Origin of the sequence: Pseudofrankia saprophytica, from assembly GCF_000235425.2 — a bacterium.
Lineage (GTDB): Bacteria > Actinomycetota > Actinomycetes > Frankiales > Frankiaceae > Pseudofrankia > Pseudofrankia saprophytica.
In genome coordinates, this window is record NZ_KI912266.1 from 6,221,372 (window position 1) to 6,279,042 (window position 57,671).

General features: G+C 73.2%; 44 protein-coding genes (2 of these 44 running past the window's edge). 26 read left to right on the forward strand and 18 right to left on the reverse strand.

All coding sequences use genetic code 11. The annotated features are described in order from the left end of the window. The 3 genes in view from FRCN3DRAFT_RS0226375 to FRCN3DRAFT_RS46385 are tightly spaced (each overlapping or abutting the next) and all read left to right on the forward strand, a layout consistent with a single transcriptional unit that may run on beyond the window. Positions 1-2,212 carry the 3' portion of a DUF2309 domain-containing protein gene (locus FRCN3DRAFT_RS0226375; RefSeq protein WP_007509492.1) on the forward strand. 1,199 nt of this gene lie to the left of the window's left edge, so the window shows 2,212 of its 3,411 coding nt (coding positions 1,200-3,411); its start codon lies beyond the left edge, outside the window; it ends in the stop codon at positions 2,210-2,212. Beyond that, positions 2,209-3,780: a proton-conducting transporter transmembrane domain-containing protein gene (locus FRCN3DRAFT_RS46380; RefSeq protein ID WP_007509490.1), complete on the forward strand. Its 1,572-nt coding sequence runs from the start codon at positions 2,209-2,211 to the stop codon at positions 3,778-3,780. The genes FRCN3DRAFT_RS0226375 and FRCN3DRAFT_RS46380 overlap by 4 nt, the downstream gene beginning before the upstream one ends. Beyond that, a complete protein-coding gene (locus FRCN3DRAFT_RS46385) occupies positions 3,780-5,171 on the forward strand; it encodes a proton-conducting transporter transmembrane domain-containing protein (protein ID WP_007509489.1) in 1,392 nt (463 codons plus the stop codon). The genes FRCN3DRAFT_RS46380 and FRCN3DRAFT_RS46385 overlap by 1 nt, the downstream gene beginning before the upstream one ends. Before the next feature lie 161 nt (positions 5,172-5,332). Here FRCN3DRAFT_RS46385 and FRCN3DRAFT_RS0226390 read toward each other — a convergent pair whose 3' ends face one another. The 3 genes from FRCN3DRAFT_RS0226390 to FRCN3DRAFT_RS0226400 are packed head-to-tail and all read right to left on the reverse strand — an operon-like array spanning position 5,333 to position 8,544. Beyond that, entirely contained in the window at positions 5,333-6,076 is a 744-nt protein-coding gene (locus tag FRCN3DRAFT_RS0226390) for a TetR/AcrR family transcriptional regulator (protein ID WP_007509487.1), read from the reverse strand. After that, complete coding sequence (locus FRCN3DRAFT_RS0226395; RefSeq protein ID WP_007509486.1) at positions 6,073-7,503, reverse strand: MFS transporter; 1,431 nt, start codon at positions 7,501-7,503, stop codon at positions 6,073-6,075. The genes FRCN3DRAFT_RS0226390 and FRCN3DRAFT_RS0226395 overlap by 4 nt, the downstream gene beginning before the upstream one ends. Before the next feature lie 33 nt (positions 7,504-7,536). Further along, complete coding sequence (locus FRCN3DRAFT_RS0226400) at positions 7,537-8,544, reverse strand: alpha/beta fold hydrolase (RefSeq protein ID WP_198536041.1); 1,008 nt, start codon at positions 8,542-8,544, stop codon at positions 7,537-7,539. Positions 8,545-8,761: 217 nt separating this feature from the next. On the opposite strand from FRCN3DRAFT_RS0226400, the gene FRCN3DRAFT_RS0226405 reads away from it, so the two are divergent. Further along, entirely contained in the window at positions 8,762-9,625 is an 864-nt protein-coding gene (locus FRCN3DRAFT_RS0226405) for an LLM class F420-dependent oxidoreductase (RefSeq protein ID WP_007509482.1), read from the forward strand. A 117-nt stretch (positions 9,626-9,742) separates the two neighbouring features. Next, the gene (locus tag FRCN3DRAFT_RS0226410) at positions 9,743-10,225 is read left to right on the forward strand and encodes a hypothetical protein (RefSeq protein ID WP_007509481.1); all 483 of its coding nucleotides are present in this window, start codon (positions 9,743-9,745) and stop codon (positions 10,223-10,225) included. Between the two features lie 12 nt (positions 10,226-10,237). On the opposite strand, the gene FRCN3DRAFT_RS0226415 is transcribed toward FRCN3DRAFT_RS0226410, so the two are convergent. From FRCN3DRAFT_RS0226415 to FRCN3DRAFT_RS0226425, 3 genes are all read right to left on the reverse strand, one after another. Beyond that, positions 10,238-11,419 carry a bifunctional RNase H/acid phosphatase gene (locus tag FRCN3DRAFT_RS0226415; protein WP_232794152.1) on the reverse strand — a complete coding sequence of 394 codons (1,182 nt, stop codon included), beginning with the start codon at positions 11,417-11,419 and terminating at the stop codon, positions 10,238-10,240. Further along, entirely contained in the window at positions 11,419-12,162 is a 744-nt protein-coding gene (locus FRCN3DRAFT_RS0226420) for a zinc ribbon domain-containing protein (RefSeq protein WP_007509477.1), read from the reverse strand. Before FRCN3DRAFT_RS0226420 ends, FRCN3DRAFT_RS0226415 begins: the two co-directional genes overlap by 1 nt. A gap of 74 nt (positions 12,163-12,236) precedes the next feature. Next, positions 12,237-13,151, reverse strand: coding sequence for a Nif3-like dinuclear metal center hexameric protein (locus FRCN3DRAFT_RS0226425; RefSeq protein WP_007509475.1), 915 nt, complete (start codon positions 13,149-13,151; stop codon positions 12,237-12,239). A 189-nt stretch (positions 13,152-13,340) separates the two neighbouring features. Between FRCN3DRAFT_RS0226425 and FRCN3DRAFT_RS46390 the strand changes: the two genes are divergently transcribed. Continuing rightward, entirely contained in the window at positions 13,341-13,595 is a 255-nt protein-coding gene (locus tag FRCN3DRAFT_RS46390; RefSeq protein ID WP_007509474.1) for a hypothetical protein, read from the forward strand. A 202-nt stretch (positions 13,596-13,797) separates the two neighbouring features. After that, the gene (locus FRCN3DRAFT_RS46395) at positions 13,798-16,023 is read left to right on the forward strand and encodes a hypothetical protein (protein ID WP_007509472.1); all 2,226 of its coding nucleotides are present in this window, start codon (positions 13,798-13,800) and stop codon (positions 16,021-16,023) included. Here the strand turns inward: FRCN3DRAFT_RS46395 and FRCN3DRAFT_RS0226440 are convergent. After that, positions 16,020-17,849, reverse strand: coding sequence for a deaminase (locus FRCN3DRAFT_RS0226440; RefSeq protein ID WP_007509470.1), 1,830 nt, complete (start codon positions 17,847-17,849; stop codon positions 16,020-16,022). The genes FRCN3DRAFT_RS46395 and FRCN3DRAFT_RS0226440 overlap by 4 nt on opposite strands. A gap of 286 nt (positions 17,850-18,135) precedes the next feature. On the opposite strand from FRCN3DRAFT_RS0226440, the gene FRCN3DRAFT_RS0226445 reads away from it, so the two are divergent. Both FRCN3DRAFT_RS0226445 and FRCN3DRAFT_RS0226450 read left to right on the forward strand, forming a co-directional pair. Next, entirely contained in the window at positions 18,136-18,492 is a 357-nt protein-coding gene (locus FRCN3DRAFT_RS0226445) for a hypothetical protein (protein ID WP_007509468.1), read from the forward strand. 200 nt (positions 18,493-18,692) lie between these two features. Next, positions 18,693-19,418: an LON peptidase substrate-binding domain-containing protein gene (locus tag FRCN3DRAFT_RS0226450; RefSeq protein ID WP_007509466.1), complete on the forward strand. Its 726-nt coding sequence runs from the start codon at positions 18,693-18,695 to the stop codon at positions 19,416-19,418. A 28-nt stretch (positions 19,419-19,446) separates the two neighbouring features. Here FRCN3DRAFT_RS0226450 and FRCN3DRAFT_RS0226455 read toward each other — a convergent pair whose 3' ends face one another. Next, positions 19,447-20,115, reverse strand: coding sequence for a TetR/AcrR family transcriptional regulator (locus FRCN3DRAFT_RS0226455; protein ID WP_035925236.1), 669 nt, complete (start codon positions 20,113-20,115; stop codon positions 19,447-19,449). A gap of 252 nt (positions 20,116-20,367) precedes the next feature. On the opposite strand from FRCN3DRAFT_RS0226455, the gene FRCN3DRAFT_RS0226460 reads away from it, so the two are divergent. Next, positions 20,368-21,633 carry an aromatic ring-hydroxylating oxygenase subunit alpha gene (locus FRCN3DRAFT_RS0226460; RefSeq protein WP_007509462.1) on the forward strand — a complete coding sequence of 422 codons (1,266 nt, stop codon included), beginning with the start codon at positions 20,368-20,370 and terminating at the stop codon, positions 21,631-21,633. A gap of 164 nt (positions 21,634-21,797) precedes the next feature. Here the strand turns inward: FRCN3DRAFT_RS0226460 and FRCN3DRAFT_RS0226465 are convergent, their stop codons facing one another. Then, positions 21,798-22,988: a cytochrome P450 gene (locus FRCN3DRAFT_RS0226465; RefSeq protein WP_007509460.1), complete on the reverse strand. Its 1,191-nt coding sequence runs from the start codon at positions 22,986-22,988 to the stop codon at positions 21,798-21,800. Positions 22,989-23,087: 99 nt separating this feature from the next. Between FRCN3DRAFT_RS0226465 and FRCN3DRAFT_RS0226470 the strand changes: the two genes are divergently transcribed. Then, positions 23,088-23,924, forward strand: a complete 837-nt coding sequence (locus tag FRCN3DRAFT_RS0226470) for a TetR/AcrR family transcriptional regulator (RefSeq protein ID WP_035925239.1) — start codon at positions 23,088-23,090, stop codon at positions 23,922-23,924. 46 nt (positions 23,925-23,970) lie between these two features. On the opposite strand, the gene FRCN3DRAFT_RS0226475 is transcribed toward FRCN3DRAFT_RS0226470, so the two are convergent. Then, positions 23,971-25,434 carry a class I adenylate-forming enzyme family protein gene (locus FRCN3DRAFT_RS0226475; RefSeq protein ID WP_007509456.1) on the reverse strand — a complete coding sequence of 488 codons (1,464 nt, stop codon included), beginning with the start codon at positions 25,432-25,434 and terminating at the stop codon, positions 23,971-23,973. 288 nt (positions 25,435-25,722) lie between these two features. Here FRCN3DRAFT_RS0226475 and FRCN3DRAFT_RS0226480 point away from each other — a divergent pair, with 288 nt between their 5' ends. The 8 genes from FRCN3DRAFT_RS0226480 (at position 25,723) to FRCN3DRAFT_RS46405 (ending at position 35,250) form a co-directional block, all read left to right on the forward strand. After that, on the forward strand, positions 25,723-25,911 hold the full coding sequence (locus tag FRCN3DRAFT_RS0226480; protein ID WP_007509454.1) for a ferredoxin: 189 nt from the start codon (positions 25,723-25,725) through the stop codon (positions 25,909-25,911). Between the two features lie 70 nt (positions 25,912-25,981). Next, complete coding sequence (locus FRCN3DRAFT_RS0226485) at positions 25,982-26,731, forward strand: enoyl-CoA hydratase-related protein (protein WP_007509453.1); 750 nt, start codon at positions 25,982-25,984, stop codon at positions 26,729-26,731. A 146-nt stretch (positions 26,732-26,877) separates the two neighbouring features. Beyond that, positions 26,878-27,567 carry a TetR/AcrR family transcriptional regulator gene (locus FRCN3DRAFT_RS49855; RefSeq protein WP_007509450.1) on the forward strand — a complete coding sequence of 230 codons (690 nt, stop codon included), beginning with the start codon at positions 26,878-26,880 and terminating at the stop codon, positions 27,565-27,567. 102 nt (positions 27,568-27,669) lie between these two features. Beyond that, positions 27,670-28,002 carry a DUF6343 family protein gene (locus FRCN3DRAFT_RS0226495; RefSeq protein ID WP_131803375.1) on the forward strand — a complete coding sequence of 111 codons (333 nt, stop codon included), beginning with the start codon at positions 27,670-27,672 and terminating at the stop codon, positions 28,000-28,002. Between the two features lie 223 nt (positions 28,003-28,225). Then, complete coding sequence (locus FRCN3DRAFT_RS0226500; protein ID WP_007509447.1) at positions 28,226-30,106, forward strand: cholesterol oxidase substrate-binding domain-containing protein; 1,881 nt, start codon at positions 28,226-28,228, stop codon at positions 30,104-30,106. Between the two features lie 144 nt (positions 30,107-30,250). Continuing rightward, positions 30,251-31,510, forward strand: a complete 1,260-nt coding sequence (locus FRCN3DRAFT_RS0226505; protein ID WP_007509444.1) for a DUF445 domain-containing protein — start codon at positions 30,251-30,253, stop codon at positions 31,508-31,510. Positions 31,511-31,669: 159 nt separating this feature from the next. Next, positions 31,670-33,073 (forward strand): glycosyltransferase family 87 protein, encoded by a 1,404-nt coding sequence (locus tag FRCN3DRAFT_RS0226510; RefSeq protein WP_232794153.1) that lies wholly within the window; start codon positions 31,670-31,672, stop codon positions 33,071-33,073. 515 nt (positions 33,074-33,588) lie between these two features. Further along, positions 33,589-35,250, forward strand: coding sequence for a DEAD/DEAH box helicase (locus FRCN3DRAFT_RS46405; RefSeq protein ID WP_007509441.1), 1,662 nt, complete (start codon positions 33,589-33,591; stop codon positions 35,248-35,250). 120 nt (positions 35,251-35,370) lie between these two features. Here FRCN3DRAFT_RS46405 and FRCN3DRAFT_RS54340 read toward each other — a convergent pair whose 3' ends face one another. From FRCN3DRAFT_RS54340 to FRCN3DRAFT_RS46410, 3 genes are all read right to left on the reverse strand, one after another. Further along, positions 35,371-35,607 carry a hypothetical protein gene (locus tag FRCN3DRAFT_RS54340; protein ID WP_131803376.1) on the reverse strand — a complete coding sequence of 79 codons (237 nt, stop codon included), beginning with the start codon at positions 35,605-35,607 and terminating at the stop codon, positions 35,371-35,373. Positions 35,608-35,778: 171 nt separating this feature from the next. After that, positions 35,779-39,300, reverse strand: a complete 3,522-nt coding sequence (dnaE, locus tag FRCN3DRAFT_RS0226520) for a DNA polymerase III subunit alpha (protein WP_007509439.1) — start codon at positions 39,298-39,300, stop codon at positions 35,779-35,781. 547 nt (positions 39,301-39,847) lie between these two features. After that, a complete protein-coding gene (locus FRCN3DRAFT_RS46410) occupies positions 39,848-40,879 on the reverse strand; it encodes an alpha/beta fold hydrolase (protein ID WP_007509437.1) in 1,032 nt (343 codons plus the stop codon). Between the two features lie 214 nt (positions 40,880-41,093). Between FRCN3DRAFT_RS46410 and FRCN3DRAFT_RS55380 the strand changes: the two genes are divergently transcribed. From FRCN3DRAFT_RS55380 to ypfJ, 3 genes are all read left to right on the forward strand, one after another. Beyond that, positions 41,094-41,267 (forward strand): hypothetical protein, encoded by a 174-nt coding sequence (locus FRCN3DRAFT_RS55380; protein WP_007509436.1) that lies wholly within the window; start codon positions 41,094-41,096, stop codon positions 41,265-41,267. A gap of 313 nt (positions 41,268-41,580) precedes the next feature. Further along, positions 41,581-41,796, forward strand: coding sequence for a hypothetical protein (locus tag FRCN3DRAFT_RS0226540; protein ID WP_232794154.1), 216 nt, complete (start codon positions 41,581-41,583; stop codon positions 41,794-41,796). Positions 41,797-42,111: 315 nt separating this feature from the next. After that, the gene (ypfJ, locus tag FRCN3DRAFT_RS0226545) at positions 42,112-43,044 is read left to right on the forward strand and encodes a KPN_02809 family neutral zinc metallopeptidase (RefSeq protein ID WP_269799836.1); all 933 of its coding nucleotides are present in this window, start codon (positions 42,112-42,114) and stop codon (positions 43,042-43,044) included. Between the two features lie 119 nt (positions 43,045-43,163). Here the strand turns inward: ypfJ and FRCN3DRAFT_RS0226550 are convergent, their stop codons facing one another. Further along, on the reverse strand, positions 43,164-43,784 hold the full coding sequence (locus FRCN3DRAFT_RS0226550) for a cysteine hydrolase family protein (RefSeq protein ID WP_007509430.1): 621 nt from the start codon (positions 43,782-43,784) through the stop codon (positions 43,164-43,166). 176 nt (positions 43,785-43,960) lie between these two features. Between FRCN3DRAFT_RS0226550 and FRCN3DRAFT_RS46415 the strand changes: the two genes are divergently transcribed. The 4 genes from FRCN3DRAFT_RS46415 (at position 43,961) to FRCN3DRAFT_RS0226570 (ending at position 52,234) form a co-directional block, all read left to right on the forward strand. Then, a complete protein-coding gene (locus tag FRCN3DRAFT_RS46415; protein ID WP_007509428.1) occupies positions 43,961-44,956 on the forward strand; it encodes a helix-turn-helix domain-containing protein in 996 nt (331 codons plus the stop codon). A gap of 249 nt (positions 44,957-45,205) precedes the next feature. Continuing rightward, positions 45,206-47,215, forward strand: coding sequence for an ATP-dependent zinc metalloprotease FtsH (ftsH, locus tag FRCN3DRAFT_RS0226560; protein ID WP_007509426.1), 2,010 nt, complete (start codon positions 45,206-45,208; stop codon positions 47,213-47,215). Positions 47,216-47,475: 260 nt separating this feature from the next. Beyond that, positions 47,476-49,437: a RecQ family ATP-dependent DNA helicase gene (locus tag FRCN3DRAFT_RS0226565; protein WP_007509425.1), complete on the forward strand. Its 1,962-nt coding sequence runs from the start codon at positions 47,476-47,478 to the stop codon at positions 49,435-49,437. A gap of 238 nt (positions 49,438-49,675) precedes the next feature. Continuing rightward, positions 49,676-52,234, forward strand: coding sequence for a WD40 repeat domain-containing serine/threonine protein kinase (locus FRCN3DRAFT_RS0226570; RefSeq protein ID WP_007509423.1), 2,559 nt, complete (start codon positions 49,676-49,678; stop codon positions 52,232-52,234). Positions 52,235-52,320: 86 nt separating this feature from the next. Here the strand turns inward: FRCN3DRAFT_RS0226570 and FRCN3DRAFT_RS0226575 are convergent, their stop codons facing one another. From FRCN3DRAFT_RS0226575 to FRCN3DRAFT_RS56535, 4 genes are all read right to left on the reverse strand, one after another. Beyond that, positions 52,321-53,256, reverse strand: a complete 936-nt coding sequence (locus FRCN3DRAFT_RS0226575; protein ID WP_007509421.1) for a pectate lyase — start codon at positions 53,254-53,256, stop codon at positions 52,321-52,323. 311 nt (positions 53,257-53,567) lie between these two features. Beyond that, positions 53,568-55,127 (reverse strand): aldehyde dehydrogenase family protein, encoded by a 1,560-nt coding sequence (locus FRCN3DRAFT_RS0226580; protein WP_007509419.1) that lies wholly within the window; start codon positions 55,125-55,127, stop codon positions 53,568-53,570. A 2-nt stretch (positions 55,128-55,129) separates the two neighbouring features. Continuing rightward, on the reverse strand, positions 55,130-56,695 hold the full coding sequence (gene lat / locus FRCN3DRAFT_RS0226585; protein WP_007509417.1) for an L-lysine 6-transaminase: 1,566 nt from the start codon (positions 56,693-56,695) through the stop codon (positions 55,130-55,132). A 241-nt stretch (positions 56,696-56,936) separates the two neighbouring features. Beyond that, positions 56,937-57,671, reverse strand: partial view of a serine/threonine-protein kinase gene (locus tag FRCN3DRAFT_RS56535; protein WP_232794155.1) — the 3' end only. Its footprint extends 1,029 nt past the window's final position; 735 of the gene's 1,764 nt are visible here — the last part of the coding sequence; the start codon falls outside the window, past its right edge; its stop codon occupies positions 56,937-56,939.

Sequence of the window (57,671 nt, forward strand, 5' to 3'; positions counted from 1 at the left end):
GGCGACGATCCGGGCGAACCTGCTGTCGCTGCGCGGCTGGGCGGGCATGGTGCGCCAGTTCGAGATTCGGCCCGACCGGGTTCCGGTGCAGCCGTCCCCCGCACGGCTCGTCGACTTCCTCGCCGTGCAACTCCTGCTCAAGGTGTTCGCCACCCGGTACGTGCTGACCGAACGCGTCGGCCCCGGGGCGGAGCCGGCCGATCTCGGCCCCCTCGGCCCGGTCCCATCGTCCGCGTCGCTCGACTCGCCCGCACCGTCAGACCACGCCATCGACACGGCGTTGGTGTACGAGGCGTTCGTGCTGGCCCAGCTGGTGGACGTCGATCTCGGTCTGCTCACCGAGGACCGGTGGGCCAGCGCCTGGCTGCGGGCGGTCGCTGATTTCGACGAGCGGCGCCGACGCTGGCTCCTGCACCAGGCATATGAACGCCGGTACCGGATGATCGTCCTGGATGCGCTGTGCGCGCACGGCCGGAATTCCGCTCCGGCCACCGATCCTGAAGCCCCGCCCACGGACTTCCACGCGGTCTTCTGTATGGACGAGCGGGAGGAATCACTGCGTCGGCATCTCGAGGAGCACTGCCCGGCGGTGCGCACCTACGGTGCCGCCGGATTCTTCGGCGTGACCATGGCCTACCAGGGCCTGGACGACGTCCGGCCGCGTGCGCTGTGCCCAGTCACGACGACCCCTCGACATCTCGTCGTGGAGCGGGCCGTCGACGAGACCGAGCACGCGGCCTACCGCCTTGCCATGCGCCGCTATGGACACGTCGGCCACGCCATGTCGACGGCCCGCGGAACCCTCGGCCGCGGTGCGGCCCTGACCGCGGTCGCCGGCCTGGCATCGGCCGTGCCGCTCGTCGGCCGGTGCCTGTTTCCACGGACGGCCGAACACTGGGCACGTCACGTCCACCACCGGGTGGCGCCGCGACCGCGCACCAGACTCGTCCTCGAATGCCCGGACGACATCGAGCATCTCGAGGACGACCCGACCTCGGCGACGATGCCCGCGACACCGGGCACGGCATCCGGTGCGCTGGTGCCCGGGGTCGGGTCGGCGCCGCTGCGGTTGGGTTACACGGTCGCGGAGATGACCGACATCGTCGACGCGATGCTGACCAACATCGGCCTGACCGGCACCGCCACGACAACCGTCACAGCGGAGCAGCTCGTTCTGATCGTCGGTCACGGATCGTCCAGCCTGAACAATCCGCACGAAGCGGCCCACGACTGCGGTGCCACCGGTGGCGGCCAGGGTGGACCGAACGCCCGGGTGTTCGCCGCGATGGCGAACCACCCCCGAGTTCGCGACAGTCTCGCCGAGCGGGGCATCCGCCTGGATCCGAGCATCTGGTTCATCGGCGCCTACCACAACACGTGCGACGAGTCGATCGACTACCTCGACACCGATCTCGTGCCAGGCCGGTTCCGCCCCGCGCTGGACCGGGTCCAGGCGGCCATGGACGCGGCCCGCCGGTTGGACGCGCAGGAACGGTGCCGGCGATTCGAGTCCGCGCCCATCGACCTCGACGCCGAACAGGCGTTGGCCCATGTCCAGGAGCACGCCCGGGACATCGGCCAGCCACGGCCGGAGTACGGGCACGCCACGAACGCCGTCTGTGTGATCGGACGGCGATCCCGCACCCGCGGGTTGTATCTGGACCGCCGCGCCTTCCTCGTCTCCTACGATCCGAGGACGGACCCGGACGGCGAGGTGCTCACCCGGTTGCTGCTGTCGGCCGGCCCGGTCGGCGCGGGGATCAACCTGGAGTACTACTTCAGTTTCGTCGATCCGGTGGGTTACGGCAGCGGCACGAAGCTGCCGCACAACATCACCGCGCTGGTCGGCGTCATGGACGGGCATGCCTCCGACCTACGCACCGGGTTGCCCTGGCAGATGGTCGAGATCCACGAGCCGATGCGCCTGCTGGTGATCGCCGAGGCCGAGCCAGAACTCCTCTCCCGCCTGCTGCGCGACAATCCGGGACTCGATCGGCTCGCCTCGGGAGGGTGGATTCAGCTCGCCGCCTGGGATCCGCGGGGACCCGACATCCATCTGTATGTCGACGGCACGTTCCGCCGGCACCACCCGGACGATCTCACGTTGCCGGTGGTGACCCGTTCGGCGGAGTTCTACGCCGGCCGTCGTGAACATCTCGGATGCGCCGCGGTTCTCGGCACACCGCCGGTCAACCCCCGCCCCGCGGGATGAGGCACGCCCTCACGACCAACCTGTCCGGGGGCGCGCATGGCGGGGTGATGACCGCGTTGCTGTTGGCCGCGGTCGTGCTGCCGGCCGCCGGGGTCGCCGTACAGGCCGTCGCCCTGTGGTTTGGTCACCGCCGGTCGGAACGGGCCGCGGTGACGGTCGTGGCCATCGTGTTCGGTGCCGTCGTCCTCGCGACGGCCGCTCTCGGTGTCGATCTCCTGCTGACCGGGCGCGACCTGATCGACGTTCAGGTCGGAACCTGGTTCGCCGCTCCCGGCCATGCCTGGCGCTGGCACCTGGTGGCCGATCGGCTGTCCGTCCCGTTTGCGCTGTCCGCGGCGACGCTGATCGGGCTGATCGGCGCGTTGTCGAGCCGGTACCTGCACCGGGAGCCCGGGTTCTTCCGCTTCTACCTGCTGCTCACGCTGTTCGGCACCGGCGTCGAACTGGTCGTGCTCGCCGGCAGTCTGGCCGTCGTGTTCGTCGGCTGGGAGCTGGTCGGGATGTCCTCAGCCCTGCTGATCGCCTTCTTCCACGAACGGCGTGGACCGGTGCGGCACGGGCTGCGCGCGTTCCTGACCTACCGGGCCTGCGACGTCGGGCTGCTGGCCGGGACCGCGCTGCTGGCCGGCACGGCCGGATCGGTGGACCTGGCCAGCCCGCCCGCGCCGGCGACCGGCTGGCCGGGCCAGGCCGGCTGGACGGACTGGGCGCAGGTCCCCGTGCCGGCCTCCGCGGTAAGCGCGACGATCGTGGCGCTGCTCCTGGTGCTGGCCGTGGTCGGCAAGTCGGCACTGGTGCCGGCGAGTGGCTGGCTGCCTCGGGCGATGGAGGGCCCCACCCCGTCCAGCGCGATCTTCTACGGCGCGATCTCGGTGCACCTCGGACCGTACCTGCTGCTACGCACCCACGCCCTGCTCGACGGCGCGCCCGCGGCCCGGGTGGTCGTCGTCCTGCTCGGTCTCGCGACGGCCCTGCACGCCACCGTGGTCGGCCGCGTGCAGTCAGACATCAAAAGCGCCCTGGCCTACGCCTCCATGACGCAGGTCGGGCTGATCGTCGCCGAGATCGGTCTGGGCCTGTACCTGCTGGCCATCCCGCACATCCTGGGACATGCGGCGGTGCGCAGCGCGCAGATCCTGCGCTCACCGAGCCTGCTGCACGACCGGCACCATCTCGAACAGGCGATGGGGCGGACGCTGCCGCACGCCGGCCGGCATCTCGAACGGCTCGTCCCGGCCCGCTGGCAGCCACGGCTGTACCGGTACGCGCTCGAACGCGGCTATCTGGACGTCTGGCTGCGCCGCCTGTGCGCCCCGATCGCGCGGCTGCTGCGGGCCGTCGACGAGGGCCAGCGGCGCGCGGCCGACCGAATCGGCGGTGCGCGCGGTGGCACGACCCCCGGCGTGGCCACCCTCAGCCTGACCCTCGGCAACCGCACCATCACCGTCCCTGGTGCAACGGCGGCGCGTGGCACGGCGGCCGGCGGCCCGGTCAGCAGGAGTGCGCCGGTCCGCGAAGGGGCCGGCCGGGATGCGCCAGCGGACGGCGTCGCTCCCAGGGGGCAATGATGACGGTGTCGCTCGGCCCGCTGCTGGCCGCCGTCCTGCTCCTGCTCGGCGCGGGCGATCTGGCCCACCGACGCCTCGACGCCCGGCGGGCACGGGCGGCGGCGACAGGCTGGGCAGGCACCGCGCTCGCGGCGATCGTCATCTGCGTCCCGCTGGCCGGACTCGTCGACGACGCGCTCGCCGGCGTCGGCTGGGGCACGTTGACCACCCTGACGACGGGATGGGCCCGTTGGACACCGGTGGCCACGGGGCTGGCCGGCCTGGTCGCGGTCGCGCTGGCGCCGGTACGCACGCACACCCCGCGCACGTTCATCCACGTCCTGATGGTGCTCGCCACCGGGCTGGCGGCCACCGCGACCGGCGAACCGGCCGTGATCGTGGCATTGTGGGCGCTGGCGTCCGCCGCGATGTGGCGTGACCTGCGCCATCGCCTCGGTTCGCGAGGACCGGCCCGGCTGTTCGCCCTGCACCAGGCGTTCGGTGTCACGCTGGCCGCCCTCGGCGTGACCGTCCTGGCCATCGGCGACGGGTCGGGACGGGCGGGCACGATCGGCACCGCGGCGATCATCGCCGCCGCCACGGCCCGACTGGGCCTGCTGCCACTGCACCTGTGGGTCTCCGGGCTGGTGGAATCAGCGCCGATGGGTCTGGTCGTCGTGTTCCTCACGGGTCCGACCGCGCCGATGCTGCTCCTCGCCGACAGCATGCCGGCGACCGGGACCGGACTCCTCGTGATCGCAGCGGTGTCCGCCCTGCTCAGCGCCCTGCTCGGGCTCGTCCAGCCCGACGCCCGGCGCGGGCTGAGCGCCGTCACGGTCAGCGTGTCCGGAATCGTCGCGTGCGGCATCGCGAATGCGTCACCGACGACCGTGGCCGGGGCGGTACTGGCCTGGCAGGCCTACGCCATTGGGATGGCCGGCGCCCTGATGGTGCTGTCGGCCACCGAGGCACGCCGGGGGCCCATCACCCTCACCGGAGCCGGTGGCAGTTTCGCCCGCACCCCGAAACTCGCCGTCGCCTTCCTGCTACTCGGGCTCGCCGTCGTCGGATTCCCGGCCACCCTGGGATTCGTCGGCGAGGACCTCCTGATCGAAGGAACCCGGGAATCGTCCTCGCTGCTGATGGTGGCGCTCGCCGTCGCGACAGCGGCCAACGGGGCGACGGTCGTACGCTGGTTCTTCACCGGATTCACCGGACGACGCGATCACATCGGCGAGCCCGACCTCACCACACGCGAACAGTGGGCGGTCACCGCCGCCCTCGCGGTCCTCCTGATCGGCGGCCTTACGCCGGGTGGACTGGTACCGGACGGGCCGAACCCGGCCTTTGGGCTGAGATCAGCCGGCAGCTCGGCCCACACGGACACGGCCACCGGTGGACACGCCCCGTAGACAGCCGGCACGTTCCATGCCACCGGCCCCGACGACCTACCGCCCGCCGCCACCGGCCCGAAGGACTGGAGCCGATCGCCTGCGGAACCGCGGGAAGTGTCACCCTCGAACCTGTGCGGGCGTGTCCGGCGCGCGTGCAGGCTGACGGGACGGGATGACCGTCAGCGGCGGCCGAGGACCGTGTCGAGCAGGGCCTGGGCGTACCCGCCGAGCTCCTCGGGATCGGCGGCGGCCAGCGCGGGCAGCGTGCCGGCGGTCCGCGCGACGCCGATCCCGAGCAGAACGACGGTGGCGAGCTCGGCGCGCAGCTCGCTGCCGGGGCCGCCCGGCGGCTCGGCGGCGGCACGCAGCAGGGGGAGCACCCGCTCCCGCACCCGCTGGGCGGTCGCGGCCCTGGCCGCGTCGTCCAGGTCGCAGCGGAACACGTTCTGGCCCGCCGTGGTCGCCGGACCCCCCGCCCACCGCTCCACCATCCGGGCGAGCAGCCCGGCCAGCTCGTCGGCCGCCCGCCGGCGGGCCTCGGCGTCGTCCTCGTTGTCGTTCTCGTCGACGACCGGGTCGGCGGCGGCGACCGGGTCGGCGGCGAGGACCGGGTCGGCGGCGAGGACGGCGCGGTAGAGGCCGTCCTTTCCGCCGTAGTAGCGCGCGACCAGCGCCGCGTCGAGGCCGGCCCGCTCGGCGACGGCCCGCAGCGAGGTGCCGGCGTAGCCGCGCTCGGCGAACAGCTCCGCGGCGGCGGCGAGCAGCCGCTCCCGGCTTCGCCGGGCATCCCGCCGCCGGATCGTCCCCGTCGCCGCGGCCTCGCCACCGCCCCTGGCCGCCCGCTCGGCGCGGTCCACGTGCTCCGCGCGGTCCATGCGGTCCGCCCGGTCCGAGTGGCCCACGACGGGGCCGCCGGGAGTCACGGGGCCGTCCCCGCCCCGCCCCCGGCGGCGAGCACCGGAGCAACCCCGCTGCGCTGCAGACCGCCGGCGCGCAGCACCAGCCCGAGCAGGGCGCCGAGCAGGCTGACCAGGCCGAGCATGAGGAACGCCGCCGTGTAGCCCGCGTCGCGGGGCAGCAGGGCACCGGCCGGCGTGAAGCCGGCCAGCAACGAGGCGGCCAGCGCGCTGCCCATCGAGCCTCCCACCACCCGCATGGCCTGGTTGACGCTGGTGGCGCTGCCGGTCTCGGCCAGCGGCACGTGCGTGATGATAAGCGTCGGCATGGCGGCGAAGGCGGTACCGATGCCGACGCCGAGCAGGCCCGTGGCGACCGCGACCTCGGCGAGGTGCCCACGCCAGCCGGCCAACCCCAGGCTCGCGGCCGCGACCACCAGGCCGCCGAGCACCAGCACGGCGGCAGTGCCGAAGCGGCGTTCGACGACCCGCGCCGCCCTGGTCGCGATCAGCGTCCCCACCGACACCGGCATGATCATCAGGCCGGCCAGCAGGACCCCACCGCCGAAGCCGTACCCGGCGGACAGCGGCGTCTCGACCAGCCGGATCACCAGCGACACCGCGCCGAACATCCCGAAGCCCATGAACACGGCGGCGCCGTTGCTGACCATCACCGGCAGTGGGCGCAGGTAACGCAGGTCGACGAGCGGCGCGCGGCTGGTCCGCTCGACGGCCAGCCAGCCAGCCGCGAGCACCACCCCGCCGGCGAACAGGCCCAGCACCGGCGCCGACCCCCAGCCCCAGCGCGGTGCCTGGCTGAACCCCAGCAGCACCGCGCCGAGCGCCAGCCCGATCAGTGCCGCGCCGGGGACGTCGAACGGCCGGGGCCGCTCGTCGCCCGGCGCGGACAGCCGGGTGGCGGCGCCGGCGCGCGGCACCGCGACGGCGATCAGGGTGATCGCGGCGGCGGTCAGCAGGGCGGCGAACCAGAACGCGTAGCGGTAGTCGACCCGGTCGGCGATCGCCCCCGTGAGCGGGTAGCCCAGGCCCGTGCCGCTGGCGACGCTCACCGACAGCACGGCGACCACCCGCACGCCGCTCGCCTTCGGCAGGAATTCGCGCGCCGTCGCGAACGTCAGCGGCATGAGGCCCAGGCCGAATCCCATCAGCGCCCGGCCGACGACCAGCTGCGGGAAGTTCCACGCCGTCGCCGCGACGACCGCCCCGGCGAGCACCGAGCCGAGGCCGCCCATCAGGACGCCCTTGCGGCGCGGCCCGTCACCGAGCCGGCCGAGCGTCGGGCCCGCGACCGCGCCGACGAGCAGGGTGACGGTGAGGATCCACTGCGCGGCGACGAACGAGACGTGGTGCTCGTGCACGATCAGCGGGATGAGCGGTGTGCCCAGCGTCCCGATCAGCGAGACGACCAGGCCGGTGTAGACCAGCGTCCCCACCAGGAGCCGCGGTCGGGCAGCCGCCACGGCCGGTCAGCGCTGCGGCAGCGCGGGCAGGCGGTCGAGGAAGGCGCCGAGGCGGCCGGCGAAGACGTCGTTGTCGTCGCCCGCGACCATGTGGCCGGCGCCGGTGACGTCGACGTACTCGGCGTGCGGGATGAGCGTGAGCAGCTCGGCGACGCCCTCCTCGCTGACGATGTCCGACTGCTTGCCGCGCACCAGCAGGACCGGGACCCGGATCGAGCGGGCCGCGTCGCGCAGCCGGTCGCTCTGGATCGCCCGCTCCGCCTCGGCGAGGAAGTCCTGCGAGGTCGCCTCGGCGCCCCCAGCGGCGCTCGAAGCGCCAGAAGCGCCCGAGTCGCCGGGGTCGCCCGCGTCGAGGACGTCGTGGCCGAGCTCGCGGCGAGCCTCCTCACGGATCTTCATGAAGGCCGGGTCCCAGTGCCAGTGCCAGCGGCCGTCACGCAGCCGCAGGTTCTTCTTCAGGCCCTCCTGGCTCGGCGGCCGCTTGCGGTTCGGGTTGTACGCGGCGATCGCCTCGGCGGCCTCCTCCAGGCTCGCGAACCCGTTCGGCGCCGACGTCATGAACTCGAAGATGTGCTTGATGCCCGCCGGCTCGATGCGCGGGGTGATGTCGACGAGGACCAGCGCCCGGCCGAGCTCCGGGTCGCGCGCCTGCGCGACCAGCGCGGTGATCCCGCCCATCGAAGCGCCGACCAGCACCGGCGGCTCGCCGAGCTGGCGGACGATCTCACCGAGGTCGTCGGCCATGGCGACGTGGCTGTAGTCCTGCGCCGGGTCCCAGTCGCTGTCGCCGTGGCCGCGGGCGTCCAGCGCGATGGCGGTCCAGCCGAGCTCGGCCATCCGCTCGCCGGTGCGCCGCCACGAGTGCCGGGTCTGCCCGCCGCCGTGCAGCAGCAGCACGACCCCGCGGCTGGTGCCCGCCGGCGGCTCCCACCGGTCCCCCGCGAGCCGCAGCCCGGCCACGCCGAAGGTGCACGTGTTCGCCGAAGGCCGCCTTCCTTGCTCCTGGACGCTCACAGCCACCCCTTTTTCGCCCCCGCGCCGCCGCGGGGCGCGTCATGCCCCGGGCGGGCGGCAGTGCCGCCCGACATCTCAGCAAACCACGTCATCCCTCGGTGACATCCGCCGATGTCACCCGGGGACGACGTGTGGGCAGGCTCACGGCCCGCTCTATACGGTCAACGCGACCGGTCGGGTATCTCGCCCTGACCACACCCGAGGAGGCGCGGCCACGATGGATCTTGGTGGAGTCGGCATCTGGAATGCCCAGCTGCGCTACGGCGCCCCCGGCCCGGCCGCCGAGGCCGCGGCCGAGCTCGACGAGCTCGGCTACCGGGCGATCTGGATCCCGGACACCGGCGGGCCGGTGTTCGACGCGCTGGAGAACCTGCTCGCGGCGACGCACCGCACCACCATCGCCACCGGGATCCTCAATCTCTGGATGCACGAACCCGCCGACGTCGCCGCCTCGCGGGCGGCGCTCACCGACAAGTTCGGCGGCCGGCTGCTGCTCGGGATCGGAGTGAGCCACGCGCCGCTCATCGACCAGATCAAGGAGCCCGGCCGCTACCGGGCGCCACTGCGGGCGATGACGAGCTTCCTCGACGGCCTCGACGCCGCCACGCCGCCGGTGCCGGTGGCCGACCGGGTGCTCGCCGCCCTCGGCCCGAAGATGCTCGAGCTCGCCCGCACCCGGGCCGGCGGCGCGCACCCATACCTGGTCAGCCCGGAGCACACCGCGATCGCGCGCGAGGCGCTGGGGACCGGGCCGCTGCTGGCGCCGGAGCAGACCGTCGTCCTGACCGACGACCGGGTCGTCGGCCTGGGGATCGCCCGCCAGTTCCTGGCCGGCTACCTGCAGCTTCCGAACTACGCGAACAACCTGCGCAGGCTCGGGTTCACCAACGAAGACCTGTTCTCCATCACCGACCGCCTCGTGGACGCCACGGTCGTCATCGGGGACGAAGCCGCCATCGCGCGGCGGGTGGCGGAGCACCGCGCCGCCGGCGCCGACCACGTCTGCGTCCAGGTCCTCACCGCCGACAGCTCCCTCCCCCGCGAGGAATGGCGCCGGCTGGCGCCCGCCCTGCTCAGCTGACCAACCCGCCGGCGGGTGCCGTCGCCCTCGAACCGGTTCGGTCACCGGCTGTCCGGGATTGGCCAGTTCCGGGACGAGGGGGCGGCGCGCTACCGTTGCGGCGGGAGGTGGCCTCTGGTGACCGGGCAGACCACTGAGGGTGCACGGGACCGGCCCAGTTGGGACGTGCCGGTGGAGCTGCTGGTCGTCCTCGGCCCGGGCATCGACGGCCCCGCCGCCCCCGCGCCGCCCCGGCGCTCGACGCCGGGCACCGCGACCCCACCGCCGCCCACCCGGCCGCTGACGGCGCTCGAGGCGCTGCGCCAGCTCGTGCCGGTGACGCTGGACTACCCACCGCGGCTGGCGCTGGTCCCGCTGCCGCCCCGGGCCGCCGGCCGGATCGCCGAGCAGCCCTACATCGTCGGCGTCTACACGGAGGCCCCGCCGCCGGCAGTCCTGGCGACGCTGCGCCCGGCCGAACGGCTCTTCGTCGACGCGTGGCTGCTGCGCGTCGAGGATCGCGTCTACCGTCGCAAGCGCCATCGCCACGGCGAGGGTCTCCCCTGGGACGCCCCCGGCCACGAGCCCCCCGACGCACCGGGCTCGGCCGTCCCAGCGTAGCGGGGAGACCCCTTACTCTCCGGCCAGGGACCCGTCGGCGAGGTGGCTGACGTCGTTGAAGGCGTGCAGGACGGCGGGGCCGTCGGCATACCAGGCGATCGTCGTCAGCGACGCCAGGTCCAGGTGCAGCCGGTAGAAGACGGCGGGCCCGGCGGCGAGTGCCAGCGACGCGGCCGACTTGATCGGCCCCATGTGGGTGACGACGAGCAGCCGCCCGCCGGGGAAGGCGGCGCGATGCGCCGCGAGCGCGGCGTCGACGCGCTCGATCGTGGCCGCGAGGCTCTCTCCGCCGGGCGGCGGCACGGCCGGGTCCGCGAGCCAGGCGGACAGCTCGTCGGGGTGACGCTCGCGGGCCTCGGCGAAGGTCAGTCCCTCCCAAATACCGAAGTCCGTCTCCCGCAGCTGTTCGTCGACGACGAACGCGACCTCGTCGCGCCCCGGCGCGGGGACGAGCCCGCCGTGGGCCGCCTCCGCCGTCTGGCGGGCGCGCTTGAGCGGCGAGCAGATCACCGCGTCGAACGCCTCGCCGCGCAGCCGCGCGGCCGCGGCGGCGGCCTGGGCGTGACCGACGTCGGTCAGCGCCGCGTCGACCGTCCCGCCGAAACGCTTCTCGATCGACACCGGGGTCTGCCCGTGGCGCAGCAGCACGGTCCAGGTCGGGGGCGCCGGCGGCGCCACCCAGCCCGACAGCCGCCGGGTCGACGGCGCGGGCGTCGGGGCCGGGTCCGGGGACTGGGGCGTGGAGGGCTCCCAGACGCGGCCGGCGGCGGCCGCGTCCATGGCCTCGTTCGCGAGCCGGTCGGCGTCCTTGTTGCGCTCCCGGGGGATCCAGCGGTAGCGGACGGGAGCCGACCGGGCCGCGGCGAGCTCGCCGGCCTCGGCGGCCAGCGGCCGCATCGACGGGTGCTTGATCTTCCAGCGGCCGCTCATCTGCTCGACGACGAGCTTCGAGTCCATCCGGACCTCGACGTCGGCGTCCGGGGCGACCTCGGCGGCGGCCCGCAGACCGGCGATCAGGCCCTGGTACTCGGCGACGTTGTTCGTCGCGACGCCGATCGCGCCGGCCCGCTCGGCGAGCACCGCGCCGCTGTCGGCGTCGCGGACCACCGCGCCGTAGCCGGCCGGGCCCGGGTTGCCCCGCGACCCGCCGTCGGCCTCGACGACGATCCGGGCGCCTGGCACCGCGACCGCCACTAGATCCCCGACTCCGCGGTCCGGACGAGGATGCGCCGGCACTCCTCGCAGCGCAGCACCTCGTCGGCCGGGCTGTCCGCGAGGATGCGCAGATCCGCGCCGGAGAGCTCCAGGTGGCAGCCCTCGCAGCGGCGGCGCACCAGCTTCGCCGCGCCCACGCCGTTCGACGTCGACCGGATCCGCTCGTAGAGGGTCACCAGCGGCACCGGCAGCGCCGGGGCGAGCGTCTCGCGCTCCTGGCGCGTCTCGGCGGCCTGGGCGTCGATCTCGGCGAACGCCTCGTCGCGGCGGGCCGCGGAGGTGTCCAGCTCGGCCTGGACCCGGTCGCGCTCGGCGACGAGCTTCGCCAGCCGCGTGTCGAGCTCCTCGGCCGCCTCCATCTTCTCCAGCGCCTCGTCCTCCAGCACCCCCTGCCGGCGGGCGAGTGAGGCGAGCTCGGACTGCAGGTTCTCCAGCTCGCGGGCGTTGCTGACCTGGCCGGCGTCCAGGCGGCGACGGTCGCGGTCGGCGCGGGAGCGCACCAGGTCGATCTCGTCGTCGAGCTTGCGCTGCGTGCGGGCGAGGTCGGAGATCTCGGTCTCGACCCGGACGATGTCGGCGCGCAGTGAGTCGATCACCTTGGTGCGCTCGGCGATGACGGCGAGCTCGGGCAGGTCGCGGCGGCGGGCCGCCAGCCGGTCCAGGCCCGAGTCGAGGGTCTGTAGGTCGAGGAGCCGGAGCTGGGTGGCTGGGTCGGCCTTCATGGTCTCCTCGCGGCGAGCTTCGCGGGTCGGGCAGGGACAGGTGCAGGGACAGGCAAGGCGGGGCGGGCGGCCGGCTACGGCGTCCGGGGTGGGGTGCCCTGGGGGACGTGCAGCCGCCACGGGTCGGTGACGAGCGTCGACACCGACGTGACCACGGTACGGCCGGTGGCGGACAACGCGGCGGCAAGCCGCTCGGCCGCGTAGGCGAGCCACGGCCACTCGCTGGCCCAGTGGGCGACGTCGACGATCGCGACGCCGTGCGCGGCGACGGCGTCGAGCACGTGGTGGTGGCGCCCGTCGGCGGTGAGGAAGGCGTCCGCGCCGGCGGCGTCCGCCGCGGCGGCGAGCTCGCCCCCGGAGCCGCCGCAGACCGCTACCCGGCGCACCGGCCGGTCCGGGTCGCCGGTGGCCCGCACGCCGCCGGCGGTCGTCGGCAGCGCGGCTGCGACCCGGGCGCAGAACGCCGACAGCGGCTCGGCCTCGGGCAGCTCGCCGAGCCGGCCGTGCCCCGGGTGGTCGGGGCCCTCGGCCAGCGGGCGCACGTCGGTGAGGCCGAGCGCGGCCGCGAGGGCGTCGTTGACGCCGGCACAGGCCACATCGGCATTCGTGTGGGCGGTGAACAGTGCCGCCCCGCCGCGGATGAGGGTGGTGACGACCCGCCCGCCGGCGGTCGTCGCCGCGACGCCGTGCACGCCGCGCAGGAACAGGGGGTGGTGGGTGACGAGCAGACCCGCGCCGAGCGCCACCGCCTCGGCGGCCACCTCGACGGTCGGGTCGACCGCGAAGTGGACGTGACCCACGTGCGCGCCCAGCTCACCGACGGACAGGCCCACGGCGTCCCACGACTCGGCGAACCCCGGCGGGTAGGCGTCCTCGATCGCGGCCACGCAGTCGGCGACGGTCACGACGCCGGCGGCGGGCGCACGGCTGGGAGTGACCACGCCGCCGCCGCCCGTGTCGTCACCCGTCGTGTCCGCTTGGTTGTTCATCAGCGCGACCCTACCGGGGGCCGGATACGCCAAATCGCAACGCCGTAAGTTCACTGACGGTGCGGACTGTCCGGGCCGAACGAGGCGCATCGTCCGCTTCTTCGCGTTCTTCGCGCCTCGCCCGGCTTCATGGCAAATCGGCTGGGCAGTCCGGGACCCATTACGTCCACGACGAAGGGAGACGGCCACATGGCCGACGTGTCGGTGCGCTTCCAGGTCGCCGGTGACTCCGAGATCGTGCTCAACCTGGCCACCGGACAGGCGGTGCGCCTGGTCGAGGCGATCATGCGCAAGGTCTCCGAGGCCATGAGTGCGCAGGCCGCCGCCCAGGGCGGGGCCGGAGCGATCTCGCCGGGGATGCCCATGCAGATGCCGGGCTGGCCGGACATGAACTCCGGGCCTTCCACCGGCGGCGGCCCACCGCACCGCCTGCCGCCCGGCTGACCGAGGCGGGTCGGATTGGCAAGAACCTGCCACACCTGGCCGCTCGCGGCGGCGTGTCTCCTGGCTGCCGATAGCCGATAGCTGCCGAGTAGGGCGAAAGTGCCCGTCCGACCCGGAGCGGCACGGTACAAATCCCGACAGCAGTCCACAGTGCTCCCTACTGCTCCCCACTGCTTATCCACGAGAGGACGAAGGATCGACTATGGCGGGGGATGTTCCGGCCGACGAGCGGGTGTTGATCGCGCCCGGCGCCACCGGGTCTTCTGGGGCGAGCGGAGCCGGCGTGCGCGCGGCGTCCGACGATCAGCTGGCCACGCCGGCCGCCGGCTCCCTCGCGCAGCCGGCGGGCCAGGGCCCCGCGAGCCCCGCCGCCGTCGCCACCGGGGAGCGCGTCCTGCACCGCTACGGCCGGGTGCAGGTCCTCGGCACCCTCGGCACTCCCGGCTCCCGCGGCACTCCCGGTGTCGCCGGTGGGCAGCCGGCGGGCACGGAGCGGTCGACGCCGCGGGCCGCGGCCGTGGCGGACGACCACCACGACCGCGCCGCCGTCGGCTCGACCGACGGGTCGGTCGTCGCGACGACGGGCCTCGCCGCCGGGCTGGACCGGACCGAGACCCTCGGCCTCGAGGCGTTCCGGCTGCGGGCCAGCGCCGCCTACCGGCGGGGCAAACAGGAGCGCCCGCGCGACGGGCAGCTGTGGGACATGGAGCACGCCTGCACCGACATCGCGCCACCCCGGGGGGCTGCCGCGCGTGTCCGCCCACCGGCCGCGTCCCGCTCCACCGTCGCCGCCGTCGCCCCCGACGGCACCTCCACCCCGGGCGACGTGGGCGCCGCGCCCCTGAGCTCCTACCTGGAGGGCAGCGTCGCCGTCGGCCTGGTCCTCGTCGAGGGACCCACCGCCGACCTGCAGTTCACCGCGGCCGAGCGGACGAAGGTCGTCGCCGAGGCGCAGAACGGCCTGTCCTGGCTCGCCGCCGCCAACCCGGCCGCCGACGTCACCTTCAGCTACGACATCCAGATCGTCCGGCTCAGCCAGGCCGCCGACCCGTCCCAGGACGACCTGGAGGCGTACTGGCGCGACCCGACGATGGCCAAGCTCGGCTACCAGGCGAACTTCGACGGCGTCTACGACTACGCCGACGTCGTCCGCGGCCAGCTCGGCACCCGCTGGGGCTACGTCATCTTCGTCACCAAGTACCCGGTGCGCTACTTCGCCTACGCGGCCATCGGTGGGCCGCGGCTCGTGCTGACGTACGACAACGACGGCTGGGGCCCGGACAACCTCGACCGGGTGATCGCCCACGAGTCATGCCACATCTTCGGCGCGGTCGACGAGTACGCGTCGTCGGGCTGCGACTGCGGCGGCGCCTGGGGCCGGTTCGGTGTGCCCAACGGCAACTGCGACGCCTGCGCCGCCGCCCCTGTCGACTGCCTGATGCGTGGCAACACGTTCAACTTCTGCCGGTACACCCCGGCACACGTCGGCTGGGGCCGGGGCGCCGCCGGCAACCCGCTCCTCATCCAGGCCAAGGGTCTGGGACAGCTCGGCAACTTCGAGCTGCTCACCGCCTCGTCGTTCTCGGGCCTCACCCACCGGTGGGAGAACTTCGACCAGGCGGGCTTCCCCTGGGAGGACCCCTTCCAGACCGCCCAGGTGCTCGGCCGCCTCGACGCCGTGTCGATGGTCCAGAGCACCCTGCAGGCGCCGGGGCCGCTGGAGACCGTCGTGCGGGCCGGTGTCGACCTGCACTTCCTGTGGCGGGACAGCACCAGCTCGTTCGCCTGGTCGAAGCCCGCCCGGATCGCCACCGGCGCCGCCGGCACGCACTCGCTGGTGCAGAGCCGGTACGGCGCCCGGGGCAACTTCGAGATGCTCTTCCCGTCGACCGGCGTCGGCCTCATGCACATGTGGCGCAATCATGACGTCTTCGGCTTCCCCTGGAGCAACCCGCGCCAACTGCTGACCGAGCTCGGCCACGTCGACGCCGTCAGCCTCATCCAGGGCAGCCGGGGCGGCGGCGTCGGCAGCCTGGAGGCCGTCGTCCGGGTGGGCAGCCGGCTGCTGCACATCTGGCGCGACCAGACCGCCGCGGCCGCCTGGCACGTCACGGTCGCCTTCGCCGACGGCGTCGCCGGCAACCCGGTGTTGATCGAGAGCGTCTTCGGGACCTCGCGCAACTTCGAGGTCGTCGTCCCGAGCGCGAGCGGCGGCCTGATCCACTACTGGCGGAACAACAGCGCCTTCGGCACTCCGTGGAGCGGCCCACGCCCGTTCGCGACGAACCTGGGGCGGGTCGACGGGGTGACGATGATCCAGAGCACCTTCCAGGGCCACCTGGAGGTCGTGGCCCGCGTCGGCGACCGCCTCCACCAGATGTTCCGCGACGCCGCCGGCAACTGGTTCCCCGCCAGCCGCATCGCCTAGCGCTGGCCGGCGGCGGGGCGCTCCCGCGTCCCGCCGTTGTCCAGCGTGGAGGCGATGGTGTCGAGAAGGCTCTCCAGGTCGGCGAGCGGGGCGCAGGCGGAGCGGGGCCGGGGGCCGGGCAGCGCGGCGAGGACCCGCATCTCGGTGACCAGGCGGGTCAGGCCGTCGGTCTCGGCGAACGCCGGGTCGCTGATGCTCGGGCGCAGGGCCGCCTCGTGGGCACGCCAGATCACGGCCCGGCCGTCGAGGCGGATCCGCTCGCCGCGGGCGCGCCGCACGTCGTCGGCCTTGCGCGGCACCCAGGAGAACAGGTCCGACAGGCGGTGGTGGGAGAAGCCGGAGAACGGCTCGAACGACACCCGGTCGGTACGCGCGGTCGGCTCGGGGAACAGGTCGATCGCGTCGCGGTGCAGCTCGCCGCCCTTGCTCTTGTGGTACGGCTCCAGGTAGACGACCCGGGCCAGGCCGGAGGCGATGATGTTGCGGGTGCATTCGTGGCAGGGCAGCGTCGTGCTGTAGAGGGTGCCGCCCTCGATCGCGATCCCGCGGCGGGCGGCGGAGGTGATCGCCACCATCTCGGCGTGCGTGGTCCGGCCGTACTCGATGACGTCGAACAGGTCCGCGTCGCGGATGTTCTCGTCGTTGATGGCCAGTTCGGTGAGCTCCGCGACGGTGCGCTGGCGCAGTTCGGGGGTGAACCAGCCTGCGCGCAGCCGGGCCAGCAGGTCGGCGAGGATCTGCGCCCGGATGCCGTCGGAGGCGTCCAGGCCGGCCATGAACTCGCGCCCGTCCGGCTGGCTCTCGGTGTGGTAGTAGCCGCCGCCGGCCTTCGGCACCTCGTTCGCGCCGACCGCGACGATCTGCTCGTCCACCATGATCGCGGTGCCGACGCGGCGGGCCAGCACGGCCGTGGTGAGCGAGCCCCGGTAGGCCGCGGCCATGCCCAGCTCGTCCATCGTCAGCGTGTGGAACGGGTGGCTGTGGATGCACTCGACCAGGCGGCGCACGTGCCGGCGGGTCTGCGTCGGGTCGTCGCAGCGGACGAACAGGTCGCAGCGCTCCAGCGCCGCCGACGACGACAGCCGCAGCCCGCGCCCGACCGGTGCCGAGGTCAGGCTGGTCGCCAGGCCGAAGTCGCGGTCCACGGCGTGGGTCGCGGCCCGCTCGGCGTCGGTCGCGGCCAGCCCGGCACTGCGCTCGAACAGCTGCGCGAGCATCCTGGCCCGCTCCGGGCGCGGCGCGTCGCACGCGATGAAGAAGGCGCGCCGGCCGTAGACCTGGCGCAGCGTCTCCACCTCGGCCTTGTGGGTCAGGCTGTCGAGAACGAACGCGCGCGGGCGGGTGTGGTCGATGCCGTCGCCACCCCGGATCTCGTGGATCTCCCGCACCCCGGCGAGCGCGACCGCGTCCGCCCGGCCCAGCCGCGCCCGCAGCTGGTCGCCCGCGTCCATCAGCAGCTCACGCCGCGTCGGCTCGTCCGCCGGCCGTGCCACGGCCTTGGACGGACCCGCGAGCCGGAGCTTGCCGGGGGCGACGCCGGCGGCACCGGCCAGACCGGCGTCGTCACGGCCGGCGCTGTCGCGGTCCGCGCTGTCACGGTCCGCGCTGTCGCGGTCGGCGTCGTCACGGCCGGGCGTCAGCCGCGTGAGCAGGGCGTCCAGATCGATCCGGAAGACCTGGTAGTTCGCGGCCGCGAGCGCGGCGTGCAGCTCCTGGAGCACGGGCGCCGTCTCCGTGCCGACGGTCCGCACGATCCCGAACACCAGCTCCGGCGTACGCAGGTGCTCGGCGAGCCCGATCCGGCACCCACCCTCGTCGTCCGCCATGATCTCCTTGCCGGTTCGGCGTCCCCGTCGGACACCGCGTTCCGTCCACCCTGTCAGCCCACCCTGTCAGCGTCCCCTCGGGTCCCGCAACGCGGTCTCCCCCGGCTCTCCCGGCTGGCCCCGGGCGGCTCCGGGCTGGTCGGCCACGGCGGCCCGGCCCAGCTGGTTCGTCGTCGAGCTAGCCCTGGCCGGTTGCGGGCGATATCCCAGGGCATTCCTGTCCGGGGCCGGTGCCCGATGCGTCCGGCTCCACGAACGTGGCAGGTCGCGAGCCTGGGAGGTCGCGATGGAAGTAGAGCGAGCACCGATCGAGGTGCTGTTCACGTGCCGGCGCTGCCAGCTGGAGTGGCGGCAGGCCTATGAGGTGGTCCGGTGGACCGGATACGAGGGCGACGTCGTCGAGACGTACTTCCGCCGGGGGATACCGGTGCCCTCGCCGAAGCTGGGCCAGCGCTGCCCACGGTGCGCCAGCCTGAACGTGGCCTGGACGGACGCCTCGTTCCTGCCGCCGCGGCGCGCCACCCGGCCCGTCGAACCGGTCGTGAGCTCCCGCTGGTCCACGCCCGAGCCAAAGCGGGCCCCGCTCCGGTTCTTCACCCGCGCCGCCCACCAGCGTGAGCCGCTGACCCGCCGCTTCCCGTAGCCGCGCGCCCTGAACCCCGGAGACCACGGCCAGGCCGGCCTGGCGACCATCGGACGAGCGACGGGTAAACGGTGCCCAAACCAGGGCATAAGACCCGTCGGGCCACCCCCGCCCTGGCCAGACCGACGGAGAGGGGCGGGGGCGGGGCGTCGAGGCCCGCGCGGTGGGACGATAGGACGAAGGGGACGGAGGCGACCAGTGTGACGGACGAATCGACGGAGCCAGGTGAGGCGCCCGGCGACCTGGGCGGCGAGCCGGCGACCGAGCGGCTGGCGTTGTTCCCGCTCGGAACGGTGCTGCTGCCCGGACTGCTGCTGCCGCTGCAGATCTTCGAGCCCCGCTACCGGGAGCTGGTCGGCGAGCTGCTCGACCTGCCGGAACAGGCACCGCGCGCGTTCGGCGTCGTCGCGATCCGGCACGGCCGCGAGGTCGGCCCGCAGCATCCCGAGCTCTACGACGTCGGCTGCTCGGCGGTGCTGCGCCGGGCCGAGCGGCTCCCGGACGGCCGGTACTCGCTGATGACCGTGGGCGAGCGCCGGTTCACGATCCACTCGGTCGACACCGAGAGCCGGCCCTACCTGATCGGCGAGGTGGCCTACCTGGCCGACGCCGCCGGCGACACCGCGGGCGCGCTCGTGCCGTCGGTGCAGGCCCTGCTGCGCGAGTACACCACCAGGCTGGCCGAGAAGAAGGCGCTGGAGATCCGCCTGCCCGACCTGCCCGACGACCCGGTGGCGCTGTCCTACCTGGTCGCCGCCGCGGTCGTGCCGGACATCGCGCACCGCCAGGAGCTGCTCGAGGCCCCGGACGCGCACAGCCGGCTGCGCGCCGAGCAGGCCATGCTGCGCCGCGAGCTGGCGCTGCTGACCACGATCACCACGGTCAGCTCCCCCGGTCTCGCCCGGATCCCGCCCAGCCTGAACTAGCCAGCCCGAAATCCAGCCAGCCTGACACCTAGGGCGAGAGCGGGGCCGGGGTCTCGCGGATGCGCAGGCCGTTGAGGAACAGGTCGACGGCGTGTTGGATGTGCGCCTCCTCGACCTCGGGCCGGCGATGGATTCCGTAGGCGGCAAGCCAGGCCGGCATGGCGCCGACCATGGCGAAGAACTGCTCGGCGGCGATCTCGACGTCGCGGACGACGATCGTGCCTGCGTGCTCGTGCCTGCGCAGCAGATCCATGATCACTCGTATCCTCGGCGTCCAGGTGATGGCCTGGGAGCTCGCGGCGAAGTCGGGGAACCGGGCGGACTCGGCGATCGCCATCCGGCTGAGCCGAACCAGATCCGGGTCGACGGACCGCGCCAGGATGGCGCGCGCGATCGTCTCCAGGCTGGCGGCGAGGTCGTCCGGCAGCGGTTCCAGGGCTCCTTCGTCCCGTTCCAGCCGCGTCAGCGCCCACGAGCTCACGGCGATGAAGAGCGCGCGCTTGTCGGAGTAGCGGGCGTAGAGCGTGCCCTTGGTGACGCCGGCGGCCTGCGCGACCGCCTCCATGCTGGTGCCGTCGTACCCGTTCTCCAGGAACGCGTCGACGGCCGCGCGCCGGATCCGGTCGGTCAGTCGGGCCGCCTGCGTCGACGTCGGCCGCCCTGAGCGGGATCGCTCCCTCCCCACCTCAGACACCACCCGACAACCCTACGGTCCCGCCCGTTTCGGGCGACGGTGCGCGACGGCCACGGGGCACGGGCCGCGTGTGACGAGCACGGGCCGGGTGCGACGGGCAGGGGCCGCGGGCGCCGGGCGGGAGCCAGCGGCGCCGGCGTCCGCGTCCGGCCGGTTGACCTAAATCGTACGGGACCGTATGGTTAATCAACCGGACGGCACCGTACGATTTTCGGCCGCTGGCCCGCTGCCACGACCGACTCGGGAGGCAGATCGATGGCGCACTTCCCCAAACCCGCCGAGGGCAGCTGGACCGAGCACTTCCCGAGCCTCGGCACCGGCTTCGTCTCGTTCGAGGACTCGATCTCGCCCGAGTACTACGAGGTCGAGCGCAAGGCGATCTTCCAGCACACCTGGCTGAACGTCGGCCGCGTCGAGCAGATCCCGAAGACCGGCAGCTACTTCACCAAGGAGATCCACGCCGCCCGCACGTCGGTGATCGTCGTCCGGGACGCCGATGGCGGGGTCCGCGCGTTCCACAACATCTGCCGCCATCGCGGTAACAAGCTGGTCTGGCAGGAGAACCCGGGCGAGGAAGTCAGCGGCACGGCCCGCCAGTTCATCTGCAAGTACCACGCCTGGCGTTACGGCCTCGACGGCGCGTGCACGTTCGTGCAGCAGGAGTCGGAGTTCTTCGACCTCGACAAGGCGACGCTCGGGCTCGTCCCAGTGCGCTGCGAGGTGTGGGAGGGCTTCGTCTTCATCAATCTCGACGACAACGACTCCACGTCGGCGCGCGAGTACCTCGGCCGTTTCGCGAAGGGTCTCGAGGGCTACCCGTTCGGCGAGATGACGCAGACCTGGAAGTACCGCGCCGAGGTCGGCGCGAACTGGAAGCTCTACATCGACGCGTTCGCCGAGTTCTACCACGCGCCCGTGCTGCACGGTAAGCAGTACGTGAGCTCCGAGAGCCGCAAGATCCAGGCATACGGCTACGAGGGGCTGCACTACGACATCGACGGGCTGCACGGGATGCAGTCCACCTGGGGCGGGATGTCACCGCCGAAGGACCTCAGCATGGTCAAGCCGATCGACCGCGCGCTGCGCAGCGGCAACTTCGGCCCCTGGGACCGGCCCGACCTCCCCGGGCTCGACCAGCTGCCGTCCGGCCTCAACCCAAGCCGTCACCACAAGTGGGGCAACGACTCCTACGTCTTCTTCCCGAACTTCATGATCCTGGTGTGGGCGCCGGGCTGGTACCTCACCTACCACTACTGGCCGACGGCCTACAACAAGCACATCTTCGAGGGCACCCTCTACTTCGTCCCGCCGAAGAACGCCACCGAGCGGATGCGTCAGGAACTGGCGGCGGTCACCTTCAAGGAGTTCGCTCTCCAGGACTCCAACACCCTGGAGGCCACCCAGACGATGCTCGAGTCCCGCGTCGTCACCCAGTTCCCGATCAACGACCAGGAAATCATGATCCGCCATCTCCACAAGACCGCGGCCGACTATGTCGCCAGCCACCAGGCGCAGCACTGAGCAAACGGCCGGGCAGCACACACGACCAGAAAGCGCCGACGGCCCCGGCCGGCCAGGAACCTGACCGGCCGGGGCCGTCGGCGCTATTTTCATGATCTGGTGGAATCTTGGGAGAAAAGACTCCGGGGATTCCGCCAGATCATGAAATGGCCCAGATCGCGAGCTCAGATCACGATGGGCAGCTTCTGGTAGCCGCGGACGGTGCTGGTGTGGAGGCGGACGGCGTTCTCGTGGTCGACCTCCCAGGTCGGGAAACGCTTCAGGGTCTCCTCGATCGCCAGCCGGCTCTCCAGGCGGGCGAGCCCGGCGCCGAGACAGAAGTGGATGCCGTGGCCGAGGGAGACGTGGCTGTCGAAGCTCCGGTGGATGTCGTAGACGTCGGGGTCGTCGTACTTGCGGTCGTCGCGGCCGGCGGAGCCGGTGAGCAGCAGGATCTTGGACTTGGCCGGGATCGTGGTGCCGTGCAGCTCGACGTCGCGGGTGGTGACCCGCCCCTGCACGGGGGACGGCGCCTCGTAGCGCAGCGTCTCCTCGACGGCGTTCCTGGTCAGGGACGGGTCGGCGGCCAGCTCGGCGCGCTGGTCGGGGTGGGCGGCGAGGATGTCGGCGGCCCAGCCGAGGAGGCGGGCCACGGTCTCGGTGCCGGCGGCGGTGAGCAGGGTGGTGAAGTCGGTGGCCTCCCGCGTCGAGAGCCGCCGGGTACCGCCGTCGGCGGCGCGGACCTCGGCCTGGACGAGGGCGGTCATCAGGTCGTCCCGAGGCGTGACGCGGCGGGCCTCGATCTGCTCGGCGAAGTACAGGTGCAGCTTCGTGGCGGCGGCCACGGCGATCTCGTTGGCCATCCCGGCGGTCTCGTCGTGGTGGAAGGTCCCGTCGATCATGTGGCGGACCTCCTCCCGGTCCGCCGGGTCGACCCCGATGAGCTGGGAGATGACCATGGAGGGCAGCAGCGCTGCGAAGTCCTGGACGTAGTCGAACCCGCCGCCGCCGACATGCGGGTCGAGCAGCTGGGCGCAGGTCTCGCGGATGGCGCCCTCCAGGCCGCCGACCCGGCGCGGGGTGAAGGCCCGGGAGACCAGGACCCGCAGCGTCGTGTGGGCAGGGGGATCCATGAAGATCATCTGCCCGGTGTCCCACGGCTCCGGGGTCATGATCTCGAGCACCGTGCCGTAGCGGGAGCTGAAGGTGGCCGGGTCCAGGTGGGCCTCGTCGACGTCCTCGAACCGCGATAACGCGTAGAAGTCGAACTTCTCGTTCCGGTATACCGGCCGCTCGTCCCGCATCCGCCGCCACACCGGGTGTGGGTCGAGATCCATCGCCTTGTCGTACGGATCCCAGTACAGATCCTCGGTCACGCTGGCCCTCTTTCGCTGATGCGATCGCCGATCGCCTTCTGGTTCGTGGAGTATGCGATCGTCGATCGCAGACTGTCAAGATGGTGCTTGAATGGTGGAATGGAGCGGCGATCACTCGTGGAGTCCGGCGATACCCGGCTCGACGCGCCTGAGCGCGCGGCCGGGGCGCGCGAGCATGGCACCGGTCCCGCCGAGCCAGCACCGCCGGCTCCCCCTGGGTACGAAGGCACACCGCCCGAGGCGGGTTCCGCCCGCTGGTGGGCACAGCGGGCGGCGTCCGCCGGCAGGCGGCGCCCGCGCCCGGGAGGACTGTCCTCGCAGCGGATCGTCGAGGCCGCGCTGGACGTCCTGCGCGACGGCGGGATCGACGGGTTGACCCTGCGCTGCGTCGCCGAGCGGCTCGACACCACCATCGCCTCGCTCTACCGGCACATCGCCAGCCGGGACGAGCTGATCGCGCTGATCGCCGACCACGTCATGGGCGAGATCCGGCTCGACCGCACCGGCCGTGGCTGGCGCGCCGACATCGAGGCGTTGATGCGCGACTTTCGCCGGATCAGCCTCGACCAGCCACTGCCGCCGTCCGCGCGCAGCAGGACCGGCTACGGGCCGAACATGCTGCGGGTCGTCGACGCGGCGCTTGGCCTGTTCCTGGAGGCCGGCCTGACCGCGGACCAGGCGGGCTACGCCACCATCACGATGCTGGAGCTCATGGCCAGCGACGCGATCCTGCGGGTCCACCGCCCCCAGAGCTCGGGCGGCCCGACGGGATCCGACGGGTTCGGCGAACTTCTCGACGGGCTACCGGCCGACCAGCTCACCGCCCTGCGCGCCGCCGGCGGCAGCTACATCAGCGCCAACGCGGACGACGTCTTCGACCACAGCATGGCCATCTTCCTCGACGGCGTGGCCAGCCGGGTGCCCAGGAGCGGGTGACGGCGCCGGGCTGGTCGCCCGGTCAGGCGCCGGGCTCCTCCACCGGTCAGGGGGTTTCGAGGATCTGGCGGGTGAGGGTGGCGCGGTCGAGCTTGTGGACGGCGGTGAGCGGCAGGTCGGCGGCCACGCGCAGGTCCTCGGGGAGCTTGTAGTGCGCGAGGAGGCCGGAAAGGTGGTCGCGCACCTCGGCGAGCGTCGGCGGGCGGGCGCCGTCGCGGGGGACGACGACGGCGACGCCGATCTCGCCCATCACCGGGTCGGGGCGGGGCACGACGGCGCACTGGGCGACGGCGGGGTGGGTGCCGAGCGCGGCCTCGACCTCCGCCGGATAGACGTTGTAACCGCCGCGGATGAACATCTCCTTGCGCCGCCCGACCAGCCGGACCAGGCCCCGCTCGTCGACGCGGCCCAGGTCCCCGGTGCGGATCCAGCCGTCGACGACCGTCGCCGCCGTCGCCGCCGGGTCGCGCCAGTAGCCGGCGAACGCGCTCGGGGTGCGCAGCCACAGCTCGCCGACCTCGCCCCCGCCGGCCGGGCGGCCGTCGTCTGCGCGGATCTCGCGGGCGATGCCGGGGCGCGGCCGGCCGATCGTGAACAGCGCCTCCTCGTCGTCGGCGTCCGGCGCGGTGCCCAGCCCGCAGCCACCCGACTCGGTCGAGGAGTAGCGCACGCTGTAGGGGGCGTTCAGCCGGCGGCGGGCCTCCTCGATGAGCGCCGGCGGTGACGCCGCCGCGCCTGCGATGATCACCTTGACGGCGCTCAGGTCGAAGCTGTCGAAGTCGGGAACGCGTAACAGCAGCGCGAGCTGCGGGGCGACGGCGTTGACGGTCGTCATCCGGTGCTCGGCGAGCAGCGCGAGGGTGTCCCGGGCCCGCCAGCGGCCCTGGATGTACATGCGCAGGCCGCGCCGCAGGTACCAGGGCAGCTTGGTCATGAAACCGACGTGGGCGAACTGGGTGGTCGCCATCGTCGGCTCACCGGGGCGGTCCGCCCACAGGCCGCCGGTGTCGATCTGGGTGACGGCGCGCAGCTGCCGCTCGGTGAAGACCGCCGCCTTGGGCGTGCCGGTGGTGCCGGAGGTGAACACGATCGCGACCGGGCGGGCCTCGTCGCCTGGCAGCGGGCCGGGCGCGGTCGCCGAGCCGGTCTCGAGCGCCGCCGTGCCGTACGCCGCCAGCTCGTCGACCTCGTGGCCGTTGGTGAGCACGACGACCGGGTCGGCGAGCTCGGTGAGCCGTTCCTGCTCGGGCGGGGCGAGCACCGGGTTCACCCCGGCGGTGATGGCGCCCAGTTTCGCGGCGGCGGCGTAGGCGAGCACGTAGCGGCTGGTCGAGGCGATCCGCAGGACCAGCCGGTCGCCGGTGCCCAGCCCGCGAGCCGCGAGCCCGGCCGCGACCGCGTCCGAACCGGTGTCCAGCGCCGCGAACGAAAGCCGGGTGCCGTCGGGATCGACGAACGCCGCCGCGTCCCCGAACCGCCGAGCCGCCTCCCGCACCGTGTCCGCCAGCATGAACCAGAACGTATCCAATCTGCATGTCACGGGCCCGCGGTCGGGAAACGAGCTGATCCAACGTTCCCCGGCGAACGGGAGACAACGGCGGGCTGGCGACGAGCGCGGCGCGGCGATCATTCGGCCGGACACGGGGTACGGCAGGCTGGTGCGTGGGCAGCCTGCTCGTGGTGGGCCATATGCGGTTTGATGAGGGTACGGGCCGCCAGAGGCACGCCGCGTCGGCGCTCCTGCACCGGCCGGATCACCACTGCGGGATCACCACTGAAGGACTGAAGGAGGGTCATCATGCGGGTCGTTGTCGATTTCGACGTCTGCGAGAGCAACGCGATCTGTGTCGGGCTGGTGCCGTCGGTTTTCGAGCTGGACGACAACGAGTACCTGTCGGTCGACGAGGAGCCTGACGAGTCGCTGCGTCCGGACCTGGAGAAGGCCGTGCGCTCCTGCCCCAAGCAGGCCATCAAGCTGGTCGACTGAGGCGGTTTTCGGTGGCGGGCGCTTCGCGCCCGCCACAGGATCGCCCCGCGAGCGTTGGTAGGAGACGGTCATGACCGACCATGTGCAGACCGAGGCAGCCGGCGGGGTGCTGACCGTCCGGATCAACCGGCCGGACAAGCGCAACGCGATCACGCAGGACATGTACCAGGCGCTCGGCGACGCGCTGGTCGGCGCGGAGGCCGACGAGTCCGTCCGGGTCGTGCTCTTCACCGGCAGCGGCGGCGCGTTCACCGCCGGGAACGAGCTCGCCGACATCGCCGAACGCGACGTCCTCGAGCCGGGCGGCCCGACCGACCGCTTCATCCGGGCACTCATCGACACGACCAAGGTGCTGGTCGCCGAGGTCGACGGCGCGGCGATCGGCATCGGCACGACGATGCTGCTGCACTGCGACCTGGTGTACGCGACGGCCCGGTCGAAGTTCGGGATGCCGTTCGTCAACCTCGGGGTGGTGCCGGAGGCGGCGTCGTCGGTGCTGCTGCCCCGGCTCACCGGGCAGCAGCGGGCGTCGAAGCTGCTGTTGTTCGGGGACGTCTTCAGCGCGCAGGAGGCGTTGGAGGCCGGGATCGTCACCGAGGTGCTGGCGGACGCCGACGCGCTGCGGGCACGGGTCGCCGACCGGGTGGCGGCGCTGCTCGCCCGCCCCGCGGGGGCCCTCGCGGCGGTCCGCCGGCTGCTGCACGGCGACACGACGATCGCCGAGCTGCACGCCGCGGCGACGCTGGAGGGCGAGGTCTTCACCCGCACCTCCAGGTCCCCCGAGGCCCAGGCCGCCATCGCCAGACTCACCAGGCGCTAGGGTCCTGCCCGTAGATCGTCGGAGTCGCCGTAGCCACGGCCGTGGCCGTGGCCGTGGCCGTGGCCGTCAGCGGCCGTCGGTGGTCATGGATCATGGAGCCATGGCCCGCCGGCGACGACGGTGGCGACGATGACGGGGAGGTCCGCATGGTCGAGCGTCGGGTGGGGCGGCCGCCCCGGATCGACCGGGCCATGATCGCCAGAGCCGCCGGTGAGATCGGCATCGACCAGGTCAGCCTGCGCTCGGTGGCCGACCGGCTCGGGGTGAGTGTCCCCGGGCTCTATCACTATGTGCGGGGCCGCGACGACCTGCTCCAGCTGGCCGCCGAGCAGTCCGCGGCGACGATCGCGCTGCCGGCCGACCGCGGCCAGCACTGGGCGTTATGGCTGCTGGAGTCGGCCGACATCCTGCGGCGCAGGTTCGTCGAGTCGCCCGCGTTGCTGGCCCAGTTCATGAGCGGCGCCTTCGGGCTGGACCAGATGGTCGACGTGCTGGAGGCCGTGATCGCGGCGCTGGTCGGCAAGGGGTTCGGCGCGCGCGAGGCGTTCGAGGCCTACGTGCTGGTGACGCAGGGCGCGATGGGCGCGGCGGTCGGCGAGATCCGCCGCCGGCAGATCGACGAGACCAACCACCCGATCGCACTGGAGTACCAGCGGGTGTTCGCCCAGCGGGACCCGTCGGACCTGGCGCACCTGCGGGCGATGCTCGCCGACGGCCCGCCGCCCGAGTCGAGGCCGGACGACCAGCTCACCACCGTGCTCGCCGGCATCGCCGCCCGTCGCGGCGACGACTGGCGCGACGTCGTCGCCCAGCTGCACCAGCGCTCCCGGGGCTGACCGGCGCACCGGGCCGCCCGGGTGGCGCGTGGCCCGGATGGCGCCGGCCCGGTCAAGCGGTTCGGGGGCCGCGGCCAGGGCACACCGGACGACGTGACTCGGATGCTTCCTCCCCAACGTCAGCCGGATGCGCCGCGTCGCTCCGTCGGCAGGTTCGCCGCGTTCACCGGCGCGGCGCCGGCCCGAAGCCCGCTGCGGCTGCGGGCCGCGCTCGCGTTGTTCGGGCTGGTGTTCTGTGGTGTCGCCGCGGGGCTGTTCGCCGCCGCCGGCTGGACGGTGCCCGCCATCCTGCTCTGTGTCGTCGGGGCCACGGCCGTCGTAGACCTGATCGTGATCGGGCGCCGGATGCGCCAGCGGCGGCGCTCGCTTCCGCCGGGCTTCGGCCAGGGCGCCGCGCCCGGGAACCGACCCCGCAGCGGGAGCTACCCGCAGTAGGGCCGTGCCCGCTTTCTGATGGTCCATGAGGAATGCCGCCGCGGCGGCCCGCTACGCCCGCGCAAGGCCGGCCGGCGACCGGCCGCGCACCATGGTCCTGACCAGCGGCTATACGATCGTGCGCCCGGAACCGTTGACCTTGGTCCCCGCACGCTCTTACCTTCGTGCTCCCACTATCTGACGGGCCATCAGATATGGCTCTCGGAGCACGGAGGAGACCGCGATGGGACGACGGCGCGACGACCTGGGCGGCACGGAGTCTGGCGGCGACGACGCGGACGGCGCCGGCTTACCCGGCCTGTCCGGCATGTCAGGCCTGTCTGACATTGCAAGCACGGCAAGCACGGTAGGCACGACAGGCGCCGCCGGAACCGCCGGCGGGGGGACGCGGCGCGTGGTGCTGGCAGGGGCGCTCGGCGCGGCGGCGGTGACGGCCGTCGGCTGGACGCCGGTCGCGCGGGTGGCGGCGGCGCACGCCGACCCGCCGGCGCCGCCGAACTTCCCGGCGTCGATCCCGCTGTACCGGCAGACGTTCCAGAACTGGTCGCGCGAGATCAACGTCACCGGCGTGTGGACCTGCGCGCCGGCGACCCCCGCCGACGTGGTGACCCTCGCGAACTGGGCCAGGGCCAACAACTACAAGATCCGCCCCCGCGGCATGGCGCACGGCTGGTCGCCGCTGTCGGTCGCCGTCGGGTCGACCGGCAACAACGTCATCTTCGTCGACACCACCCAGCACCTCACCACCGTCACGATCACCGGTTCGTCCGGGTCGACGCCGGCGACCGTACGCGCGCAGACCGGCGTCTCCATGGACAGTCTGCTCACCCAGCTGCAGGCCGCCGGCTACGGCCTGACCGCCACCCCCGCGCCCGGTGACCTCACCGTCGGCGGCGTGCTCGCGATCGACGCGCACGGCACCGCCGTCCCGGCCAGCGGCGAGACCCGGGTCGCCGGCACCACCTACGGCTCGCTGTCCAACCTGATCACGTCGCTGACCGCCGTCGTCTGGAACTCCGCGACCAGCCAGTACGTGCTGCGCACGTTCAGCCGGTCCGAGGCGGAGTCGAAGGCGTTCCTGGCACACCTGGGACGCGCGTTCCTCACCGAGGTGACGCTGCAGGTCGGCGCCAACCAGCGGCTGCGCTGCCAGAGCTGGTTCAACGTGCCGTGGACGGAGCTGTTCGCCGCCCAGGGCTCCAGCGGGCGCACCTTCGCCAGCTACGTCAACTCCGCCGGCCGGGTCGAGGCGATCTGGTTCCCGTTCACCGACACCCCGTGGCTGAAGGTGTGGAGCCGCAGCCCGAACAAGCCGCTGCTCTCCCGCCAGGTGTCCAGCCCGTACAACTACTCGTTCTCCGACAGCCTGCCGTCGTCGATCACGGACCTCGTCAGCCAGATCTCGACCGGCCACCCGGAGCTCGCCCCGACGCTCGGCCAGACGCAGATCGCCGTCGTCGGCGCCGGCCTGATCACCACCTCCACCTGGGACATCTGGGGCTGGTCGAAGGACCTGCTGCTCTACGTCCGCCCGACCACGCTGCGGGTCACGGCCAACGGCTACGCGATCCTCACCAGCAGGGCGAACATCCAGCGCGTCATCAACGAGTTCTGCACGTACTACAACAACAAGCTGACCACCTACCAGAACAACGGGCAGTACCCGATGAACGGGCCGGTCGAGATCCGGGTCACCGGCCTCGACGCCGCCGGCGACGTCGGCGTGCCGAGCTCCGGCTCGCCGCAGCTTTCCGCCCTGCGCCCACGGCCCGACCACCCGGAATGGGACGTCGCGGTCTGGCTGGACATCCTCACCGTGCCTGGCACTCCGTACGCGAACCAGTTCTACCGCGAGGTCGAGGCCTGGGTCTTCTCCAACTACTCGGGCAGCTACGCCTCGGCCCGGGTGGAATGGTCCAAGGGCTGGGGCTACACGAACAGCGCCGCCTGGGCCGACGGCACCGCGATCGGCACGACGGTGCCGAACTCGCTGCGCACCGGTCAGCCGGGCGGGGACAACTTCGACACCGCGGTCGCGACGCTGAACGCGTTCGACCCGAACCGCGTCTTCTCCAGCCCCCTGCTCGACGCCCTCCTGCCCTGAGCTCGACGCCCTCCTGCCCTGACGCGGTGGCCGGGACGGACGCGCCGCGTTCGTCCCGGCCACCGCCGTATCGTGGCCCGAGGCGACCATGAGTGCCCGGCGAGGCGCATCCAGCGGCCGCGGGGCGACGAGCTGGGGGGACGAGTGGACAGCGCGCCGGAGGACCGGGAGCAGGCGGCGCTACGCTCCGGGCTGCGCCGGATGCGGACGGTCGCCGCCTGCCTGCTGGGATTCGCGGTCGCGGTGTACATCGCGACCTCGCTGTGGCGGGACGCGCCCGGCTGGGTGGGCTATGTGCGGTCCGCCGCCGAGGCGGGCACGGTCGGCGCGCTGGCCGACTGGTTCGCGGTGACGGCCCTGTTCCGCCACCCGCTGGGCCTGCCGATCCCGCACACCGCGATCATCCGCAAGCGCAAGGACGACCTGGGTCGCGGCCTGCAGTCCTTCGTCTCCACCCACTTCCTCACCGAGGCCATCGTCCGCGACAAGGTCAACCAGATCGAGGTGGCGAACCGGGTGGGGGCCTGGCTGTGCCAGCCCGACCACGCCGACCGGGTCAGCGCCGAGGTCGCCGCCCGGCTCGCGTCGACGCTGCGCAAGGCGAACGACGAGCTGATCGTCGAGCTGGTCGAGAAGTCGGTGGTGCCCCGGCTGGTGGACGTGCCGCTGGCGCCGGTGCTCGGCGTCCTGCTCGAGCGGGCGATCGAGGACGGGCTGCAGCACCGCGTCGTCGACGTGCTGCTCGAGCAGGCCGAGGACTGGCTGATCAAACATCCGAGCGCGGTACACGACGCCGTGCTGGACCGTGCCCCCGGCTTCGCGCCGAAGTGGCTCAACGAGGCGGTCGCGGCCAAGGTCTACGCCGAGGCGGTGAAGCTCATCGGCGCGCTGCGCGCGGACCGCCACCACCGGATGCGCCAGAGCCTCGACAGCTTCCTCACCGACCTGGCCGGCAAGCTGAGGACCGACCCGGACCTGCGGGCCAGGGTCGAGGACGTCAAGGCGAGGGCGCTCGCCTCCCCCGTCGCCGGCGACGCGATCTCCCGGATGTGGGAGACGGCCAAGGGCCTCCTACTCGACCTGACCACCGACGAGCACGGCGTGGCCCGCCGCGCGGCGACCACGCACCTGGCCAGCCTCGGCCTCAAGCTCACGGCCGACCCGGAGCTGGCCGCCTCCGTGAACCGCACGGCCGCGGACCTCGCGACGCGCGCCGTCGGCCGGTACAAGGGCGACATCGCGGCCATCATCGGCGACACCGTCGCCCGCTGGGAGCCGGCCGAGGCGTCCCGGCGCATCGAGCTGCAGGTCGGCCGTGACCTGCAGTTCATCCGGATCAACGGCACCGTCGTCGGCGCCCTAGCCGGCGTCCTGATCCACCTCGTCACCGAGCTCGCCCTGTAGGCCCCTGCCCGGCGGAAACCACGCCGGGAAGGGAGGAACCACCAGCACCACGAACCACGAACCACCGCCAACCACCACCGGCCCACCGAGAGGCCTCGACTGGCCGCGCCAGGAGGCGCGCAGGGTCACCACGCGGGGCGTCTGGCACCATGGGCACCCGTGACGACCGAGCGGACGCCGGCCGCGTCGTCGCGGCGGACTCCCCTGGTGCTCGCCATGCGGGTGCTGCCGGCCGGGTGGCCGGCCTTCGCGCCGGTGGTGCTGACGGGCCTGGTCGCCGTCATCTGGCTGACCTACGTACACCCGCTGGTCCATTTCGACATCGACGTGTTCCTGCGCGCCGGCACCGCCGTCGCCGCCGGGCGCGACCCCTACCCGCGGCCCGGCACCGCGGACGTCTACTCCGGGTTCGCGTTCGTCTACCCGTACCTGATCGCGTTCCCGTTCGCCCTACTCGCCTGGCTGCCGCGCGGCGGAGCCGAGGCGCTGTTCATCGGCCTGTCGGTGCTGGCCGTGCTCGCCGGCTGCCGGCTGGCCGGAGCGCGGCGCTGGAGCCTGTACGCGCTCGTGCTGGCCGCGTCGTCGACGATCATCGGACTGCAGATGGGGACGCTGAACGCGGCCCTGTTCGCCGGGCTCGCGGGGCTGTGGCGGCTGCGGGACCGTCCGGTGCCCGCCGGCCTGCTCGCGGCACTGCTCGTCTACAGCAAGCTCTTCCTGCTGCCGCTGCCGCTGTGGCTGCTGCTCACCGGGCGCCACCGCGCCGCGGCGGTCGCCGCGGGCACGCTCGGCGCGCTGTTCGGCCTCGGCGAGCTGGTCAGCCCGGTGGACCTCACGACCTACGGCGACATGCTGAACGCCCTGGCCCGCGCGGAGGCCCCCGCCGGCCTGAGCCTGACCGGGCTGCTGATGAACGCGGGCCTTGGCCTGGGACCTGCGACCTGGGTGGCGCGCTCGGTGGCCGTGGCCCTGCTCACCGCCTGCTGGGCCGTGGGGCGGCGGGCGGCGCGGGCGCGGTGGGCCGGCGACGACCGGCTGATGTTCGCCGCCACGGTCGCGGCGGCGCTGCTCGCGTCGCCGATCGTGTGGAGCCACTACCTGCTGCTGCTCGCGGCGCCGCTGCTGGTGCTCGAGGGCGGCGAGCGGGCCGGGGCGCTGGCCACGGCGACCGTCGTGAGCTGGCTGCTGGTGACCCCGCACCTGAGCACCCCGCCGGAGCTCTTCGCCTCGGCCCTCGTGCTCGCCGTGCTCGCCGCCGGTCCCTTCGGTGACGTCGCCCGCCGCGCCGCCGCCGAACGCGGGACCGGCGGCCTGGCCGCGCTCGCGGTCCCCGTGCTGGTGGTCGCGGCGCCCGCGGTGGCGGGGCTGGAGCTGTGCTGGGCGCTCGCCCGAGCGCACCACGGCGGCGACGCCGTGACCGGCGCCTACCTGGTGACGCTCGGCCTGCTCGCGCTGCCCGCCTGGGCCGCCCGCCAGGTGCGCGGTGGGTACGAGCCGCGGCGGGATCCGCGCGCGACGCGCCTAGCCGTAGGTGGGGTTCAGCCGCAAGCGGACGACGATTAGCTCACGCTCGTGGCGCCGGTCCGGCGAAAGGCCGGTCCGGCATGTACGGTGATAACTCTGACGGCTGCTCACGCCGTCATGCGCCCGCGCCGTCCGCGAACCACGCGGTCACCGGGCGTTAGGTCGGTGCGAGCGCGCGCCGGCTCACCTTGTTCGCTGGCCCTTCGGGTCCAGCTTCCCAAGGGCCGCAATGTCCGCCCGGGGGGACGACCCCCGGACCCCCCGATGTCGAGCTTCGCTCGACCGGGGACGCAGACGGGGCGGATCCTCGGGGGTTGGATCTTTGAGCCAGCTTCCTGGCCGCCATGGAGTCCGGTCTCGCACCGTCTGACGGAATTCGTCAGGCAGGCGGGTGGTTCCAGGTGGTCGGTTGGCGTGGTCCCTGACGGGGCCGGGCCTGGGTGGGTGGCGCGGTCGGCCCGAGGATCCTCTCGGTATCTCTCGCGAAGCCGGCCTGCCGCATACCGGCCGCCGGCACGTGTTCACGCATGGGCACGGTGGCCCCGACCTGATCGGTGGATCCACTGTCTCACCCCAGCAACTCCAAATCGTTCGTCTCCTACTCCGCGGGCTCCGGCTCGGGCTCGACCTCGAGCGGCCGGCCGGCACGCGGAGGCGGACGGACTCGCTCTGGCGGCGGCTACGGCGGGCACGGCCGCCCGAGTGGCCCGCGCCGCGGTGGCGCGGGCATCGGCCGGCGCCCGGCGCCGGCCCGTCCCGCGCTGCCGACCCGCGAGCCACGCCCGCCGGTCGAGTCGTTCGAGGCCGCCGGCCTCCCGGCCCGGCTCGTCCGTGCGTTGGCTGAGCGCGGCATCGCCGCGCCGTTCCCGGTCCAGGCCGCGGCTCTGCCGGATGTCCTCGCCGGCGAGAACGTGCTCGGCCGAGCCAAGACCGGCTCCGGCAAGACCCTCGGCTTCGGCCTGCCGATGCTGGCGAAGCTCGCCGGGCGCGGCCCGGCCACCCCGCTGCGCCCGCGGGGCCTGATCCTCGTCCCGACCAGGGAGCTCGCCCAGCAGGTCAGCGACGCGCTCGACCCGTTGTCGCGGTCGGTCAGCCTGTGGCTGCGCCCGGTCTACGGTGGAACGTCGATCTCCCGGCAGATCTCGCTCATGCGCCGCGGGGTCCACATCGTCGTCGCCACCCCGGGCCGGCTCCTGGACCTCGTCGAGCGCGGCGCCTGCCAGCTCGACGACGTCGAGATCACGGTGCTCGACGAGGCCGACTACATGTGCGACCTGGGCTTCCTGCCTGCGGTCCGGCAGATCCTCGACGCCACCTCCCCCAACGGCCAGCGGCTGATGTTCAGCGCCACGCTGGACCGCGAGGTCGAGGTGCTCGTCCGGGAGTACCTGCCCGATCCGGTCCTGGTCGCCGTCGACCCGGAGTCCAGCCAGGTCACGACGCTGACCCGGCATGCCCTGGAGGCCTCCGACAAGGTCAGCCAGCTCGAGGTCGTCACCGCGCTCGCCGGTGGCCAGGGCCGCACCCTGGTCTTCGTGCGTACCCAGCGCGACGCCGACCACGTCGCCAGGGACCTGACCCGCGCTGGCGTACCCGCCGAGCCGATCCACGGTGGCCTGCCGCAGGGCGCGCGTACCCGGGCTCTCGCCGGCTTCGCCGACGGCACCCGCCGGGTGCTGGTCGCCACCGACGTCGCCGCGCGCGGCATCCACGTCGATGACGTCCGCCTGGTCGTGCACCTCGGCCCGCCGGAGGACGCCAAGACCTACCAGCACCGCGGTGGGCGCACCGCCCGGGCCGGCGCCGACGGCGCGGACGTGCTCGTCACCGTCGCCGCCGACCGCGGCAAGGTCCGCGCGATGCTGCGCACGGCGGGCGCGGACGCCCAGATCACGCCGGTCAGGGCCAGCGACCCCCTGGTCGCGGAGATCGCCGGCCCGCCGGCCCCCCGCGTCGAGCCGGGTTCGATCCCGGCGCCACGGCCGGCGGCCGACAGCCGGCGCCGGGACGGCCGGCCGGGTGAGGGACGACAGGGCGGCTCCCGCTTCGGTGAGGGCCGCAGCGGCGGTGACCACGCCGGCCGGGGTGGCTTCAGCCAGCGCGGCGCCGCCGGAGGTGGCCGGACGTCTCGCGACGGCCGCGGTGCCCCCCGCCGGGGCCCGCGCTTCGACCGTCCCCACCACGACGGCGACGCCGCCCCGGCCGCCTCGGCCTGACAGCACAGCCGGGTGACTGTCCTGACGCGGTCGCAGCCACCCGGCGGGACGTCCTGACCATGGGACGCTGACGAGGCATTCAGATAGGCCGGCCAGTCCAGGAAACCTGGACTGGCCGGCCTATCTGGCTTTACGCTTCGCGCCCGGCAACGGACGTCTGCCCTTCAGCGCCGAGGTGATCCTCGCGTTCAGGCGCTGCTGGCTGTGGCCAACGTGCCACATTCCGCACACGCAGGGATAAGCCACAAGATCGGATGATCCGTCCCGGCGGAAGCGAAGGTCGTTGCGATGGCGCAGCGCGGCCTGCTCGGTCGGGTACGCCTGCTTTTCCGGACGTGGGCACTGCTTCAAGGTCATGTCCGTTCCCCCCGGCGGATACGCCCAGACGGCCGCCCAGCCGGCAAAGCCGCGGATCAAGCCTAGCCGTGACCTTCAGCACCGGTTGACCCCGGCCATGGCGAGGCACAGCCGCGAGATCTATGGACTCGAGGGGGACCCATGGACCCGCGGGGGACGGGCCCGGCCGAGCTACGCGACGGCGGAGGCGCCGAGCAGGGCTTTGAGGTCGCCCATCAGGGCGGGGGTGCGGCGGACCTTGTAGGAGTCGTCGAGGCGCAGCAGGGTCGTGCGGTGCGGGGACTGCAGGTGCAGGTGCACCTCGGTCGTGCCGGGGTGGGTGGCGAGCACCTCGCGCAGGCGGTCGACCGTCGGCGCGTTGACCCGCGACGTCGGCAGCGTGATCACGATCGGCGGGGTGAGGGCGTGCTCGGACAGGTCGGGCACGGACAGCTCGGAGGCGACCAGCCGGGGCGCGTCCTCCCGCTTGTCGAGCCGGCCCTTGACGATGACGATCGCGTCCTCGGACAGCTGGGTCGCGCACGTCTCGTAGGTCTGGGGGAAGAACATCACCTCGAGGCCGCCCTCGAGGTCCTCGATGGTCGTGAGCGCCCAGACCTTGCCCTGCTTGGTGACCTTGCGCTGCAGGCTGGAGATGATCCCGCCGATCGTGACGACGGCGCCGTCCGGATAGTCGGCGAGCGCGGCGACCGTGCAGTCGGCCTTCGCCGTCAGGATGTGCGCGACCTCGGACAGCGGGTGGTCGGAGACATACAGGCCGAGCATGTCGCGCTCGTGCGCGAGCTTGACGGACTTCTCCCACTCCTTGTCGGAGAACTCCATGGCGCCGAAGGCGGAGGTGGTCGGGTCGTCGTCGACCTCGCCGAACAGGCTCTCCTGGCCCAGGGCGCTCTGCTTCTTCGCCGCCATTACGGCGTCGACGGCCTGCTCGTGCCGTTCGACCAGCCCACGGCGGGTGTGCCCGAAGCTGTCGAACGCGCCGGCCTTGATCAGTGACTCGATCGTCCGCTTGTTGCAGACCACGGCCTCGACCTTGTCGAGGAAGTCCGGGAACGAGGTGAAGTCGCCCTTGGACCCGCGGGTGCGGGTGATCGAGTCGACGACGTTCGCGCCCACGTTGCGGATCGCGGCGAGGCCGACCCGGATCTCGCTGTCACCGTGGGGGGTGTAGTCGGCGTCGGAGTAGTTCACGTCGGGCGGGAGCACCTTGATGCCCATCCGGCGGCACTCGTTCAGGTAGATCGCGCTCTTGTCCTTGTCGTCGCGCACGGACGTCAGGAGCGCGGCCATGTACTCGGCCGGGTAGTTGGCCTTCAGGTAACCGGTCCAGTAGGACACCAGCCCGTAGGCGGCGCTGTGCGCCTTGTTGAACGCGTAGTCGGAGAACGGGACGAGGATGTCCCACAGCGTCTTGATCGCCGCGTCCGAGTACCCGTTCGCCTTCATCCCCGCGGAGAAGGGGGCGAACTCCTTGTCGAGGATCTCCTTCTTCTTCTTGCCCATCGCGCGGCGCAGCAGGTCGGCCTGGCCGAGCGTGTACCCGCCGACCGCCTGCGCGATGGCCATGACCTGCTCCTGATAGACGATCAGGCCGTAGGTCGTGCCGAGAATCTCGTCGAGCGAGGTGCCGAGATCCGGGTGGATCGGGGTGATCTCCTGCTGGCCGTTCTTGCGCAGTGCGTAGTTGGTGTGCGAGTTCGCGCCCATCGGGCCGGGGCGGTAGAGCGCGATGACGGCGGAGATGTCCTCGAAGTTGTCCGGGCGCATGAGCCGCAGCAGCGACCGCAGCGGCCCGCCGTCGAGCTGGAACACCCCGAGCGTGTCACCGCGGGCGAGCAGTTCGTAGGTGGTCTTGTCGTCGAGCCCCAGCCCGAGCAGGTCGATCGTGATCCCGCGGTTGCGCTCGACGTTGCGGACGGCGTCGTCCATCACCGTCAGGTTGCGCAGCCCGAGGAAGTCCATCTTCAGCAGGCCGAGGTTCTCGCAGGTCGGGTAGTCGAACTGCGTGATGATCGACCCGTCGGCGTCCCGGCGCCACACCGGGATGTGGTCGATGATCGGCTCGGCCGACATGATGACGCCGGCGGCGTGCACGCCGGCCTGGCGGATCAGCCCCTCCAGGCCCTTCGCCGTGTCGATGACCTTGCGGACGTCGGCGTCGGACTCGTAGAGCGACCGGATCTCGCCGGCCTCGCTGTAGCGCTGGTGGTTCGGGTCGAAGATCCCGGACAGCGGGATGTCCTTGCCCATCACCATCGGCGGCATGGCCTTGGTGATCCGGTCGCCGACGGCGTACGGGTAGCCGAGGACCCGGGCCGAGTCCTTGATGGCGGCCTTCGCCTTGATCGTGCCGTAGGTGACGATCTGGGCGATCCGGTCGTCGCCCCATTTCTCCGTCACGTACCGGATGACGTCCGCGCGGCGGCGGTCGTCGAAGTCGATGTCGATGTCCGGCATCGACACGCGGTCGGGGTTGAGGAACCGCTCGAAGATCAGGCCGTGCGGCAGCGGGTCCAGGTCGGTGATGCCGAGCGCGTAGGCGATGAGCGAGCCGGCGGCGCTGCCGCGGCCAGGGCCGACCGCGATGCCGTTGCGCTTCGCCCACATGATGAAGTCCGCGACGACCAGGAAGTACGACGGGAACCCCATCTGGAGGATGACGCCGATCTCGTACTCGACCTGGGTGCGGTGCTTCTCGTCGATGCCGTCCGGGAAGCGGCGCTCCATCCCCCGCAGCACCTCGGCGCGGAAGAACGACTCCTCGGTCTCGCCCTCGGGGACCGGGAACAACGGCATGAGGTTGTGCTTCTTGAACATGCCGGACGTGTCGACCCGCTCGGCGATGAGCAGGGTGGTGTCGCAGCCCTCACGCCAGGCGTCGCTGGTGTCGATCGCCCGCATCTGGTCGGCGCTCTTGAGGAAGTAGCCCGAGCCCTCGAACTGGAACGACGGGTTCGCGACGGTCGAGGCGGTCTGCACGCACAGCAGGGCCGAGTGCGTCTCCCGCTCGGACTCGTAGGTGTAGTGCGAGTCGTTCGTGACGACGAACTTCATGTTCAGCTTGCGGGCGATGTCGATCAGCCCGTCGCGGACCCGGCGCTCGATCTCGATGCCGTGGTCCATGATCTCGCAGAAGTAGTTCTCCGCGCCGAAGATCTCCTGGTAGGTGGCCGCGGCCTTCAGCGCGAGGTCGGGGTGGCCCAGGCGCAGCCGGGTCTGCACCTCGCCGGACGGGCAGCCGGTCGTCGCCATCAGGCCGGCCGAGTGCTCGGCGATGATGTCCCGGTCCATCCGCGGCCACTTGATGTAGTGGCCCTCGATCGAGGCCCGGGAGTTCAGCCGGAACAGGTTGTGCAGCCCCTCGGCGTCGCGCGCCCACATGGTCATGTGGGTGTAGGAGCCGCCACCGGAGACGTCGTCGCTCTTCTGGTGCGGCTCGCCCCAGCGGACCCGCTGCTTGAGCAGCCGCGACTCGGGGGCGACGTACGCCTCGCACCCGATGATCGGCTTCACGCCGGCCGCGGTGGCCTGCTTGTGGAAGTCGTAGGCCCCGTACATGTAGCCGTGGTCGGTGATCGCCACGGCGGGCATCTTCTGACGTCCGACCTCGGCGAACATGTCCTTGAGCCGGGCGGCTCCGTCGAGCATCGAGTACTCGGTGTGGACATGCAGGTGCACAAAGGAGTCGGACACGGCAAGCCTTCCATCCGGGGTCCGGGCCGAGGGCCGGGGCGCGGGCCGAGGGCAGGTGCGGGACGACGGCGCACAGAGGACAAGACACCCAATACGGGCATCATGCTGATGTCCGGTGATCGGGGTGATGTCGGGGCGGTGTCAGCAGCCTAGCCCCAGGGTCTGACATCCCAGCGGCCGACACGACCGGCGTTTTCAAGATCCATAAAGGCCTCGCCCCGCCGGGCCGGCGACGGAAACGTACCGGCCGGCACCCGGCACCATCGGTCGCGGAAAGTGCTCGGGCGCACACGGCTGAACGGCCCGCTGCCGGGCCCGAAAGTGCGGGCCCACCAGATCCTCCCCACCCCAGGACCGCCCGCGAGCCCCGCCCACCGCGTCCGCCCGCCGACCGTGGTCGATGACGGAGCTCATGAGCTCCGTCATCGACCACGGTTCAGAAAGGATCTTCGGGTCGTGGTCGATGACGGTGTCCATAGGCCCGTCATCGACCACAAAACGATGCAGCGGGGGCGGCCGGCGGGCGAGGAACGGACGGCTGGGCTCGTCAGGAGAAGGCGGGCTCACCGCCGAGCGAGGCGGGCAGGGACCCGCCGACCGGCTGGGCCCCGGCCACCGGAGCCCCAGCCGCCGGGGCCAGGGTCGCCGGGGCGAGGGCCGCCGCGCCGGGGCCGTCGAGCCAGGCGACGATGAGCGCCGTGGTCTGGTCCACCGCCTCCAGCTGTGGCAGGTGGCCGCAGTCGTCGAGCAGCTCCACCTGCCAGTCCGGGCGGCGGGCGGCCACGTGCCGGGCGGCCGCGACGGGCACCAGCCGATCCTTACGCCCGTGCACGAGCAGCGTCGGCGCCGCCACCGCCGCCACCGCCGCGGCCAGCGGACCGGGCCGCGCGATCTGGCGGACGACCGACCGGGTGGCCGCGACCAGAGCCGCGTCGCTCGCCGGGCCGGCCCCAGGCGCCGCCGCCCGCTCGGCCGACAGAGCCACCATCGCCGCGACCGCGTCCGCCGGCACCCGCCGCGGGTCGACGGTCGTGCGCCGCAGCGCCTGTTCGACCAGTTCCTCGGTGGAGTACCGAACGCGGCGCCGGGCGAGCACCACCGAGCCGACCTTGGGCAGCACCATCCCGGTGAACATCCCGAGGATCGAGGCGTCCGGCGGCCGCAGCCGCGGGATCGGCAGCGCCGGCGAGATCAGTACCAGCCCGGTGACCGAGGCCGGGTCGGCGGCGGCGTGCAGGACGCTGATCATCCCGCCCATCGAGTTGCCTACCAGCAGCACCGGCGCCCCTCCGGACACCGCGGCGAGGAAGCCAGCCAGCAGCCGGGTGTTGGCCGCGACGTCGCTGCCCCGCTCCCCCACCGGCGTGCGGCCGAAGCCGGCGAGGTCGAGCGCCAGCACCCGGGCCCGCGTCGCCAGCCGCGGCGCGAGCGACCACCAGCTGGTGTGCGAGGCGCCCAGCCCGTGCACGCACACCACCAGTGGGCCGTCCGCCGGCCCGCCGAAGTCGGCGTAGTACACCGGCCCGTCGACGTCCGCCCAGCGCCCCTCGCGCCCGACAGCCTGATCCGTGTCCAGCATCGGCCCTCCCCCTGCCCGCCCAACCCGCGCCCTCCTGCCTAGCAAAGGACGACGGTGGCGGCCCCGACTGTGACGCAGCTATCTCCCGCCCCGGACGTCCGGGTCTCGGCGTCACCACGCCCGCTCGATACCGTTTTGGTACGGACGCCGTGACGCGCCCGTATCGGTACCAACTGCGCGGTACTGATTGTCAGCGAACGAGGGGGTCTCGCGGATGGAACTGAACGAAGCGGCCGTGTCGGCCGGTGCGTGGACGCTGCCAGGCCAGCGTGACGCCGGTGCCGAGCAGGTACCGGCCGAGACCGCCCCGACCGAGTCGGACGTCATCGCGGTGGGCCCGGTGGCCAACCCGAAGCGCCTGCGTCTGGGAGTGCCCACCTCGGTCTGACCTTCGCCGAGGGCCTCGGTTCGCCCGGGCCTCGCCATCGTCGCGAGGCCTGAACCTGGTGGTCGAGGCGCACGCCCACGGGACGTGCTCGGCCCGCTCCGGTTGCCGGGGCGGGCCGTTGTGCTTTCCGAGGACTGTCCTGCGGCGCACGGTGGACGGCGTGGCGGACGACGCAGCAGACGACGCGGCGAACGGCTCAACGGACGACGCGGTGGACGACGCGGCGAACGGCCCCCACCGTGGTGGGGGGCGGTGGACGAGACCACGGCCAGCCCCATTGGCAGGGTGTCCGGAGCGACCTAGTTTTTTGATCATGAGACCCGCTGGGCGCCGCCAGGGCGACATGAGGTTCGGCCGCGAGGAGAAGCGCGGCGGCGCCAAGTACGGACCTCCGCCCGAGGACGAGCACTCCGATCAGGGGCCGCTCACCTGCGGCGGCTGCGGCGGCACCGGCTATGTCCAGCGCGAGCACCGCGGCGCGCACGCCGTCGACGTCTGTGTCTCCTGCGACGGCCGGGGGCGGATATGACCGGCCACGGCCGGCACGCGCCCCGCGCGCCGCGCCAGACCTGCGCCCACCCCCAGGAGCAGCCGCCCGTGACCTCCAAACCCGCGCCGGTCGACGCACGGCCGGCCGGCAAACGCTGCGCCGTATGGACGCGCGGTGACACCGGCGCGACCCGTCACCAGCCCGGCCCACGACACCGCGGCACCGAGCCGCCCGTGTAGCTCCACGCCGCCCGTGTAGATCCACGCGGCGCGGGTACGTCCGCTGCCTGCCGGTTTCACCTGTCTCACCCCGTCTTCGGCCGGGTTGGCACAATCGGTGCTCCGGCCGAGCTCAGTGCCGACACGAGGTCGGGACGGGTGGCGCGAGAGGCAGGCCATGGATTTCGACGACGATCGGGTCGACACCTCCCAGCTCGAGGACCAGCGCGGCGGGCGCGGCGCCGGCGGCAAGATCGCGCTGGGTGGCGGCGGCGCCGGCGTCATCGGCGTGGTCATCTACCTGCTGGTGACGCTCCTCGGCGGCGGTGACGGCACGTCGGCCCCCGTGGGCGGGTCGGGTGGCGGCGGGACCGAGGCCGGCGCGTCTGCCGCGGCCGACCTGGCGGCCCGCTGCAACGCCTCGGGCGCGATCGACCAGTACGACGACTGCTTCGTACTGAAGGTCTTCAACGAGGTCAACGAGGTCTGGACCAGCTACTTCCAGCAGCACGGCCAGACCTACACCCGCCCGACGCTGGTCTACTTCGAGCAGGCCGTCTCGACCGGCTGCGGACAGGCCTCGTCGGAGGTCGGCCCGTTCTACTGCCCGAACGGCCAGCGGGTCTACATCGACCTCGGGTTCCTGAAGCAGCTGCAGGACCAGTACGGCGCCCAGGGCCGCTACGCGCAGGCCTACATCGTCGCCCACGAGGTCGGCCACCACATCCAGACGCTCACTGGCACCGAGGAACGGCTGCGCCAGGCGCAGCAGGCCGACCCGTCCCAGGAGAACGCGCTGTCGGTGCAGCTGGAGCTGCAGGCCGACTGCTACGCGGGCGTCTGGAGCACGCTCGCCGACAAGGCCGGCAACGTGACCGTCGGCCAGTCCGACATCGACGAGGCGCTGAACGCCGCCGAGGCCGTCGGCGACGACCGCATCGAGCAGAAGGCCGGCGTGGACGTCAATCCGGAGACCTGGACCCACGGCTCCGCCCAGCAGCGCAGCACCTCGTTCAAGACCGGCGCCAGCGGCGCCACCCTCGAGTCCTGCGGGACCGTCCCCCACTGACCTTCGGGACGGCACCGACCTTCGGGACGCCACCGGTCTTCGGGATGCCACTGACCTTCCGGACGCCACTGACCTTCGGGACGTCACCGGTCTTCGGGACGCCGCGCCGCGTCCCGCCGTCACCCCAAGGTGGCGGCGGGAACGCGGCCAGAGGCGAAGGCGGAGCTCCCGGGCAGGCGGGTGCCGGCGGCCAGGGCGGCGAGCCAGGCGTCGGTCGTCCCGACCGCGGCGAAGCCCGCGTGCAGCACGGTGAGGGCGCGCGCGTGCATCTGCTCGGCGGTGAGCGCGCCGACCTCGTTGGCATAGGCGAGCGTGCCCGTCGCGTCGGAGAGCACCTCGACGGCGAAGCCGGCGTGGGAGGCCTGGCGGGCGGTGGTGTCGACGCAGTGGTGGGTCATGTAGCCGACGAGCGTCACCGTGTCGACGGCGCGCTCCCGCAGCCAGCCCTCGAGCCCGGTGCCGGTGAACGAGCCGGGCAGGCGCTTGCGCAGCAGCACGTCACGCGGCCGCGCGGCGACCACCGGGTGCAGCTCCCAGCCGGAGCTGCACCCGGCGAACGCCGGCAGGCCGGCGTCCGCGTCCTGCTGGATCACCACGACCGGGATCCCGCGGTCGCGGGCGACGTCCATGGCCTGGCCGATCCGGTCGAGCGAACCGGCCAGCGGCGGGTAGGTGATCGGCAGCGTTCCCGTGTCGTACTCCCGCTGCACGTCGATGACGATGAGTGCCCGGTTGGACATCGCGCCTTCTCCGTTCTGTGAATTCTCCGTGGCCGTGAAATCTCCGTGGCCGTGGAATCTCCGTGGCGGTCGGCCGCGGTGGAAGCAGCATCCCGTCCGGGTTTCGGGCAAAGGAGTGGCTTGAAAGCCACCGTCCGATAGATTCAAGCCAGGATGGTCGTCGGGAGGAGCGGGCCGTGGCGCGTGACCGGGACACGGTGGCGGTGGTCTTCGGCGACGGGCAGCCGATGTTCGAGGCGTCCGTGCCGGCCAGGGTGTTCGGGCCGGTCCATCCGGACGTGCCGGCGCACGCGGTGCTGGCCGTCGCCGGCGAGCCGGGCCCGCTGACCGCGTCGGCCGGCATCCGGATCGACCCGCCCCATGGGCTGGACGCGCTCGCCGACGCGGGGATGGTGATCGTCCCTGGCTGGCGGGCGCCCGACGGGGCGCCGCCGCCGGACGCCCTGGTCACCGCCCTGGTCACCGCCCACGACGACGGTGCCGTCGTCGTCGGGCTGTGCCTGGGCTCCTTCGTGCTCGCCGCCGCCGGGCTGCTCGACGGCCGGCGCGCGACCACGCACTGGCGGCACGCCGGCACGCTCGCCGCGCGGTACCCCGAGGTCGACGTGGACCCGGACGTGCTCTACGTCGACGCGGGTGACGTCGTCACCAGCGCCGGCAGCGCCGCCGGGATCGACGCCTGCCTGTACCTGCTGCGCGCGCGGCGCGGAGCGGCGGCCGCGAACGCGGTCTCCCGGGCGCTGGTCGTCGCTCCGCACCGGCCCGGTGGCCAGGCTCAGTACATCGAGCACCCGGTGCCGGCGGCCCGCGCGGGCGGGGACCCGGTCGCCGAGGCGATGGCGCTGGCGCTGTCCCGGCTCGGCGACGCGAGCCTCGACGTCGACGCGCTCGCCCGCCACGTCCACCTGAGCCGGCGTACCTTCGACCGCCGCTTCCGCGCCCACACCGGCAGCTCCCCGCTGCGGTGGCTGCTCACCCAGCGGGTGCTGCGGGCCCAGCGCCTGCTCGAGGAGCAGCCCGGCCTGGGCGTGGACGCCGTCGCCCGGCGGGTCGGCTTCGCCGACGCCGTCTCCCTGCGCCCGCACTTCCGCCGCGTCGTCGGCGTCGCGCCCCAGATCTACCGCGCCACCTTCGCGGGCACGGATGCCCGCGTGACGGCGGCAGTCACCTGACTGATGGCGGACGGTGCCGACGCGGAAATGATCGGACCGCCGGGTCGCCCCCGGCCGGGCCCGCCGGACCGGGCCGCCGGGGCGGGCCGCCGGACCGGGCGCGTGGGCGGTGCTCGGGCCGCCCGGGTGTCATACCGGCTCATTACTCTGAAGAACGGGCTGGCCCGCGGACGCTCCGCGGGCACCGGAGCGCGCTGGTGCCAGGCACCGCGCGAGCCGGAGCCGCGGCCGCTGTGACGGGAGTCTGACGTGATCTCACGAGTCCGCCTGCCGGGCGTGCACCATTCGGCGCCGGCGAAGTCGGGCCCGCCGCGGGACCCGGCGCCCAAGCCGGCGCCGCCGAGGCCGCCGCTCTGGCGCAGCTGGCTGCTGCCGATCGGGCTGCTGATCACGGCGCTGCTGCTGTTCGTCCCCAGCATGTCCGGCGGCGGCACGAAGTCGTTCGACTACTCGGATCTGCTCAAGCGGGTCAACACCGGGACGGTCGCCTCGGTGACGATCAACGACAAGGGCGCCGTCGACGGCAAGCTCAAGGACGGCACCACGTTCACCAGCCAGATCCCGACCGCGCTGGACACGACCGCCCTCTCCTCCCAGCTCCAGTCCAAGGGCGTGGCGGTCAAGGGGACGCAGACGGGCGGCTCCTGGATCTCGGTCCTGCTGAGCTTCCTGCCGCTGCTGCTGCTCGTCGGCTTCTTCGTCTGGACGGGACGGCAGACGCGACGGCAGCTGTCCGGCGGCGGTCCACTCGGCGCCATCGGCCGGTCCAAGGCGAAGATCACCGACTCGGAACGCCCGGAGACCCGGTTCGCCGACGTCGCCGGCTACGAGGGCGCGAAGCAGGAGATCAGCGAGGTCGTCGACTTCCTGCGCAACCCCGACCGCTACCGCCGCGCCGGCGCGAAGGGCCCACGCGGGGTGCTGATGGTCGGCCCTCCCGGCACCGGCAAGACGCTGCTCGCCCGGGCCGTCGCCGGCGAGGCCGAGGTGCCGTTTCTGTCGATCTCCGGCTCCGGCTTCATCGAGATGTTCGTCGGGGTCGGCGCCTCCCGGGTCCGCGACCTGTTCGCCGAGGCCCGCAAGCGGTCACCGTCGATCATCTTCATCGACGAGATCGACTCGATCGGCGGCCGGCGCGGCGGCTCGGTGATCGGCGGCGCGAACGACGAGCGGGAGCAGACCCTCAACCAGCTGCTCGCCGAGATGGACGGCTTCGACGCCAGCACCGGCATCGTCGTGCTGGCCGCGACCAACCGTCCGGAGACGCTCGACACGGCGCTGCTGCGCCCCGGCCGGTTCGACCGGCAGGTGACCGTCCCACTGCCGACCCAGACGGAGCGGGCCGCGATCCTCGCGGTGCACGCCCGCGGCAAGCAGCTCGGCGCGGACGTCGACTTCGACGTCATCGCCCGCGGCACCCCCGGCTTCTCCGGCGCGGACCTGGCGAACCTGGTGAACGAGGCCGCGATCCACGCGGTGCGCGACGGCCGGGACATCTTCACCGCCGCGGACCTGGACGCGGCCCGCGACCGGATCCTGCTCGGCCAGCGGGACGCGTCGAACGCGCTGCTGCCCGACGAGAAGCGCTCGGTCGCGTACCACGAGTCCGGGCACGCGCTGGTCGCGGCGCTGTCCGAGCATGCCGACCCGGTCGCGAAGGTGACGATCCTGCCGTCCGGGATGGCGCTCGGCGTCACCCAGCAGCTACCCGAGGCGGAACGCCACCTCTACACCGAGGCCTACCTGCTCGACAGCCTGGCGGTCCGCCTCGGCGGCCGGGCGGCGGAACTGGTCGCCTTCGGCTACGGCTCCACCGGCGCGTCCAGCGACCTGGCCGGGGCGACGCAGCTGGCGACGCGGATGGTGCGCGAGTTCGGTCTCTCCCCCGCGCTCGGGCCGGTCGGCTACGGCGGGCGCGATCAGCAGTTCCTGGGCGGCGAGGAGGTCGTCAGCCGGCCCTACTCGGAAGGCACCCAGCGCGTCGTCGACGACGAGGTCGCTCGCCTGCTGCGCGAGGCCGAGGCCCGGGCCGTCGACCTGCTGCGCACGCACCACGACGCCCTGGACCACCTCGCCGCCCTCCTCCTGGAGAAGGAGACCGTGGACGGCGCCGCCGTCACCGACATCCTGCGCCTGACCTCTCCGGTGCCCGAGGACCTTGCGGTCGAGCCCGGCGACACCCCCGGCCTCGGCCTGGCGAGGGAGACCGCGGGTGCCGTCGCGGGCCTGGCCGCGCCGCGTCCGGCCCCCGAGGCCTAGGCGTGTCCTACGGCTTCCGGCCACGCGAGGCTCCGCCATCATCGCCGCAGGGGTCCCCGGGAGGTCGGCGCCAGCCGATCTTCCGGGGGAGCGACTTCGGCCTGGCCCGCTTCCCGTGATCTTTGCCGGCCAGGCATGGACCGCGGACCCCGCCGAACGGCCGTGATCGTTTGACGGTACGAACAAAGGGGACAAAGCGGGACGAGGACACCGGTCGGCGAGGGGTTCACTTTCGCTCGTTCAGAGAGGTAGGCGGGACGGTGAGGGTGCGACTCGGACGGCTGTTGTGGTGGCGTCATGGCGGTGGACCCGCCGGGACGGCACCCGGCGCTCCGGCACAGGCCCTGAGGCAGGCGCCGACACGGGCGCCGAAACAGACGCCGACACGGGCGCCGGCGGTCGCGGTACCAGCGCAGGCCCCTGCGCCGGACGCGAGCGGCGACGGCGACGGCGACGCGGGTGACGAGACCGACGGCCTGCTCGACGCGGTGGCCTCGGCCGCGTTCGGGTTCGCGGCCCTGCGCCCCGGGCAGCGCGCGGCGATGCGGACGATCGTCGAGGGCCGCGACACCCTGTGCGTGCTGCCGACCGGGGCCGGCAAGTCGGCCGTCTACCAGATCCCGGCACTGCTGCTCGACGGGCCGACGATCGTCGTCTCGCCGTTGATCGCGTTGCAGCGCGACCAGGTCCGCGGGCTGACGGAACGCCTCGGCGGCCTCGACGCCTTCGGCGGTGGGACCGAGGGCGGAAAGGCCAGCTCCCCGGGCGCCGCGGTGGTGGCGAACTCGCAGACCAGCGCGCGGGCGCTGGCCGAGGCGTTCGGCGCGATCCGGCACGGCACCAGCGAGTTCCTCTTCCTCGCCCCGGAGCAACTGGCCAAACCCGAGATCCGGGCGCTCCTACGTGAGGCCGAGCCCTCGTTGTTCGTCATCGACGAGGCGCACTGCATCTCCTCCTGGGGCCACGACTTCCGCCCCGACTACCTGCGCCTCGGCGAGGTCATCGACGACCTGGGGCACCCGACCGTCGTCGCCCTCACCGCGACCGCCGCGCCGCCGGTCCGCCGCGAGATCGCCGAACGGCTGCGGATGCGCGACCCGGCCGAGACCGTCGCGGGCTTCGACCGGCCGAACATCCACCTCAACGTCCGGACCTTCACCGACGACGCGGCCAAGCGCGCCGCGCTCGTCGAGTACGCGGCCGTCGAGGCCAAGCCGGGCATCGTCTACGCGGCCACCCGCCGCTCCACCGAGGAGATCGCCACCGAGCTCGCCGCGCTCGGCCTGGCGGCCCAGCCCTACCACGCGGGGCTCGGCGCGGCCCGGCGGCGCCAGACCGAGACGGCGTTCCTCGGCGGCGAGCTGGACGTCGTCGTCGCGACCACGGCGTTCGGCATGGGCATCGACAAGCCCGACGTCCGCTTCGTCGCCCATGCCGATGTCGCCGACTCGCTCGACTCCTACTACCAGGAGATCGGCCGTGCGGGCAGGGACGGCGAGCCGGCCAACGCCTGCCTGTTCTTCCGCCCCGAGGACCTCGGCCTGCGCCGGTTCTTCATCGCCGGCCCACCCGACCCGGTCCAGCTGCGGCGGATCGCGGTCCTCATGTCGCACGCCGACGGGCCGGTCCCGCTGTCCCGGCTCGCCAAGGAGGCTGACCTCACCGAGTCGGCGCTGATCCGGCTCGTCGACCTGCTCGCGCAGGCCGACGCGCTGGCCGTGCGGGACGACGGCAGCGTCGAGCACCGCCCCGACGCCCCGGACCCGGCCGCCGCCGCGGCCCGCGCCACCGAGCGCGCCCAGGCCCGCCGGACTGTCGACCGGTCCCGCGTCGACGAGATCCGCGGCTACGCCGAGACCCGCGGCTGCCGCCGTCGCTACCTGCTCACCTACTTCGGCGAGCCCTACGACGCCGACTGCGGCAACTGCGACCGTTGCGAGGCCGCGGCGGCGGCCCGGCCGGACGGACCGCCCAGCCCGGAGACGGCCGCGCGCGCGGCGGCCGAGCAGGCGTTGGCCGGCCACGCGTTCCCGGTGAGCACCAAGGTCCGCCATCAGCAATGGGGCATCGGCCAGGTGGTCCGCGACGAGGGCGACCGGCTCACCGTCCTGTTCGACGACGCCGGCTACCGCACCCTCGCCCTGGCCGCCGTCCTGTCCCGCGACCTGCTCGTTCCGCTCGACCTGGACGGCGGACCCGGCGCGCCCACCGCGGACAGCTGAGCGTCGGCCGACCGGCTGCCGACCGCCGTCCGTCCGGGGCCCGCGCGACGAGGGCCGGGTGACGGCGTCAGGCGCGCGACAGCGGTCGGACAGGGGATAAGCGGGCGGTCTGGACGGGCGGGCGCGGTAGGGTCGGGCTCGCCGGAACTGTCCGGCTTCAGCGCTTCTCGGGGGACGTGGTGCTGCGCGGACGAGGCGGGCGGGCGCTGCCCGCCGGTGACTGGTTGGAGCGGCCCCGGTGACGCCGGCGCCGGACGGGCTGGGCCGGGCACGGCCGCTGACCGCCGCGGACCCCGCCCAGGTCGGTCCCTACCGGCTGGACGGGCTGCTGGGCCGTGGCGGGATGGGCAGCGTCTACCTTGGCCGCACCTCCGCCGGCCGCAGGGTGGCCGTCAAGGTGGTCAAGGCGGAGTACGCGGCCGATCCCGGCTACCAGCGGCTGTTCGAGGAGGAGGCCAGGCTCGCGCGCGGCATCGTCCGCTCCTGCACGCCTGAGTTCCTCGACGCCGGCACCCACGACGGCCAGCCGTACATCGTCACCGAGTACATCGACGGGCCCACGCTCGAGGAGGCGATCCACCAGAGCGGGCCGTTGGAGCCCGCGGCCCTCGAACGCGTGGCGCTCGCGGTCGCCACCGCGCTGACCGCGATCCATCGCGCCGGCGTCGTCCATCGCGACCTCAAACCGTCCAACGTCCTGCTGTCCGTCCACGGGCCGCTCGTCATCGACTTCGGCATCGCGCTCGCCGTGAACAGCTCGACGCTGCGCGGGAAGGACGGATCCGGCACGCCCGCGTTCATGGCACCTGAACAGGTGACCCGCGACCAGGTGGGGCCGGCGGCCGACATCTTCGCCTGGGGCGGGGTCGTCGTGTTCGCCGCCACCGCCCGCCCGCCTTTCGGGGAGGGTCCGGCCCTCGCGCAGCTGTACCGGGTGGTCAACGAACAGCCCGACCTCACCGGCGTTCCCGAGCCGCCGCGGTCGGTGGTCGCCTGGGCGATGCGCCGGGACCCGGCCCAGCGCCCGACCGCGGCCGCGCTGTTCAACCGCCTGGTCAGCTCGCCGTCCGCCGCCGCGTCCGCGCCGACAGAGCCGTCCCAGCACCGCGCCGGCGGATCGGTGGCCGGCGCGGGTGCCGCGGGCACGGGCAGGCGGCCCGCCGGCACCGGTACGGGTGGGGACACACGGCCGAGCCTGCCTCCGTCCTCGGCGCCGCTCCCGCCGACAAGGACATGGCCCGGCTCCTCGCCGCCGCGTGATTCCCCGCCGCCGCGTGATCCTCCGCCGCCGCGTGATCCCTCGCCGACGGCGGGCACGCGGCGTCGCCCTGGGCCGCGCCGGCGCCGGCTGATCGTCCTCGCCGCCGCGGCGGCGACCGCGCTGGCGGTGGGGATCCCGCTGCTGGTGGTACAGCCCGGGCGCGGCGGCGACGGCGGGCCCGAGGCGGCGCGGCGGGCCTCGGAGACGCTCGCCGCGGCGGCCCAGCAGGCCCAGGACGAGGATCCGGGCCTCGCCCGCAGGCTCGCGCTCGCCGCCTACCGCGCCGCACCGACGCGGCAGGCACACCTGAGCCTGCTGGCCGCCTACCTGTCGCCTGGCCAGCCAGCCACCACCTTCGCCGGCCATACAGCGGCCATCGCCGACGTCGCGTTCAGTCCAGACGGCCGGCTGCTCGCCACCACCGGCACGAAGGACCACGTCGCCCACCTGTGGGACACCAACCGGCGAGGCGAGAACGTCATGTCCCTCGCCACCCTGCAGGGCCACACGGACTGGCTGGGCGACGTGGCGTTCAGCCCGGACGGAAGACTGCTCGCCACGGTCAGCGCCGACGGCACCGCCCGGCTGTGGGATACCACCGACCGCGGCATCGGCGTGAAACCGCTGGCCACGTTCACCGGGCACGTGGGCGGCGTCTGGGACGTGGCGTTCAGCCCGGACGGGAGGCTGCTCGCCACCGGCGGCGTCGACGGCACCGCCCGGCTGTGGGACCCGACCCGCCGTGGCGACAACATCGCGCCGCTCGCGACCTTCGCCGGCCACACCTCGGTCGTCGGCGAGGTGGCCTTCAGCCCCGACGGCAAGCTGCTCGCCACCGGCAGCGCCGACGGCACCGCCCGCCTCTGGGACACCTCGATCCGCGCCGTGACCAGTGACCCACGCACCACGTTCGTCGGCCATGCCCAGGGCGTCAACGAACTCGCGTTCAGCCCGAACGGAAGACTGCTGGCCACAGCGAGCGACGACGCCACCGCGCGCCTCTGGGACACGGTCGGGCGTGGTTCCTCCGTCGCCGCGGTCACCACGTTCACCGGCCACGTGAACTCGGCCGGCGACGTGGCGTTCAGCCCCGACGGCAGGCTGCTCGCCACCACCAGCGGCGACGGCACCGCCCGCCTCTGGGAGACGGCGTCGCGCGGCCCCAGCATCACTCCGCTCGCGAGCCTCACCGGCCACACCGACACGGTCAACGACGTCGCGTTCAGCCCCGACGGCCTGCTGCTGGCCACCTCCGGCACCGACGGCACCGCCCGCCTCTGGGACGCCGCCGGTCGCGGCGGCAACGTCACCCCGCTGGCCACGCTGGAAGGCCACACGGGCAAGGTCGACGACGTCCTGTTCAGCCCCGACGGCTCCCGGCTCGCCACGACCGGCGCCGACCTCACCGCCCGGCTCTGGGATCTCTCCCCCGACCGCATCGCCGCCCGCGCCTGTGCCAACCCCGCCAACCAGCTCACCCAGGCGGAGTGGACCCTCCAGGTCAAGAACCTCGCCTACGTCGACCCCTGCCCCTGACCGTCAGGCGACGCGGAGGAGGCGGCGTGTCGTCTCACGCCGGCGAGCCCGACCGCCGAGGGCCTGCGGTCGGGCTCGCCGCGCGGTCAGCGGTAGGTGAGGTCCGACGGCGTGTAGCGGCAGTAGGTCCCGTCGGCGCCGGTGCCGAGCTTCACCGGTTCGTCGCCGGCGTCGTTGCCCTCGTACCGGTCACAGATGCTGATCTTCTTCTTGGCGTCGCCGACGATCGTGATTCCGGACAGCGTCGCGGTGTCGCCGTAGTTCGAGTTGATTCCGGCGAGCGTCTTGCCGGGCGCGGTGACGGTGACGTTCTGGATGACGACCGCGCGCCGGTACTGGGCCGAGCAGTTGCCGCACGACCGGTACAGCTTCCCGAAGTCCGCCACCTGGAAGTTCCGGATGACCATCGTGCCCGGTCCGTTGTGCTGGAACACCTTGTCCGACGCGTGCCGGGCGCCGCCGCCGTCGATCGTCATGGTCTGCGTCGCGGAGGTGCCCTTGAAGGTCGCCGCGTCCTCGCCTACGTCCTCCCACCAGACGTTGCGCAGGGTGCAGGTCCCCAGGCAGTGGATGCCATCCCCGGCGGGCGCACCGATGACCACGTTCTGCACGGTGCCGCCGTTCGCCACCTCGAACAGGGCCGGCTGGTCCTCCGACTGCCCCCCGTCGCCGACTCCGCTGTAACGCCGAAGCTGACCGTCGAAGGTGCCGGAGACCTTGATGGTGGTTCTGGAGCTGACGTCGCCGGTGGGCGTCGGCCAGGCCGCGGGTGTGGCGGGAACGGTGGCCGCGACCGACGTCGCCGGCGCCGGCGGCGCCGTGGTGCCGACCGGCGTGACCGTGGTCGTGGCCGGGGGTGTCCGCGTGGGGGACGCGCCGGCCGTCGCCGTCGTCCCGGGTGACGTCCCGGCCGGGCCGGATGGTGGGCTGACCACGGTCCCGCCGCCGCCGGAAGGCGTGACCCCCGGCTGACAGCCGGCCAGAAGGGCACCACCGCCCAGCATCGCCAGCGCGGCGAGCACCGCCGCGCGCTTCGGCGCGTTCCGCCCGCGGGCGGGTCCCGCCCGCCGGGCGCCCGCCGGTTCGGACCCGTGGGATCGAAGCAGATGATCTTTCAGTCGTCGCCGCAAGGCAGGCCTCTCGGTCGGCGACCGGCCGATCCCCTCCTTCTCTCGACCAGCCGCGACGGTTTCCTCCCGCCTACTAGTCGTGTCCGCGCGCGGTTTGGTTGCCTCATACACCGATCTTCGTGGGGAAGCGTGGCCCAGGCAGGGCCAGTGCCAGTGACCGGCCCCGGCTGGCCAGCTGGTCAGCCGGCCGCCCGGCCGCCCGGTCAGCCGGTCAGCCGGAATTCCAGGTCGGCTTCGGGGATGGCGGTGTCCAGCTGGGCCTTCTGGAGCTGGCCGGAGTAGTCCCAGTTCATGGACTGCCAGCGGGTGACCTGGTCGAGTACCCAGCGGCCCGACTGGCGGGAGCCGTTGCCGGAGCGGCCGTTGCCCCCGAAGGGGAGATGGGCCTCGGCACCTGAGGTGGAGTTGTTGACGCTGACCATGCCGGCGGACACGCCGCGGCGGAACCGGAAGACCGTCGCCGGGTCGTTGGTGTAGATCGCGCTCGACAGGCCGTAGCCGGGGAGGTTGGCCAGCTCGATGGCCTCCTCGAGGGTGCGGTAGGTGGTCAGGCCGACGATCGGGCCGAACGTCTCCTCGCGGAACAGCTCGTCGTCGGGAAGCAGTCCGTCGACGACGACCGGGTGGTAGTAGAGGCCATCGGCCGGGTCGCCGACGAACCCGCGCCGCGGCGCGCCGACGCTGATCCGCCCGACGGCCGTCGAGCCGAACGTCGAGTGGTGCTCGCGGATCAGGTCCAGGTGGCGCTCATAACCGGCGGCGAACTTCGCGTCGAGCAGCGGGCCGTACAGGACGGCGCGGGTCGGGTCGCCGATCGGCGCGTTCTCGACGGCGACGGCGAGCCGGCGGCGGAAACCCACGTAGACGGACTCGTGGACGATCAGTGTGCCGAGCGACGTGCACCGCTGCCCGGCGGTCCCGAAGCCGCCGAACAGGGCGCCGTCGACGGCCAGGTCGATGTCGGCGTCCGGCGCGACGACCATCGGGTTCTTGCCGCCGAGCTCCAGGCACGGCGTCTGCAGGTGCCGGCCGCACAGCTCGCCGATCTGCCGGCCGACGGCCGTCGAGCCGGTGAAGCCGACCTTGTCGACGAGGCCGGCCGCAAGCGTCCGCGCGAGGCCGTCGGCCGTCGCCTCGCCGGACGCCGGGACCATCGAGAGCACGCCGGCGGGCAGGCCCGCGTGCCGGGCGAGCTCGGTGAGCGCCCGGGCGCAGGCGGCGGCGTACTCGGCCGGCTTCCAGACGACCGCGTTGCCGCACAGCAACGCCGGCACGATGTACCAGCTCGGCACCGCGACCGGGAAGTTCCCCGCGGTGATCACCATCATGACGCCGACCGGCTCGCGGAACGTGAACAGCTGCTTGTCGGGCATCTCCGATGGCACGGTCTCGCCGTAGAGTCGCCGTCCCTCACCGAGGAAGAACCGGCAGGTGTCGACGATCTCCTGCACCTCGCCGCGGGCCTCGGCGAGTGGCTTGCCGATCTCCCTGGTCACCAGCCGGGCGAGCGCGTCGGCGTTGTCCTCGACGAGCCGGCCGAAGTTGCCGATCACGGTGCCGCGCACCGGCGCCGGCACGTCCGCCCAGCCGCGCTGGGCCGCCCGGGCGACCTGGGCCGCCGCGACCAGCACCTCCGCCCCGCCGAGGCGGACCGCCGCGACGACCTCGCCGTGGCGCGCCGGGTTCGTCGAGGCGACCGTCGGCCCCTCGGACTCGATGCCCTCGATCATGGGCGCCACCAGCGGCGGGTGCACCAGGGTCATCGTCAGCTCCCGTCTCCCGTCAGGTCCGCGCACGCGGCCAGCCGCCCGCCCCCACCGCCACCGTAAGCGGGCGACGACTCGGTCGCAGGCCGAAGGGCCGGGGTCGCCCTGCCCGCCACCACACCGGCCTCGCCAGCTCCACCGGCCAGGGCCGCCGCCACCCGGCCGAAGGCGGCGAGGGCCGCGTCGATCTCGTCGTCGGTGATCGTGAGCGCCGGGCGCACCCGGACCGTGACGTCGCCGGCGGGCAGGGTGAGCACGTGCTCGTCGACGCGCAGCCGGCGCAGGGCCTCGTCGCGGGTGGCGCGGTCGGGCAGGTCGAACGCGCAGAGCAGGCCCAGGCCACGCGGGTTGGACAGCAGCCGGGGATGACCGGCGGCGAGCGCCGTGAGCCCGGCCAGCAGCCGCTCGCCGGCGCGCGCGGCGGCTTCGAAGAGCCGGTCGCGCTCGATGACCTCCAGCATCCGGGTCGAGCGGACCATGTCGACGAGCCCGCCACCCCAGGTGGAGTTGATCCGGCCGGGTACCCGGAACACGTTGTCCGCCACCTCGTCGACCCGGCCACCGGCCATCACCCCGCCGACCTGCGCCTTCTTCGCGAACGCGACGACGTCCGGCCGCAGGCCGAGGCGCTGGTAGCACCAGGCGGCGCCGGTGGCGCCCACCCCGGTCTGCACCTCGTCGAGGACGAACAGGGCGTCGCGTGCGTGCGCGAGCTCACCGAGGGCGGCGAGGAACTCCGGCCGCAGGTGCCGGTCGCCGCCCTCGCACTGGATCGGCTCGGCGAGGACGCAGGCGATGTCGTGCGGGTGGCGCTCGAACGCCGCCTTGGCCGCCTCGAGCGCCCGCCGCTCGGCGGCGCGCACGGCCGCGAGGCTCGCCGCGGTCACCGGGAACGTCTGTGCCGGGCTGTCGATCCGCGGCCAGTCGAACGTGGGGAAGCGGTCGGTCTTGTTCGGGTCGGTGTTGGTGACCGAGAGGGTGTAGCCGCTGCGGCCGTGGAAGGCGTGCCGCAGGTGCAGCACGCGGGTGCCGAGCCGTGCCGGGCGGCCGTGCGCCTCGTTGTGCCGGCTCTTCCAGTCGAAGGCGCATTTCAGGGCGTTCTCGACGGCGAGCGCCCCGCCTTCGACGAAGAACAGGTGCGGCAGGCGCGGGTCGCCGAGCACCCGGGCGAAGGTCGCGACGAACTCGGCGTAGGCGACGGTCGCGACGTCCGGGTTCGCCGGCTTGTTGAGCGCGGCCCGGCCGAGCTCGGCCACGACCTCGGGGTCGTCGGCCAGCTCGGGTGGGTTGACGCCGAGCGGGGCGGAGGCGAAGAAGCTGTACAGGTCGAGGTAACGCTCGCCGGTGCGGGCGTCGACGAGCGTGCGCCCGCGGCTCGCGGCCAGGTCGACGACCAGGTCCAGCCCGTCCACCAGCACGTGGCGCCCCAGCACCGCCGGCACGTCTCGCGGCGCCACGGTCACCCGGCCGGTCCCGGTCAGCCACGCGCCGCCGCCGTCCGACGGGCGCGACGCGGCGGGCTCGCGGCGGACAGCGGTACCAGTCACGAACGCGGGCACGGCCACGGGACCTCCCCGGATCGCGGGAACGCGGACTGGGCAGTACGGCACCGAACACGCAACACCGGAAATAAGCCGCCGCATCCACCTCTACGCAGGAGATCCTTCACCAGATCATCGATTTTGACAAATTTTTTACGTCACCGCTCGTCGACGGGTCACCCTCGGCGGACAACCGGCCGCGATGGAACGCCAAGACACCCGCAGGGCTTCGCCCTGCGGGTGGGAAGGATCTGGCGGGAACGACCTACGGCGAGGGAGTGACGTCGGGGGTCCGGGACGCGCCGGGGGGCGAGGTGGAAGTGCCGGGCGTCGTGCCGGTGCCTGTCGACGTGATGGGAGGCGTCGTTCGGGGGCCCTGGGTGTCGGTCTCGTTGTCCGTGGCCGGCGCGGCCGAAGTGGTCGTCGGGCCGGTCGGCCGCCGGGACGGGGGCCGGGTGGTGCGCCGCGACGATGGCGAGGCGGAGACCGACTCGATGGCCTCGGACGTCGACGCGGAGACGGAGACGGACGGTGTCGACGAGGCGGAGGTGGCGGAGGTGGGCGAGGTCGCGCTGACCGACAGGTCCGAGTCGTCGCCACCGCCGTGGCTGGTCAGGACCAGCGCGAGGGCGACGCCACCGGCGAGCAGCACGACCAACGCGGCCGCCAGCAGCGCCTTCATCGCCGTCGACCGCCCGGTCCGCGCCCCGTCGCCCGGCCGGCCCCGCCCGTCGGACCAGCCCGCCGCCGCCGCTCCAGCGGCCGCGCCGAAGGCGTCCGTCCTGGCGCCACCGTTTCCACGGGGCAGAGGCCCCGTGGGCGGGCGTACGTAGGTCGGGATGTCGGACCCGTCCGTCCAGTCGTCACCCTCGCGGCCCGGGCCGCCGCCGACCGGCAACGGGCCGGTGGCATAGCCCGGGCGGGCGCCGTCACGGCCGGCGGGCCGGGACCGGTCGCCGCGTGGCGGCCCCGACGGCTCACCCGGGCGGCCCTGCCGCGG

Bases quoted from the DNA above. Each gene is read 5' to 3' on its own strand.
- FRCN3DRAFT_RS0226485 (WP_007509453.1), top strand. From the start codon at position 25,982: ATGACCGACCATGTGCAGACCGAGGCAGCCGGCGGGGTGCTGACCGTC.
- FRCN3DRAFT_RS0226480 (WP_007509454.1), top strand. From the start codon at position 25,723: ATGCGGGTCGTTGTCGATTTCGACGTCTGCGAGAGCAACGCGATCTGT.
- FRCN3DRAFT_RS46395 (WP_007509472.1), top strand. From the start codon at position 13,798: ATGGCGGGGGATGTTCCGGCCGACGAGCGGGTGTTGATCGCGCCCGGC.
- FRCN3DRAFT_RS46380 (WP_007509490.1), top strand. From the start codon at position 2,209: ATGAGGCACGCCCTCACGACCAACCTGTCCGGGGGCGCGCATGGCGGG.
- FRCN3DRAFT_RS0226445 (WP_007509468.1), top strand. From the start codon at position 18,136: ATGGAAGTAGAGCGAGCACCGATCGAGGTGCTGTTCACGTGCCGGCGC.
- FRCN3DRAFT_RS0226475 (WP_007509456.1), bottom strand. From the start codon at position 25,434: ATGCTGGCGGACACGGTGCGGGAGGCGGCTCGGCGGTTCGGGGACGCG.
- FRCN3DRAFT_RS0226460 (WP_007509462.1), top strand. From the start codon at position 20,368: ATGGCGCACTTCCCCAAACCCGCCGAGGGCAGCTGGACCGAGCACTTC.
- FRCN3DRAFT_RS0226495 (WP_131803375.1), top strand. From the start codon at position 27,670: ATGCTTCCTCCCCAACGTCAGCCGGATGCGCCGCGTCGCTCCGTCGGC.
- FRCN3DRAFT_RS46410 (WP_007509437.1), bottom strand. From the start codon at position 40,879: ATGCTGGACACGGATCAGGCTGTCGGGCGCGAGGGGCGCTGGGCGGAC.
- FRCN3DRAFT_RS0226405 (WP_007509482.1), top strand. From the start codon at position 8,762: ATGGATCTTGGTGGAGTCGGCATCTGGAATGCCCAGCTGCGCTACGGC.
- FRCN3DRAFT_RS54340 (WP_131803376.1), bottom strand. From the start codon at position 35,607: ATGACCTTGAAGCAGTGCCCACGTCCGGAAAAGCAGGCGTACCCGACC.
- FRCN3DRAFT_RS0226500 (WP_007509447.1), top strand. From the start codon at position 28,226: ATGGGACGACGGCGCGACGACCTGGGCGGCACGGAGTCTGGCGGCGAC.
- FRCN3DRAFT_RS49855 (WP_007509450.1), top strand. From the start codon at position 26,878: ATGGTCGAGCGTCGGGTGGGGCGGCCGCCCCGGATCGACCGGGCCATG.
- FRCN3DRAFT_RS0226425 (WP_007509475.1), bottom strand. From the start codon at position 13,151: ATGAACAACCAAGCGGACACGACGGGTGACGACACGGGCGGCGGCGGC.
- FRCN3DRAFT_RS0226470 (WP_035925239.1), top strand. From the start codon at position 23,088: ATGGAGCGGCGATCACTCGTGGAGTCCGGCGATACCCGGCTCGACGCG.
- FRCN3DRAFT_RS0226540 (WP_232794154.1), top strand. From the start codon at position 41,581: ATGAGACCCGCTGGGCGCCGCCAGGGCGACATGAGGTTCGGCCGCGAG.
- FRCN3DRAFT_RS0226440 (WP_007509470.1), bottom strand. From the start codon at position 17,849: ATGGCGGACGACGAGGGTGGGTGCCGGATCGGGCTCGCCGAGCACCTG.
- FRCN3DRAFT_RS46385 (WP_007509489.1), top strand. From the start codon at position 3,780: ATGACGGTGTCGCTCGGCCCGCTGCTGGCCGCCGTCCTGCTCCTGCTC.
- FRCN3DRAFT_RS0226580 (WP_007509419.1), bottom strand. From the start codon at position 55,127: ATGACCCTGGTGCACCCGCCGCTGGTGGCGCCCATGATCGAGGGCATC.
- FRCN3DRAFT_RS0226550 (WP_007509430.1), bottom strand. From the start codon at position 43,784: ATGTCCAACCGGGCACTCATCGTCATCGACGTGCAGCGGGAGTACGAC.
- FRCN3DRAFT_RS46390 (WP_007509474.1), top strand. From the start codon at position 13,341: ATGGCCGACGTGTCGGTGCGCTTCCAGGTCGCCGGTGACTCCGAGATC.
- FRCN3DRAFT_RS55380 (WP_007509436.1), top strand. From the start codon at position 41,094: ATGGAACTGAACGAAGCGGCCGTGTCGGCCGGTGCGTGGACGCTGCCA.
- FRCN3DRAFT_RS0226420 (WP_007509477.1), bottom strand. From the start codon at position 12,162: ATGAAGGCCGACCCAGCCACCCAGCTCCGGCTCCTCGACCTACAGACC.